Annotated in this window: 64 protein-coding genes and 1 riboswitch (1 of these 65 running past the window's edge); of the genes, 29 read left to right on the top strand and 35 right to left on the bottom strand. The window is 39.9% G+C overall.

The genetic code is table 11. The annotated features are described in order from the left end of the window. A protein-coding gene (locus AOC35_RS13765; RefSeq protein ID WP_211307527.1) for a VanZ family protein crosses the window boundary here: on the bottom strand, positions 1-28 show its start. The gene continues 1,088 nt to the left of window position 1, outside the view; 28 of the gene's 1,116 nt are visible here — the first part of the coding sequence; its start codon is at positions 26-28; the stop codon falls past the left edge of the window. A 12-nt stretch (positions 29-40) separates the two neighbouring features. On the opposite strand from AOC35_RS13765, the gene AOC35_RS13760 reads away from it, so the two are divergent. From AOC35_RS13760 to AOC35_RS13750, 3 genes are read left to right on the top strand one after another with little or no spacing between them, the layout of a single operon-like run. After that, positions 41-829: a biotin--[acetyl-CoA-carboxylase] ligase gene (locus tag AOC35_RS13760; RefSeq protein WP_108647952.1), complete on the top strand. Its 789-nt coding sequence runs from the start codon at positions 41-43 to the stop codon at positions 827-829. Between the two features lie 3 nt (positions 830-832). Then, the gene (locus AOC35_RS13755) at positions 833-1,669 is read left to right on the top strand and encodes a type III pantothenate kinase (RefSeq protein ID WP_108647950.1); all 837 of its coding nucleotides are present in this window, start codon (positions 833-835) and stop codon (positions 1,667-1,669) included. Next, the gene (locus tag AOC35_RS13750) at positions 1,666-1,896 is read left to right on the top strand and encodes a hypothetical protein (protein WP_108647947.1); all 231 of its coding nucleotides are present in this window, start codon (positions 1,666-1,668) and stop codon (positions 1,894-1,896) included. The genes AOC35_RS13755 and AOC35_RS13750 overlap by 4 nt, the downstream gene beginning before the upstream one ends. Here the strand turns inward: AOC35_RS13750 and rfaE2 are convergent. Further along, positions 1,893-2,399, bottom strand: coding sequence for a D-glycero-beta-D-manno-heptose 1-phosphate adenylyltransferase (rfaE2, locus tag AOC35_RS13745; RefSeq protein ID WP_108647945.1), 507 nt, complete (start codon positions 2,397-2,399; stop codon positions 1,893-1,895). The two genes, AOC35_RS13750 and rfaE2, sit on opposite strands and share 4 nt — an antisense overlap. A 95-nt stretch (positions 2,400-2,494) precedes the next feature. Here rfaE2 and AOC35_RS13740 point away from each other — a divergent pair, with 95 nt between their 5' ends. The 6 genes from AOC35_RS13740 to AOC35_RS13715 are packed head-to-tail and all read left to right on the top strand — an operon-like array spanning position 2,495 to position 7,606. Next, on the top strand, positions 2,495-3,064 hold the full coding sequence (locus AOC35_RS13740; RefSeq protein WP_108647943.1) for a glutathione peroxidase: 570 nt from the start codon (positions 2,495-2,497) through the stop codon (positions 3,062-3,064). Continuing rightward, a complete protein-coding gene (locus AOC35_RS13735; RefSeq protein WP_108647940.1) occupies positions 3,064-4,395 on the top strand; it encodes an NAD(P)/FAD-dependent oxidoreductase in 1,332 nt (443 codons plus the stop codon). The genes AOC35_RS13740 and AOC35_RS13735 overlap by 1 nt, the downstream gene beginning before the upstream one ends. Then, the gene (locus AOC35_RS13730) at positions 4,395-5,159 is read left to right on the top strand and encodes a DUF1365 family protein (protein WP_108647938.1); all 765 of its coding nucleotides are present in this window, start codon (positions 4,395-4,397) and stop codon (positions 5,157-5,159) included. Before AOC35_RS13735 ends, AOC35_RS13730 begins: the two co-directional genes overlap by 1 nt. Positions 5,160-5,172: 13 nt before the next feature. Beyond that, positions 5,173-6,381: an SAM-dependent methyltransferase gene (locus tag AOC35_RS13725; protein ID WP_108647935.1), complete on the top strand. Its 1,209-nt coding sequence runs from the start codon at positions 5,173-5,175 to the stop codon at positions 6,379-6,381. Beyond that, positions 6,371-7,159, top strand: coding sequence for an SDR family NAD(P)-dependent oxidoreductase (locus AOC35_RS13720; RefSeq protein WP_108647933.1), 789 nt, complete (start codon positions 6,371-6,373; stop codon positions 7,157-7,159). The genes AOC35_RS13725 and AOC35_RS13720 overlap by 11 nt, the downstream gene beginning before the upstream one ends. A gap of 15 nt (positions 7,160-7,174) precedes the next feature. Next, positions 7,175-7,606, top strand: a complete 432-nt coding sequence (locus tag AOC35_RS13715) for a nuclear transport factor 2 family protein (protein WP_159077602.1) — start codon at positions 7,175-7,177, stop codon at positions 7,604-7,606. Positions 7,607-7,642: 36 nt separating this feature from the next. On the opposite strand, the gene AOC35_RS13710 is transcribed toward AOC35_RS13715, so the two are convergent. The 3 genes from AOC35_RS13710 to argS are packed head-to-tail and all read right to left on the bottom strand — an operon-like array spanning position 7,643 to position 10,723. Beyond that, positions 7,643-8,341, bottom strand: coding sequence for a thiol:disulfide interchange protein DsbA/DsbL (locus tag AOC35_RS13710; protein ID WP_108647929.1), 699 nt, complete (start codon positions 8,339-8,341; stop codon positions 7,643-7,645). Continuing rightward, the gene (locus AOC35_RS13705; protein ID WP_159077601.1) at positions 8,338-8,928 is read right to left on the bottom strand and encodes an SPOR domain-containing protein; all 591 of its coding nucleotides are present in this window, start codon (positions 8,926-8,928) and stop codon (positions 8,338-8,340) included. Before AOC35_RS13705 ends, AOC35_RS13710 begins: the two co-directional genes overlap by 4 nt. A gap of 28 nt (positions 8,929-8,956) precedes the next feature. Then, positions 8,957-10,723: an arginine--tRNA ligase gene (argS, locus tag AOC35_RS13700; RefSeq protein ID WP_108647925.1), complete on the bottom strand. Its 1,767-nt coding sequence runs from the start codon at positions 10,721-10,723 to the stop codon at positions 8,957-8,959. Here argS and AOC35_RS13695 point away from each other — a divergent pair. Continuing rightward, a complete protein-coding gene (locus AOC35_RS13695; RefSeq protein WP_342749910.1) occupies positions 10,722-11,057 on the top strand; it encodes a DUF1840 domain-containing protein in 336 nt (111 codons plus the stop codon). The two genes, argS and AOC35_RS13695, sit on opposite strands and share 2 nt — an antisense overlap. Positions 11,058-11,073: 16 nt before the next feature. Here AOC35_RS13695 and metH read toward each other — a convergent pair whose 3' ends face one another. Further along, a complete protein-coding gene (gene metH / locus AOC35_RS13690; protein ID WP_108648854.1) occupies positions 11,074-13,824 on the bottom strand; it encodes a methionine synthase in 2,751 nt (916 codons plus the stop codon). Beyond that, on the bottom strand, positions 13,817-14,893 hold the full coding sequence (locus tag AOC35_RS13685) for a homocysteine S-methyltransferase family protein (protein ID WP_108647922.1): 1,077 nt from the start codon (positions 14,891-14,893) through the stop codon (positions 13,817-13,819). Before AOC35_RS13685 ends, metH begins: the two co-directional genes overlap by 8 nt. A gap of 80 nt (positions 14,894-14,973) precedes the next feature. On the opposite strand from AOC35_RS13685, the gene AOC35_RS13680 reads away from it, so the two are divergent. After that, complete coding sequence (locus tag AOC35_RS13680; RefSeq protein WP_108647919.1) at positions 14,974-15,540, top strand: PhaM family polyhydroxyalkanoate granule multifunctional regulatory protein; 567 nt, start codon at positions 14,974-14,976, stop codon at positions 15,538-15,540. On the opposite strand, the gene AOC35_RS13675 is transcribed toward AOC35_RS13680, so the two are convergent. Continuing rightward, the gene (locus AOC35_RS13675) at positions 15,497-16,558 is read right to left on the bottom strand and encodes an MBL fold metallo-hydrolase (protein WP_108647917.1); all 1,062 of its coding nucleotides are present in this window, start codon (positions 16,556-16,558) and stop codon (positions 15,497-15,499) included. The two genes, AOC35_RS13680 and AOC35_RS13675, sit on opposite strands and share 44 nt — an antisense overlap. 38 nt (positions 16,559-16,596) lie before the next feature. On the opposite strand from AOC35_RS13675, the gene AOC35_RS13670 reads away from it, so the two are divergent. Genes AOC35_RS13670 through AOC35_RS13660 form a run of 3 tightly spaced genes read left to right on the top strand, consistent with a single transcriptional unit; the run spans position 16,597 to position 18,477 of the window. After that, positions 16,597-16,884, top strand: coding sequence for a hypothetical protein (locus tag AOC35_RS13670; protein ID WP_108647915.1), 288 nt, complete (start codon positions 16,597-16,599; stop codon positions 16,882-16,884). Beyond that, on the top strand, positions 16,881-17,561 hold the full coding sequence (gene can, locus AOC35_RS13665; RefSeq protein WP_108647912.1) for a carbonate dehydratase: 681 nt from the start codon (positions 16,881-16,883) through the stop codon (positions 17,559-17,561). Before AOC35_RS13670 ends, can begins: the two co-directional genes overlap by 4 nt. A 4-nt stretch (positions 17,562-17,565) precedes the next feature. Next, positions 17,566-18,477 (top strand): MBL fold metallo-hydrolase, encoded by a 912-nt coding sequence (locus tag AOC35_RS13660; RefSeq protein WP_159077600.1) that lies wholly within the window; start codon positions 17,566-17,568, stop codon positions 18,475-18,477. Here AOC35_RS13660 and AOC35_RS13655 read toward each other — a convergent pair. Genes AOC35_RS13655 through AOC35_RS13645 form a run of 3 tightly spaced genes read right to left on the bottom strand, consistent with a single transcriptional unit; the run spans position 18,474 to position 19,774 of the window. Next, positions 18,474-18,770 carry a hypothetical protein gene (locus AOC35_RS13655; protein ID WP_108647906.1) on the bottom strand — a complete coding sequence of 99 codons (297 nt, stop codon included), beginning with the start codon at positions 18,768-18,770 and terminating at the stop codon, positions 18,474-18,476. The genes AOC35_RS13660 and AOC35_RS13655 overlap by 4 nt on opposite strands. Then, positions 18,760-19,314 carry an RNA polymerase sigma factor gene (locus AOC35_RS13650; RefSeq protein WP_211307526.1) on the bottom strand — a complete coding sequence of 185 codons (555 nt, stop codon included), beginning with the start codon at positions 19,312-19,314 and terminating at the stop codon, positions 18,760-18,762. The genes AOC35_RS13655 and AOC35_RS13650 overlap by 11 nt, the downstream gene beginning before the upstream one ends. A gap of 16 nt (positions 19,315-19,330) precedes the next feature. Next, positions 19,331-19,774, bottom strand: coding sequence for a DUF3106 domain-containing protein (locus AOC35_RS13645; RefSeq protein WP_108647901.1), 444 nt, complete (start codon positions 19,772-19,774; stop codon positions 19,331-19,333). Between the two features lie 181 nt (positions 19,775-19,955). Between AOC35_RS13645 and AOC35_RS13640 the strand changes: the two genes are divergently transcribed. Next, positions 19,956-20,687, top strand: a complete 732-nt coding sequence (locus AOC35_RS13640) for a 16S rRNA pseudouridine(516) synthase (protein WP_108647899.1) — start codon at positions 19,956-19,958, stop codon at positions 20,685-20,687. Between the two features lie 9 nt (positions 20,688-20,696). On the opposite strand, the gene AOC35_RS13635 is transcribed toward AOC35_RS13640, so the two are convergent. Both AOC35_RS13635 and AOC35_RS13630 read right to left on the bottom strand, forming a co-directional pair. Beyond that, positions 20,697-21,176, bottom strand: a complete 480-nt coding sequence (locus tag AOC35_RS13635) for an arsenate reductase ArsC (RefSeq protein ID WP_108647897.1) — start codon at positions 21,174-21,176, stop codon at positions 20,697-20,699. Between the two features lie 161 nt (positions 21,177-21,337). After that, positions 21,338-22,057, bottom strand: coding sequence for a DUF3293 domain-containing protein (locus tag AOC35_RS13630; RefSeq protein ID WP_108647894.1), 720 nt, complete (start codon positions 22,055-22,057; stop codon positions 21,338-21,340). A gap of 127 nt (positions 22,058-22,184) precedes the next feature. On the opposite strand from AOC35_RS13630, the gene AOC35_RS13625 reads away from it, so the two are divergent. The 3 genes from AOC35_RS13625 (at position 22,185) to AOC35_RS13615 (ending at position 23,144) form a co-directional block, all read left to right on the top strand. Next, positions 22,185-22,469 (top strand): CopG family transcriptional regulator, encoded by a 285-nt coding sequence (locus AOC35_RS13625; protein ID WP_108647892.1) that lies wholly within the window; start codon positions 22,185-22,187, stop codon positions 22,467-22,469. A gap of 100 nt (positions 22,470-22,569) precedes the next feature. Then, positions 22,570-22,827: a type II toxin-antitoxin system CcdA family antitoxin gene (locus AOC35_RS13620; protein ID WP_108647890.1), complete on the top strand. Its 258-nt coding sequence runs from the start codon at positions 22,570-22,572 to the stop codon at positions 22,825-22,827. After that, the gene (locus AOC35_RS13615; protein WP_108647888.1) at positions 22,827-23,144 is read left to right on the top strand and encodes a CcdB family protein; all 318 of its coding nucleotides are present in this window, start codon (positions 22,827-22,829) and stop codon (positions 23,142-23,144) included. The genes AOC35_RS13620 and AOC35_RS13615 overlap by 1 nt, the downstream gene beginning before the upstream one ends. A 214-nt stretch (positions 23,145-23,358) precedes the next feature. Here AOC35_RS13615 and glmS read toward each other — a convergent pair whose 3' ends face one another. Genes glmS through AOC35_RS13590 form a run of 5 tightly spaced genes read right to left on the bottom strand, consistent with a single transcriptional unit; the run spans position 23,359 to position 28,686 of the window. Then, entirely contained in the window at positions 23,359-25,182 is a 1,824-nt protein-coding gene (gene glmS, locus AOC35_RS13610) for a glutamine--fructose-6-phosphate transaminase (isomerizing) (RefSeq protein ID WP_108647886.1), read from the bottom strand. 18 nt (positions 25,183-25,200) lie between these two features. Further along, positions 25,201-26,568: a bifunctional UDP-N-acetylglucosamine diphosphorylase/glucosamine-1-phosphate N-acetyltransferase GlmU gene (gene glmU, locus AOC35_RS13605; RefSeq protein WP_108647883.1), complete on the bottom strand. Its 1,368-nt coding sequence runs from the start codon at positions 26,566-26,568 to the stop codon at positions 25,201-25,203. A 34-nt stretch (positions 26,569-26,602) separates the two neighbouring features. Further along, complete coding sequence (gene ttcA, locus AOC35_RS13600) at positions 26,603-27,490, bottom strand: tRNA 2-thiocytidine(32) synthetase TtcA (RefSeq protein WP_108647880.1); 888 nt, start codon at positions 27,488-27,490, stop codon at positions 26,603-26,605. Between the two features lie 2 nt (positions 27,491-27,492). Then, the gene (locus AOC35_RS13595; protein WP_108647877.1) at positions 27,493-27,900 is read right to left on the bottom strand and encodes a dihydroneopterin aldolase; all 408 of its coding nucleotides are present in this window, start codon (positions 27,898-27,900) and stop codon (positions 27,493-27,495) included. A gap of 6 nt (positions 27,901-27,906) precedes the next feature. After that, entirely contained in the window at positions 27,907-28,686 is a 780-nt protein-coding gene (locus AOC35_RS13590) for an SDR family oxidoreductase (protein WP_108647875.1), read from the bottom strand. A gap of 16 nt (positions 28,687-28,702) precedes the next feature. Here AOC35_RS13590 and AOC35_RS13585 point away from each other — a divergent pair, with 16 nt between their 5' ends. Further along, positions 28,703-29,926: a class I SAM-dependent methyltransferase gene (locus AOC35_RS13585; RefSeq protein ID WP_108647872.1), complete on the top strand. Its 1,224-nt coding sequence runs from the start codon at positions 28,703-28,705 to the stop codon at positions 29,924-29,926. Here AOC35_RS13585 and AOC35_RS15860 read toward each other — a convergent pair. The 3 genes from AOC35_RS15860 to AOC35_RS13570 are packed head-to-tail and all read right to left on the bottom strand — an operon-like array spanning position 29,901 to position 33,929. Beyond that, positions 29,901-31,004 (bottom strand): tRNA nucleotidyltransferase/poly(A) polymerase-related protein, encoded by a 1,104-nt coding sequence (locus AOC35_RS15860; RefSeq protein ID WP_108647869.1) that lies wholly within the window; start codon positions 31,002-31,004, stop codon positions 29,901-29,903. The genes AOC35_RS13585 and AOC35_RS15860 overlap by 26 nt on opposite strands. After that, positions 31,001-31,909, bottom strand: a complete 909-nt coding sequence (locus AOC35_RS13575; RefSeq protein WP_108647866.1) for a complex I NDUFA9 subunit family protein — start codon at positions 31,907-31,909, stop codon at positions 31,001-31,003. The genes AOC35_RS15860 and AOC35_RS13575 overlap by 4 nt, the downstream gene beginning before the upstream one ends. A 22-nt stretch (positions 31,910-31,931) precedes the next feature. Then, the gene (locus AOC35_RS13570; RefSeq protein ID WP_108647864.1) at positions 31,932-33,929 is read right to left on the bottom strand and encodes a lytic transglycosylase domain-containing protein; all 1,998 of its coding nucleotides are present in this window, start codon (positions 33,927-33,929) and stop codon (positions 31,932-31,934) included. Between the two features lie 40 nt (positions 33,930-33,969). On the opposite strand from AOC35_RS13570, the gene AOC35_RS13565 reads away from it, so the two are divergent. Both AOC35_RS13565 and AOC35_RS13560 read left to right on the top strand, forming a co-directional pair. Next, entirely contained in the window at positions 33,970-34,587 is a 618-nt protein-coding gene (locus AOC35_RS13565) for a 5-formyltetrahydrofolate cyclo-ligase (protein WP_108647862.1), read from the top strand. Next, the gene (locus AOC35_RS13560; RefSeq protein WP_159077599.1) at positions 34,587-35,120 is read left to right on the top strand and encodes a DUF1439 domain-containing protein; all 534 of its coding nucleotides are present in this window, start codon (positions 34,587-34,589) and stop codon (positions 35,118-35,120) included. The genes AOC35_RS13565 and AOC35_RS13560 overlap by 1 nt, the downstream gene beginning before the upstream one ends. Here AOC35_RS13560 and metF read toward each other — a convergent pair. The 3 genes from metF to metK form a co-directional block, all read right to left on the bottom strand. Then, entirely contained in the window at positions 35,117-35,953 is an 837-nt protein-coding gene (gene metF, locus AOC35_RS13555) for a methylenetetrahydrofolate reductase [NAD(P)H] (protein WP_211307525.1), read from the bottom strand. The two genes, AOC35_RS13560 and metF, sit on opposite strands and share 4 nt — an antisense overlap. A 7-nt stretch (positions 35,954-35,960) precedes the next feature. Further along, complete coding sequence (gene ahcY / locus AOC35_RS13550) at positions 35,961-37,397, bottom strand: adenosylhomocysteinase (RefSeq protein ID WP_425440631.1); 1,437 nt, start codon at positions 37,395-37,397, stop codon at positions 35,961-35,963. Positions 37,398-37,462: 65 nt separating this feature from the next. After that, positions 37,463-37,559, bottom strand: a riboswitch (S-adenosyl-L-homocysteine riboswitch). Positions 37,560-37,568: 9 nt separating this feature from the next. After that, on the bottom strand, positions 37,569-38,735 hold the full coding sequence (gene metK, locus AOC35_RS13545; protein WP_108647857.1) for a methionine adenosyltransferase: 1,167 nt from the start codon (positions 38,733-38,735) through the stop codon (positions 37,569-37,571). Between the two features lie 185 nt (positions 38,736-38,920). Between metK and AOC35_RS13540 the strand changes: the two genes are divergently transcribed. From AOC35_RS13540 to dapF, 3 genes are read left to right on the top strand one after another with little or no spacing between them, the layout of a single operon-like run. After that, the gene (locus AOC35_RS13540) at positions 38,921-39,781 is read left to right on the top strand and encodes a lysophospholipid acyltransferase family protein (protein ID WP_108647855.1); all 861 of its coding nucleotides are present in this window, start codon (positions 38,921-38,923) and stop codon (positions 39,779-39,781) included. 9 nt (positions 39,782-39,790) lie between these two features. Continuing rightward, positions 39,791-40,687 (top strand): LpxL/LpxP family acyltransferase, encoded by an 897-nt coding sequence (locus tag AOC35_RS13535; protein WP_108647853.1) that lies wholly within the window; start codon positions 39,791-39,793, stop codon positions 40,685-40,687. Between the two features lie 2 nt (positions 40,688-40,689). Then, a complete protein-coding gene (gene dapF, locus AOC35_RS13530; RefSeq protein WP_108647851.1) occupies positions 40,690-41,565 on the top strand; it encodes a diaminopimelate epimerase in 876 nt (291 codons plus the stop codon). A gap of 7 nt (positions 41,566-41,572) precedes the next feature. Here the strand turns inward: dapF and pyrE are convergent, their stop codons facing one another. Continuing rightward, positions 41,573-42,235: an orotate phosphoribosyltransferase gene (pyrE, locus tag AOC35_RS13525; RefSeq protein WP_108647849.1), complete on the bottom strand. Its 663-nt coding sequence runs from the start codon at positions 42,233-42,235 to the stop codon at positions 41,573-41,575. 134 nt (positions 42,236-42,369) lie between these two features. Between pyrE and AOC35_RS13520 the strand changes: the two genes are divergently transcribed. From AOC35_RS13520 to AOC35_RS13510, 3 genes are read left to right on the top strand one after another with little or no spacing between them, the layout of a single operon-like run. Next, on the top strand, positions 42,370-42,567 hold the full coding sequence (locus AOC35_RS13520; protein WP_108648851.1) for a type II toxin-antitoxin system VapB family antitoxin: 198 nt from the start codon (positions 42,370-42,372) through the stop codon (positions 42,565-42,567). 2 nt (positions 42,568-42,569) lie between these two features. Next, complete coding sequence (locus AOC35_RS15620; protein WP_108648850.1) at positions 42,570-42,947, top strand: type II toxin-antitoxin system VapC family toxin; 378 nt, start codon at positions 42,570-42,572, stop codon at positions 42,945-42,947. Positions 42,948-43,003: 56 nt separating this feature from the next. After that, positions 43,004-43,792: an exodeoxyribonuclease III gene (locus AOC35_RS13510; protein WP_108647847.1), complete on the top strand. Its 789-nt coding sequence runs from the start codon at positions 43,004-43,006 to the stop codon at positions 43,790-43,792. Here the strand turns inward: AOC35_RS13510 and AOC35_RS13505 are convergent. The 5 genes from AOC35_RS13505 to argB are packed head-to-tail and all read right to left on the bottom strand — an operon-like array spanning position 43,768 to position 48,424. Further along, positions 43,768-45,165: an AmpG family muropeptide MFS transporter gene (locus tag AOC35_RS13505; RefSeq protein WP_425440630.1), complete on the bottom strand. Its 1,398-nt coding sequence runs from the start codon at positions 45,163-45,165 to the stop codon at positions 43,768-43,770. The two genes, AOC35_RS13510 and AOC35_RS13505, sit on opposite strands and share 25 nt — an antisense overlap. Then, a complete protein-coding gene (metW, locus tag AOC35_RS13500) occupies positions 45,162-45,755 on the bottom strand; it encodes a methionine biosynthesis protein MetW (RefSeq protein WP_108647845.1) in 594 nt (197 codons plus the stop codon). The genes AOC35_RS13505 and metW overlap by 4 nt, the downstream gene beginning before the upstream one ends. Continuing rightward, positions 45,755-46,885, bottom strand: a complete 1,131-nt coding sequence (metX, locus tag AOC35_RS13495; RefSeq protein WP_108647843.1) for a homoserine O-succinyltransferase MetX — start codon at positions 46,883-46,885, stop codon at positions 45,755-45,757. The genes metW and metX overlap by 1 nt, the downstream gene beginning before the upstream one ends. Then, positions 46,882-47,520 carry a nucleoid occlusion factor SlmA gene (gene slmA, locus AOC35_RS13490; RefSeq protein WP_108647841.1) on the bottom strand — a complete coding sequence of 213 codons (639 nt, stop codon included), beginning with the start codon at positions 47,518-47,520 and terminating at the stop codon, positions 46,882-46,884. The genes metX and slmA overlap by 4 nt, the downstream gene beginning before the upstream one ends. Position 47,521: 1 nt before the next feature. Next, positions 47,522-48,424, bottom strand: coding sequence for an acetylglutamate kinase (argB, locus tag AOC35_RS13485; protein WP_108647839.1), 903 nt, complete (start codon positions 48,422-48,424; stop codon positions 47,522-47,524). 159 nt (positions 48,425-48,583) lie between these two features. Between argB and AOC35_RS13480 the strand changes: the two genes are divergently transcribed. Together AOC35_RS13480 and AOC35_RS13475 are read left to right on the top strand one after the other, a co-directional pair. Next, complete coding sequence (locus AOC35_RS13480) at positions 48,584-48,997, top strand: hypothetical protein (RefSeq protein ID WP_108647837.1); 414 nt, start codon at positions 48,584-48,586, stop codon at positions 48,995-48,997. Positions 48,998-49,102: 105 nt separating this feature from the next. Further along, positions 49,103-51,079 (top strand): TonB-dependent receptor, encoded by a 1,977-nt coding sequence (locus AOC35_RS13475; protein ID WP_159077598.1) that lies wholly within the window; start codon positions 49,103-49,105, stop codon positions 51,077-51,079. Positions 51,080-51,159: 80 nt separating this feature from the next. Here the strand turns inward: AOC35_RS13475 and dksA are convergent, their stop codons facing one another. The 5 genes from dksA to AOC35_RS13450 form a co-directional block, all read right to left on the bottom strand. After that, positions 51,160-51,609 carry an RNA polymerase-binding protein DksA gene (gene dksA, locus AOC35_RS13470; protein ID WP_170107050.1) on the bottom strand — a complete coding sequence of 150 codons (450 nt, stop codon included), beginning with the start codon at positions 51,607-51,609 and terminating at the stop codon, positions 51,160-51,162. 157 nt (positions 51,610-51,766) lie between these two features. Next, positions 51,767-52,816: a CobW family GTP-binding protein gene (locus AOC35_RS13465; RefSeq protein WP_108647833.1), complete on the bottom strand. Its 1,050-nt coding sequence runs from the start codon at positions 52,814-52,816 to the stop codon at positions 51,767-51,769. 49 nt (positions 52,817-52,865) lie between these two features. Next, positions 52,866-54,071, bottom strand: coding sequence for a class I SAM-dependent rRNA methyltransferase (locus tag AOC35_RS13460; protein WP_108647831.1), 1,206 nt, complete (start codon positions 54,069-54,071; stop codon positions 52,866-52,868). Between the two features lie 2 nt (positions 54,072-54,073). Next, entirely contained in the window at positions 54,074-55,075 is a 1,002-nt protein-coding gene (locus AOC35_RS13455) for a tyrosine recombinase XerC (protein ID WP_108647829.1), read from the bottom strand. Positions 55,076-55,078: 3 nt separating this feature from the next. Continuing rightward, a complete protein-coding gene (locus tag AOC35_RS13450) occupies positions 55,079-55,738 on the bottom strand; it encodes a DUF484 family protein (RefSeq protein ID WP_108647827.1) in 660 nt (219 codons plus the stop codon). Positions 55,739-55,755 lie beyond the last annotated feature (17 nt).

Here is a 55,755-nt window from a genome sequence, read left to right as displayed (position 1 = left end):
TATTTTTGAACATTTTAATTTGTAACATTATCATTCATACATGGAATGCCTATTTGAAGAAGTTAATGAAACACTTTCTACTAACCAAGATTTAATGAATCGTTGGCGGAGTAACGACTTACTTCTTCCTGTAAGTCGCCTAGCAAATCATCAAACTGCAGGACGAGGTCGTCGTGGAAATGCTTGGATTTCAGAAAAGAATAACTCATTAACCTTCTCACTAGCTTATTTTTTTGACGCAAAAACAAATTTACGGACATTACAACCATTAAGTTTAGTAGTTGGTTTAGCCATTTTAAAAAGTATTGCCCTTTATTGGAAGACTGATTTAGGGAACCTAAAATCTTTAGGTCTTGGTCTAAAGTGGCCAAATGACCTTTACCTTGGGAACGCTAAGCTAGGTGGAGTACTAATCGAAAGTGGACAAAAAACAGGGGACGAACCCATTTGGACCATCATTGGGATTGGTCTTAATTTAAATCATTTAAACACTCCAGTTGAAAGTGCCTATTTAGTGAGTTCTTTAGATCAGGTCAATCTCCCTAATAAAAAAGCCCTAGATAAACTTTCTTTATGGAAAGTTATTACCAATCAACTCATCCAGGATTTAGAAGACTTTACCAACAGGGGTTTTACTTTTGAAGCTTTAAATTGGAATGAATTCCACATTTATCATGAACAGGATGTAATCGTTACGGAAAATCAAAAAATAGTTCAACGTGGGAAAATAATTGGGGTTGATGCTCAGGGCGCTTTACTATTGGAGACACCAATCGGAATTCAAACCGTTCATAATGGCAATATCTCAATACGAAACGCTCTTGATTAAGTTATGGAATTAGATTTACTTCTTGATATTGGTAATACCCGTAGTAAATGGATTACTACGCTAGCCAATACATTAGATTCATTCACCATTGTTCAAGAGGGAATAATCAACAATGCTGAATTGGTTGAGCAAATTCCAGTTCAGTTCAGCCCTTCTTTCGTGTTGAATCAACAGCAGATAATCAAAAATATTTACTGTACTTGCGTAGGTCCATCAGAACTTTTAAAAACTTGGAAAAATCATTTTCCGAATACCAATTTCAATCTTTTAAGAGGGGATACTATAGTCCCCTCATTACAAAATAACTATCTAAATCCTGCAGAACTAGGTACCGATCGTTTAGCAGGAATGATTGGGGCTAGTACCTTACACCCTAATAAAAATATCTTAATTGTGGCTTCAGGAACTGCCACCACCATTGATTACCTTCAGAGTGGTTCGATCTTTATGGGTGGATGGATTATTCCAGGCTTTGATCTGATGTTAAAGTCCCTAGGAAAATCCACTGCTAATTTACCACTCTTAGAAGCTAATCAATTATTAAAAGAATCTTCCAACAATCCTTCTGCTAAAGCGCAACGAATTTCTCAATTAGCGCTGGGTAAATCTACCAAAGATGCGATTGAAATGGGTGTGATTCTATCTACACTTGGCGCTATTCAATTAGCAATTAATCAAATAAATCAGATTGAAATGATTCTTCTAACTGGTGGAAATGCGCCGCTCTTAGAATCGTATTTATTGCCCATATTAAATGGCTACAAAGTGAAGAGTGAGCCGAATTTAATCTTGATTGGCATCAACTCATGGCGCCTAAATAAAAAGGAGTCTTGCCTTTGAAATTCGTTAAGTACTCACTCGTTCTCTTTATTTTGATCAATATTTTTTTAGTATTTGCGAATGTTATCAATCCTTCCTGGGCTGTCAGTCAGATAAATCGGTTGGTGGAATCGCCCCACCCTTCTAATCGTCTACTGAATCAGGATGTGATCAAAATTACTCCGGCAATTACTTTAGGGGGAGAAGTAAGCGCAGTGGTTGAGACACAAACACCACAGAAAAACTAAATTCTAATTTTTTCTAATAGTTTTGTAGTTGAACTGAAATGAATAAATGGGATTGCATACGCTAGGCCACCCCAGGTTCGAACGAGGGCCGTTTCAGCTAGAGTTTCAATATCGTAATCACCACCTTTGACATAAATATCGGGTCTAATTTGAGCAATCAACGATACCGGTGTTTTTTCAGAAAAAGGTACAACTAAATCAACACTTTCCAATGAGGCTAAGAGTGACATCCGATCTATTTCAGGATTAATAGGTCTATCCTCACCCTTACCTAACATTCGAACAGAAACATCAGCATTTACTCCAACGACCAAACTCGCACCTAAACTTTTGGCTTGGGCAAGATAGGTTACGTGACCTCGATGGAGGATATCGAATACTCCGTTTGTAAAAACTATAGGCTTTTCAAGGGCTTGAAGTGCCTTGGTAAGTTGATCTTCTGTAAAATTTAGAGCTAAAACTTTACTTTCAAAGATAGGAATGGGGTAACTGTCTGGGTTCATACTATGATTCTAAATTATTTTAAAATATACTTTTAGGAAATTGTTGTAAATATCGCTTAGACTCTATGTTACTTATAAAATTTGGAAAATTGAGTATGCAAAAGATTACAAAAATTTTTATCAAAATTTCGATATGTTGGGCGATATTTTTGCCTGCATTTAGCTTTAGCGCAGAATCCTGCCCTGTTGCTTTAGACTTTAAGTTTCCTCGTTTGCAAGATGAAGTATCTCAAGACTTATGTCAATACAAAGGTAAGGTAGTATTAGTTGTTAACACCGCGAGTTACTGTGGTTTTACATCTCAATATGAAGGTTTAGAGAAAATTTACGCCACCTATGCACCAAAAGGCTTTGTTGTTTTAGGTTTTCCATCCAATGATTTCGGCCAACAAGAGCCTGGCTCCAACAAAGAAATTGCTGATTTTTGTAAAAATACCTATGATGTAAAATTCCCTATGTTTGCAAAAACCTCAGTGAGTGGTTCAAGTGCAAACCCTTTGTTCAAATTACTTTTAGAAAAAACCAAAACTTCACCGAAGTGGAATTTTTATAAATATCTTATCGATCGTGATGGCAATGTTGTTAAGTCCTTTAGCAGTATGGCCAACCCTGACAGTAGAACCGTTACCTCTGAAATCGAAAAACTATTAGCCGGTAAAAAATAATGTCTCAAAAAAAACGAATTGCCATCGTTGGCGGTGGTATATCTGGGTTAAGTTGTGCCTATGCACTTCGTAATGAGGCAAATCTTGAAGTGGTTTTGTTTGAGAAAGAAGGACGTATTGGCGGTCATAGCCATTCAATTTCTTACACTCCGAAGAATAGTGACAAATCTTTCTGGATTGATACGGGCTTTTTAGTATTTAATGAACGTACCTATCCAAGATTGATTCAATTTTTTGATGCTTTAAAAGTTCCAGTTGCTAAATCGGAAATGTCTTTTGCTGTATCCATCCCTAGAAAGAATAAAGCTCCTTTAGAGTGGGCTGGAGATACGATAAACACCTTGTTTGCGCAAAGAAGTAATTTGGTTAGTTGGAAATTTTGGGGGATGGTGTTTGATATTTTCCGTTTTAATGCGCTTTGTAAAAAATTAGCAAAGGCTAGCCTTACAGAGAATATTCCTGAAATCAGCGTTGAGGATTTTCTAAAAAAGTATCGCCTTGGCTTACCCTTTAGGGATTGGTATCTTTTGCCGATGGTCGGTGCTATTTGGTCCTGTACAACGCAGGAAATGTTGAAGTTTCCAATTGTTACTTTAGCCCAGTTCTGTGAGAATCATGGCTTACTCGATATTATTAATCGTCCACAGTGGTTCACCGTTCAAGGTGGTTCTAGAGAGTATGTAAGTCGTGTTTTGGATAAATTGAAAGAAAAAGAAATTCCGGTTTTAATGGACGGGATTCACTACTTAACTAGACATGCTAATAGTGTTGATTTGCATTTAAATAGCGGCCAAATTAGAACCTTTGACGAAGTAGTATTAGCTTGCCATAGTGACGAATCTCTATCGATTATTCAAGATCCAAGTATCGATGAGCAAGAAATACTAGGTTCTATTCCTTACAAAAAAAATATCGCTTATGTGCATTGTGACCAAACCCAATTACCTAGAGAGAAAAAGGTCTGGGCGGCATGGAATTATGCCTCTAATACTCCAGTAGGGCAGGGTCTAGATGATTCAAGTGCTGTGTGTGTTCATTATTTAATTAATAAATTACAGCCAATTCCAGTAGATCTTCATCAACATCAAGTGATTGTCACGTTAAACCCACATACTTTGCCTAAACAAGATACTATTTTTCAGACTATTGAATATTCACATCCGATGTTTGATACCAAGGCCATTGCGGCTCAAAATCTTCTCCCTAATATTCAGGGGAAAAATAAAATTTGGTATTGTGGGGCTTGGACTGGATATGGCTTTCATGAAGATGGTTTTAAATCTGGCGAGTTGGTTGCAAATCAAATTATTCAAAATGCTTCCTTTACATAATGATGGATGCTTCTTTTCATTTTGGCAAAGTTATTCATCATCGTTACCAACCAGATAATCGATTTTCTTATCGAGTTTTTTATCTTCGCATTCCCATGCGCTCACGCCAAAAAGATCCCGCCTTATTATCAAAATTAGGCATTGGGGATAATCGATTTTCAATCTTCTCTTTTTATGACAAAGACCATGGTTTAAATCAACTAACTTCCTTAAATTGGGTAGAAAAAGTTTTAGAAGACCATCAGATTCAAAATGCGACTGGGGAGATTTGGCTACATACTTTCCCACGGTTCTTTGGATATGTTTTTAATCCAGTTAGTTTTTGGTTTTGTCATGATCAAGAAAATCGTCTTGTCGCCATTATTGCGGAAGTAAACAATACTTTTGGTGATCGTCATGCTTATCTTCTGCATGATCAGCATCAAGTATTACCCTGGGGTAAGACATTTCACTCTGCTAAACAATTTTATGTTTCACCCTTTTTCGATGTTAAAGGGCGTTACCAATTTCGATTCATGCGTCAAGAGCAAGAGTCAGTCCATCGTCAAGTTAGTAGAATTGAATATTTTGAAGAAGAAACCTGTGCTCTCATGACAAGTATTAGTGGTCAAGAGCGTCCGATTAATTTTAGAAGTAAATTACATGCCTTCTTTAATTATCCTATGCTCACTTTTGGAGTTATTGTTAAAATTCATTGGCAAGCTTTAAAGTTGTTGATTAAAGGCGCGAAATTTTACAAAAAACCTGTCACAACAAATATTTAAGCAAATTAATCTTATGTCACTATTTTCAAAAAAAATTGTTTTCGGTTGTTTCAAAAAAATTCAAGGTGGACAGTTTATTTTTGTTTTACCCGATGGTTCACAAGAAACCTTTGGTCAACTAGCGAGTGAAGTTGATACTCCAATACAAGTTCAAATCAATGATCTGAGAGCTTTTTCTCTTGCTATCTCGAGTGGTGATATTGGTGTTGCTGAGGGCTATTTCAAAAATTATTGGCATACGGATGAGTTAGAGAAAATGTTACGTCTAGCTCTACAAAATAGGGCTTATTTCAATAAACTCATTTACGGCACTTGGTTTGGTTCTCTAATTTATAAAATTAAGCATTTTCTACATCGAAACACAAAAGCTCAAAGTAAAAAAAATATTCACGCCCATTACGATCTTGGCAATCAATTTTATGGCTTATGGCTTGATCCGAGCATGATGTACTCAAGCGCGCTATTTAATGGCAACTACCAGCAAGCGTTACAAGATGCTCAAAATGCTAAATGTGAAAATATTTTAAGTAATTTAAATGCTAGCAAAGGCGATAAAATTTTAGAGATTGGTTGTGGCTGGGGTAACTTTATCAAACGCGCCAATGAGCGCAATGTTGCTGTGGATGGTATTACGATTTCTACCGAACAGCTAAATTACGTGCAACAGGAACTACAAGTAAAAGGTCCCAATACAAGCCTTGCACAGATCAATAGCGCAGCAGTTTTACAAGACTACCGTGACTGTAATCGCCAGTATGACGGTATTGTTTCCATTGAAATGTTTGAGGCGGTTGGTGAAGCTTTTTGGCCATCGTTTTTTAAAACAATTGATCGCTGTTTAAAGCCTGGAAAAAAAGCTGTTATTCAAACCATTGTTATTGATGATGCGCTTTTTCCTGAATATAGAACAGGGACTGATTTTATTCAGCAATATATTTTCCCGGGTGGAATGCTACCCTCGGTGAGTGTGTTTGAAACCCAAGTCAAAGCCGCTGGATTAAAAGTAAAAGATCGCTTTTATTTTGGACAAGACTACGCCCAAACCCTTCGAATTTGGGCAGATTCATTTAATCAACAAGTTGACGCTATTAAAACTTTGGGATTTAAAGATGAATTCATTCGCTTATGGAACTTTTATTTATTTTATTGCGCCGCTGGTTTTGCTGAAAAAACTTTAGAAGTAGTTCAATTTACTATAGAAAAGCCATTACATGAGTCTTAATCCACCGCTGTCGGATTTTAAAAATAAGAATGTTTGGTTGATCGGTGCTTCCTCCGGAATTGGACATGCATGTGCTAGATGGTTAGCTAAAGAGGGTGCTAACTTAATCATCTCCTCTAGGCGTGAAGAATCGTTAATTGATTTGAATGAATTACTCATCAAGGAATTTTCTATTCAAAGTAAGATAATTCCACTAGATGTTATGTCAGATCAAAGTGTTGAGGCTGCTCAAGCGCGAGTTTTAGATCATTTCCCAACCATTGATCTTTTATTATTTGTTTCAGGGGTATACACCCCAATTCAAGCTGAAACCTTGAATATGCAAGATGCCCAATCCATGATATCGACCAACTTATTAGGTCCAATTCGGGTACTTAACTATCTGATTCCTCAGTTTCTAAAGCAAGGTAATGGGCACATTGCTTTGGTGGGAAGTGTGGCCGGCTACAGTGGCTTGCCCAAGTCTTTGATTTACGGACCAACTAAAGCAGCTCTCCTCAATTTTGCAGAGTCCTTATATGAGGATTTGAGCCCGAAGGGAATTGGCGTTCACATTATTTGTCCAGGTTTTGTACAAACTCCTGCGACCGCAATTAATGATTTCAAAATGCCCTCTCTTATCACCCCTGAAAGAGCCGCAGAAGAAATTGGTAAAGGTTTAAAAAATGGTGAGTTTGAGACCCATTTTCCAAAAGAGTTTTCTTTCTTTCTCAAATTTTTGCGAATACTACCTTACCCAATCTATTTTTGGCTTGTTAAAAAATTTATTGTTCAATAAAGTCGGATTTTGACTGTGGAAAACTCGATCCAACTCACCATTGAATCTCTAAAAATTCAGTACGAGCAAATTTCAGTTGAATCGGTGGATCAGCTCATTCAACTTTATTCTCCTGATGCTCGTTTTAAAGATCCTTTTAATCTCGTATTTGGTAGAGATGCGATAAGGGATATTTTTTTAAAGATGTTTGAGCAGGTAGACTCTCCCCAGTTTGTCATTCGAGAAGTCCTACAACAAGAGAGTTCTGCCTGTTTATTGTGGGAGTTTAAATTCAAATTTAAATGCTGGGATACTAGTGAAAAAAGTTTGACTGGCGTGAGCTGGTTACAGTTTGACCACACTAACCTAGTGTCTTCTCACACTGATTATTGGGATCCTGCAGAAGGTATCTACGAGCACTTACCCCTCATCGGTTCTCTGATGAGAGGTCTTAAAAAGCTTGCTTAAATTAATATCACTTTGTAGTTTGGCTAGGCAACTAGCTTAAAGCTTTCCAGCTCTATTTTGTTCTACCAAATAGTCTAATGTTTCAATTGCTCTTTGCTTTGTGCCAGCAATGGATGGTGAAGTCATGTATTTACCTTGTACTGCAATAGTTGGCACACCATCAACACGGTAAGATTGTGAAGTGGTATTTGCAGTCTTTGCTTTAGTAATGACGGTAAAGGATTTATAAGCTGTCATGAACGCTTTCTGATCGAGTCCTTGTGCTGCGACCCAATTAGAAATTTCCTCTTCTTTTAATAAAGATTTACGTTCCTTATGGATAGCCTCAAATACTTTAGGCGTAAATTCAGCTTCTTTACCCATCGACTCAAGGGCATAAAAAATTTGGCTATGCGCTAAAAAGTCATCTCTAAAAGCAACTGGGATTTTCTTTACTACCACATCCTTTTTTTGCCTTTTTATCCAGGCTTGTAATTCGGGCTCTAAATCATAGCAATGTGGACATCCGTACCAAAAAAATTCAACGATCTCTATTTTCCCTTTAGACTCCGTTGGCTGGGGTGAAGGTAATTTACGGAAATCCATTCCCTCAATAAAGCCGCCTGCTTGAGTGCTGGGCGCAGGTGATGGTGCTATATTTGATTTAGCACCAGGTGGAAGTAATTGAGCACTTACAATAGATCCAATAAAAAACAAAGAGATACTAATTAAACTTTTTACAATATGTCTTTTCATGATTTGCCCGCTTTTATGACTGTATAAGAGATGCCGATGGTTTCTAATGCTGTTTTGGAGGTTTGAACTTCACTTTCGGTTTTAAAGGGACCGAGTCTTAGACGCCAAATCGTTTGGCCATCATTTTTACCCTCAATCAATTTTGTTTGAACCCCCTGTAATGCAAAGGAAGCTTTTTCACTTTCTGCAGTACTTTTATCGCCGTAGGCACCCAATTGTACCCAGTAGATTACCTCAGATTTCGATACCTCAACAGGTGGAACAATCGCAGGACTCGTATCTTGATTACTTTTCACAACGGAAGCAACAGCATCATTACTGACTTCGTCACTAGATTTATTTTTTCTCAAAGGTTCATTTACATCCGGGATTTGACCTGAGTCATTTAAATTAGATGACTTAGGGGACAAACTAATTTCAGGTGGGCGTAGATTTGTTTTTTCTTCGGGAGAATTTTTAGAGATAACGTATGCAACACCAAGGGCAATACCTAAGCCAAGAATAAGCCCAATCACAATGCCGATGAAGGTGTTTCCCTTTTGATTAAACAATGGTTTTTGATTCATATTTTTCTTCGTTATTTCCATCATAACTCCTAAAATTTACTTCTGCAATTTACATTTGCTCAGGTGCATTAACCCCTAAAATTCCTAAGCCATTTGCAATAACTTGTTTGGTCGCTAAGAGTAAAGCTAAACGTGCAGATTTTAATACTTCATCATCCACTAATACTCGGTCTGAATTGTAAAAAGAGTGAAAATCAGCCGCTAAATCTCGCAAATAAAATGCCACACTATGTGGGGTAAGATCCCGGGCGGCATCCGTCAACATCTGTGGATACTCACTTAATCTTCTCATTAAGTCGTCCGCAGCTCTACCTTCTAATTTTTCCAACTGAGCAGTCTTGAGTGTTGCTTCATCTCCCGCCCATTGACGCAAGATGGAGCAAATCCTGGCGTGGGCATATTGCACATAAAAAATAGGATTTTCATCGTTTTGTTGCAGTGCTAAGTCAATATCAAAAACAAACTCTGTGTCTGCTTTACGAGAAATCAAGAAAAACCGAACTGCATCTTTACCTTTTTGTAATGCGGCGAGTCGTTCTGTTTCAGATAACCCCTCCTGAACGCCACCCGACCACTCAATTAAATCTCGAACAGTGACATAAGAACCAGCCCTTTTAGAGATTTTTACTTCTTCACCATTTTTTAATACAGTGACCATTTTATGTAGTACATAATGCGGGTAGTCTTTTGGGATTTCCCAACCTCTTTGCGCAGCGACACCTTGAACTCCAGAACGAACCCGAGCAATAGTCCCGTGGTGATCGCTACCTTGAATATTAATCACCTCATGATAGCCACGCGCCCATTTACTGGCGTGATACGCCACGTCTGGTACAAAGTATGTAAAAGTACCATCACTTTTTTTCATGACTCGGTCTTTATCGTCGCCATCATCTGTAGTTCTTAGCCACAAGGCACCATCAAGGTCGTACGTCTTTCCCTGTTTAGTTAAGTCAGCAACAATACTCTCAACACCACCATCCAAATAGAGGGAGGACTCAAGATAGTACTCATCAAAATGAACGCCAAGTGCTTTCAGATCGATATCTTGCTCTTGACGTAAATAAGCAACTGCAAATCGTTTGATATTTTCTAAGTCTTGTGGATCTTTGGAGGCAATAACAGGAGCTAAATCTGCGGCTGAAATCGTCTGACCATTCAGATAGGCATCAGCGATATCTTTAATATATAAACCGTTGTAAGCATTTTCAGGCCACCCATCCATGCCAGGCTCAAGACCATTGATTCTGGCTTGAGTTGAGATAGCTAAATTCTGAATCTGAACACCAGCGTCGTTGTAATAAAACTCCCGGTGGACTTTTCTGCCTTGAGTTTGAATGACACTGGCTAAGATATCGCCCAGTGCCGCTTGTCTACCATGACCGACGTGCAGTGGTCCGGTTGGATTAGCTGAGACAAATTCGATTAATACTGGAGGCTCATCTTTAGCTTGCTCTATACCGAATAAAGGACCCTGTTCTAAGATTTGCTGAATGACTGCTTGCTTAACCACACTGCTGAGCCGAATGTTAATAAAGCCTGGACCAGCAATTTCGAGGCTACTAATCACCTCTTTTTGCATATCAAGCTGTTCAATTTTTTTTACTAATTCACCAGCTAACTCTTTTGGATTCATCTTCCAAGACTTGGCGATTTGCATGGCAATGTTGGTCGCAACATCCCCGTGCTCAGCAACTTTTGGTCTTTCAAGACGAGGGATCGGCAAAGATTGGCCATCTAATTGTTTATTTTGTGCAACTTGCATTAACCCTTCATGGATTAAGCGTTCTAACTGTCGTTGTGTTTGTAAAAGCATGACAAAAATGGATTCCGTAGTGTATGCTAAAAAAATGCTATATAAATTTCAATCTAAAAATTCTGCAAATTGCCTGATGTTAGAAGATCTTACTAAAAAGATTTTTCAAAAAATCGGCAAAAATTTAGAGCCTAAAGGTATTTTAACGGTTGATGAGTTACCGCACTTCATTAATCTACTTGAATCAGCAATTGAACAAGATGTGATTGCTAGATCGAAGATGTCTAAAGAACAACTCGCTACCTCAGACCGACTAGGTCAAAGAGCTTTTCCTTTTCTGACATTACTTAAGTCTGCACATCAATATCAAGATCATATTGTTTGGGGTGTCTAAAGACATCCCCTTCTATTTAGTTTGAATCAAAATTACTCGATACTGCTCGAATCGTGTCTTCAACATTCCTAGCAGACCGATCAGCTAAATCATTCACTTGATCTAAACCAATTTGTCCAACATTGAAATATTGAGCGCTAGGGTTTGCAAGGTAGAAACCTGAAACACTAGAAGCGGGATTCATCGCGAGAGATTCAGTCAATTCCATCCCTATTTCATCCGCTTGCAACACTTCAAACATCCCCAATTTCACACTATGTTCTGGGCAGGCAGGATATCCAGGAGCAGGTCGAATTCCTTGGTATTTTTCATCAATCATCTCATCATTACTGAGAGATTCGTTTGCTGCATATCCCCATAAATCAGTTCGAACCCGATAATGCATATACTCAGCAAAAGCTTCCGCTAATCGGTCAGCAAGGGCTTTCAGTAAGATCGCATTGTAATCATCATGTTCTCGAATGAATTCATCCACTTTAGCGTCGACACCATGACCCGTAGTTACCGCGAACATACCAACATAATCTTTCTTACCACTATCAATTGGCGCCACATAATCTGCTAAGCAACGATTCGGCCGTTTGATACCATCCACGACGGGACGATCAGTTTGTTGTCTTAATTGATGCCAAGTCAATATTTTTTCAGTTCTAGATTCATCTTTAAATAAGACGATATCCTCACCAACGCTGCCTGCGGGATAAAAGCCAACGACAGCATTCGCAGTGAGCCAGCGTCCTTGAACCAGGCGTTCGAGCATTTTTTGACCATCAGCAAAAACCTTCGTCGCAGACTCTCCAACAATTTCATCATCCAAAATTTTTGGAAACTTCCCAGCCAAATCCCAAGTTTGAAAAAATGGTGTCCAGTCAATAAATTTCGCAATTTCACTTAAATCGAAATTTTTAAACACGCGTCTACCAATAAATTTAGGGCTTGGTATAGCAAAATTATCCCAGTCTAATTTCTCGGCATTTTGGTTGGCCGCATCAAAAGTGATTAATGGGGTTGCTTTTCTACTGGCGTGTAATTGACGTGTTTTTTCATAGTCGTCTTTAATCGACTGCAAGTACTGTTTCGCTGATTCATCAGATAGCAAACTAGACGCCACTGAGACTGATCTTGAAGCATCTGGTACATAAATGACCGGGCCATCGTAGTGAGGCGCTATCTTCACTGCAGTATGCACTTTCGAAGTAGTTGCGCCGCCAATCATCAATGGAATATTTCTAGACCTAAAATAATCATCCTTTTGCATTTCTTGCGCAACATAAGTCATTTCTTCTAGGGACGGCGTAATTAACCCAGATAAGCCAATGATGTCTGCATTTTCATCTTTTGCTTTTTGCAAAATTTGATTACAAGGCACCATAACACCCATGTTCACCACATCAAAGTTATTACACTGCAAAACGACTGTTACGATATTTTTACCAATATCATGCACATCACCTTTAACGGTGGCCATAATAATCTTGCCTTTAGAACGTACGTCTCTTCCTGCGGCTTCATATTGACGTTTTTCTTCTTCGATATAAGGAATCAAATGTGCTACAGCTTGCTTCATTACTCTGGCGCTCTTTACCACTTGAGGTAAAAACATTTTGCCTGCGCCAAATAACTCGCCAACCACATTCATTCCATCCATCAGCGGTCCTTCAATGACCTCAATTGGACGTCCACCTGCCTTTTCGATTTCAGCACGAACTTCCTCTGTATCTTCAACAATAAAGTCAGTAATACCCATTACTAGGGCATGGGAAAGTCTAGCTCTAACAGGATCTTCTCGCCAGGCGAGTGTTTGTAATTGTTTAGTACCACCACCTTTATAGTTATCGGCAATCTCGAGTAGGCGCTCTGTGGTCGTTTTACCATCTTTTTCTTTGAAGCGATTGAGTACCACGTCTTCAACGCGTTCACGTAACTCGGGATCTAAGTCTGCATAAACGCCAAGCTGTCCAGCATTCACAATCCCCATGTCCATGCCAGCTGCAATCGCGTGATACAAGAAAACAGTATGGATCGCTTCTCGTACATGGTCATTTCCGCGGAAAGAGAAACTCACATTAGAAACACCACCACTTACTTTTGCACCAGGTAAATTCTCTTTTATCCATCTTGTTGCGTTAATGAAATCGACTGCGTAATTATCGTGCTCTTCAATCCCTGTAGCGATCGCAAAAATATTTGGATCGAAAATAATATCCTCTGCTGCAAAGCCAATTTCATCTACTAAATAGTCATAAGACCTTTTACAGATTTCAATTTTTCTTTCGTAAGTATCAGCTTGACCTTGTTCATCGAATGCCATGACAACAGCCGCAGCACCGTAACGTTTAATTTTCTTAGCTTGGAAAGCAAAAGGCTCAACCCCTTCTTTTAAAGAAATTGAATTGACGATTGCTTTGCCTTGAACACATCTCAGTCCAGCTTCAATGACGTCCCATTTGGAGGAGTCAATCATCATGGGTACTCTTGCAATATCTGGTTCTGAAGCAATCAGGTTCAAAAAACGAACCATCGCTGCTTTTGAATCCAACATTGCCTCATCCATGTTGATATCAATTATTTGTGCTCCATTTTCAACTTGCTGTCTAGCAACTTTCAAAGCATCATCAAACAGATTATTCAAAATGAGTCGCGCAAATACCTTAGATCCCGTTACATTGGTGCGCTCTCCAATATTGACGAATCGAATATGGGACTCAAGATTAAAAGCTTCTAAACCAGAGAGCCTTAGGGGAGGTAAGTTATTAGTTTTAGTCATTACCATTTGACCTATAAGAATTCCAAATATCTGTTATCTTGCGCGGTTTGTAATTTGCTACTTTTTTAGCAATTGCCGCAATATGTTCTGGGGTTGTGCCACAACAACCACCGACTAAATTGACTAGACCATCCTTGGAAAAATCCTCAATCAGTCTGGAAGTAATCTCTGGAGTTTCATCAAAGCCTGTATCACTCATAGGATTAGGGAGTCCTGCATTCGGATAGCAAGAAATTGCCACATCACAAATCTTCGCTAACTCCGCGATATAAGGTTTCATCAGGGTGGCGCCTAATGCGCAATTCAATCCAAAGGTTAAGGGCTTTGCATGTCGTAAGCTATTCCAAAAAGCGGAAACGGTTTGACCAGATAAAATTCTACCCGACGCGTCCGTAACAGTTCCTGAAATCATAATGGGGAGTCGTTCACCTGAATTTTCGAAATACTCATCAATTGCAAATAGTGCAGCTTTAGCGTTGAGCGTATCAAAAATAGTTTCTACTAAGAGGAGATCAATACCACCCTCTACCAAACTTTCTACCTGTTCGTAATACGCTTTTCTTAAGGTTTCAAAATCAACATTTCTTGCTCCAGGATCATTTACATCTGGAGAAATACTAGCTGTTTTTGGCGTAGGTCCAAGCGCTCCAGCAACAAATCTTGGTTTGTCAGGGGTTGAGTATTCGTCGCATGCTTGTCTCGCTAGTTTTGCTGAAGCAAGATTCATTTCTCGCGCGAATTCGGCTAAATGGTAATCATCCTGAGCAACAGTTGTTGCCCCAAAGGTGTTCGTTTCAATAATATCAGCACCAGCAGCTAAATATTTTTGATGAATTTCTAAAATTACTTCTGGTTTTGTAATGGAGAGTAATTCATTATTACCTTTTAAATCAATAGGATGATTATCAAAACGGTGAGTATCCCCACGAAAATCGTCTTCTTGTAATTTATATTGTTGAATCATCGTCCCCATTGCTCCGTCCAAAATCAAAATTCGCTGGCTGAGCAACTCAGGTAAAAGTTGGCCTTTAGTGTAATGATTCAATTCTTGTGTTGGAGCAGAAGGCATAAATGGATCTAAATAAAGATTGATTTAGTTAGTAAAGTCTTATATTTTACAGTTAGTTAATAAATTTAGTGGAGCTTAAAATGTTTAATCCAATGCCTGACTTTGAACAAAGCGTAGAAATGATGAAAAACATGTGGTCAAAAGCCTCTACAGGTAATTCGGAGAGTGGGTTGCCGAATTTTGGTATTCCGGGCATGTCCAACTTAAACCCTTTTGGTATTCCGACCATTGACATTGAAGAACTGGACAAAAGAATCAAAGATTTAAAAAGTGTAGAGGCGTGGCTTACTCTCAATTTAAATGTTTTACAAACTACCGTTCAGGGACTAGAAGTTCAAAGAGCTACTTTAGCAACCCTACAGGGAATTGCTGAAACGATGAAATCAAACACTTCAGCAAACTCTAATGAGCAAAGCAAAGCAAAAGCAAATGAAGGTTTCGCACAAGCGGCGGAATTTGCTGGAGCTAGTGGCAAACTAGCACAAGAATTAATGGAGCAAATGGCAAAATCTACCACGGACATGATGCAAGGTTTTCATCAGGCTACGACTGGAACTGCTGCCAAAAAAGCTCCAGCTAAACCACGGGCTCGTAAAACTGCGGCTAAACCTTCTGCGAAAACCGCCAGATCCCCTCGGAGTCGCTAATCCGGTTCAATTTACCTCGTTTCATCAAATAATTGAGATGGGCAATGGTTTCTCCCATAGCAAAAGTTAATTGATGGATATCTAACTCCCTTTTAAACAGAACTGGCACTATTTCTCTTGCTGTCGCTGGTTCTTTACAGGCTTCAAAAGTTTCTGCGAGGCGATCATCATGATGTTTTACTAATTCATCAATTCTAAAATGCATCCCTTGAAAAGGTTTACCATGAGACGGGAGTAAAAGTGTCATTGGGTCTAGGGGCAGATATTTTTTTAGTGAATCTAAAAATAAGCCTAATGGGTCTGCATCGGGCTCACCATCATAAACACTTACGTTAGTAGATATTCTAGGTAGCAGCATATCCCCTGTAATCATGATTTTACTGTCTTCACAAACTAATGACATATGTTCTGGAGCGTGGCCAAATCCACTAATCGCTCGCCATTGGCGCCCCCCAATCTCAATGATGTCTTGATCTTGTATACGGTTAAATCTCTGCGGTACAGCTGGTACTAAATTACTGTAGTAATCAGATCTAGCTCTGACCTTCGCCAAGTCTTCTTCACTTGTTAGGCCATGCCTTGCAAAATGATCTGCTGAACCACCACCGCCTGAAACAGATCCAATTGCCATCCCACCTTCTTTAGAGCTTAACCAACGAGCCATTAGAAAATCCGTCATTGACATCCAAAGTGGCGCTTTAAATCGCTCACAGATCCAATGCGCCAATCCAACGTGATCGGGATGCATATGCGTTACTAAAACACGTACGATTGGAAGGCCTTCTAAGTGATTTGAAAAAATTTGCTCCCAAGATTCTTTCGTGTCCTGAGATGTAATGCCACAATCCACTGCAGTCCACCCCTCAACACCATTTAAACAATCGCGCAATAACCATAAATTAATATGATTTAGAGCAAATGGAAGCTTCATTCTCAACCAGTAGATACCCTCAGCTACAGGCATCAATTGACCGGGAAGAGGCATATTATCCTCAAATGGATAGTGGATTTGGTTCATAAATGAAGTTTAGTTCGTTTTTATATTAAGATATTTGAATGTTTACATTCCCAAAAAGTTTATCTTCTCAATTTGCCTATGATCTGGCTCAGGTTATTTTAGATGTATTTAAACTTTATTATCGAACATTTCGAAAAGCAGACTTAGAAGCTAAGGATATGTTGTTATTGGGAGTTAAGCGCGCCAAGTATTTGGTAAAAAAAAGTTGGCGAATTATTCAAAACCAAATGAATCAAGGTATCTTTCACGATTTATTTAGTTATCCTCAACATTTAAGATTTATCATCACAGACTTACCATCTTCGGACGAAAGGATTTCCACGTGACAAACGTAACTTCTGATAATCCCCATCACTTAACTGAATTATTTAAAAATAATCAAGCTTGGGTACAAAAAAACATCAAAGAAGATCCAGAGTTTTTTCAGCGTCTAGCCAATCAGCAATCTCCAGAGTATTTGTGGATTGGTTGTTCTGATTCTCGAGTACCTGCAAACCAAGTTATAGGTCTTGCTCCAGGCGAGATTTTTGTCCATCGGAATATTGCTAATGTAATTGCACACACCGATCTGAACGCTCTCTCGGTTATTCAATTCGCAACCGACTTATTAAAAGTAAAACATATTATTGTTGTGGGTCACTATGGGTGTTCTGGTGTTCGGGCGGCAATGGAAAATGTTCGTGTTGGTCTTGCTGATAATTGGATTCGTCACGTCAAAGATGTGGAAGACAAACATGGCCCCTATTTAGGTAAAGTTCTGGATAGTCAAGAAAAACTAGACTATCTCTGTGAGTTAAATGTGATTGAGCAAGTCAGCAATGTTTGCCAATCCACTATTGTCCAGGATGCTTGGCAACGTGGACAATCCTTGACAGTACATGGCTGGATTTATGGCTTACATGATGGTTATGCACGCGATTTGGGGATGAGTATTCAAAATATTACCGATTTGGAAAGTAGGTATCGTTCCGTGATCACTAAATTTCAAAACATCGTTGGCTAACAACTTGCACCTCCCTGCCAATTTTCATGTCATTGAGCGGGGGTGGTTGTCTGCAAACCAAATTTACCTGTGGTCAAATGGTTTTTTAGATGTAATTGATAGTGGCTTTTGCACTCATCAAGCGCAAACTGTTGATTTATTAAATCTGCAGATGAAGTCACTACCTGACATTTCTCCTCGATTCTTAATTAATACCCATTTACATTCCGATCATTGTGGGGGAAATGCTGCCTTATTGGATGCTTATGGATTTAAATTATTGGTCCCATTTGCTGAATTTGATGCTGTACAAGATTGGGACCTTGCTAAATTAGGTTTTTCTGACTTAGGCCAACCATGTCCAATTTTTAGTGCCTTTGGTTCTTACCAGCCAGAAACAGTTTTAACTTTAGGCGACCTAGACTGGGAAATACATCAAGCGCCGGGACATGAGGATGAAGCACAATTACTGTTTAATCCTGAATATAAAATTCTTATTTCTGGTGATGCCCTTTGGGAGAAGGGCTTTGGTGCACTGTTTCCAAATGATCAAGGTTTTTCCAATTTTGAGGGAGCACTGTCCACTTTAGAGTTAATTACTGAACTTCAACCCGAAGTTGTTGTACCAGGGCATGGTGGTGTTTTCAGTGATGTTTCCGCAGCACTTGCTTTTGCCCAAAACCGTCTTTCTTATCTGCGAAGTAATCCAGATAGAAACTTAATACATGTTGCAAATGTACTTTTGAAGTTTAAACTTTTGGAGTGGCAGAGCTGTCAAAATATGCTCGCTCTCGATTGGTTTCAAAATACCTTGATGTTGCAAAAAATTGCAACGATCCTAAACCTTTCTATCCATGATTTATATCAACAAGTTGTGAACTCTTTAATTAAAGCCAATGCAATCAGACTTAAAGATGGTCTGTTATTGAACACTTAGAGGGTCGATAACGTCAACTCTGTCATCGGGTCAATTCTAGAAAGCTCGTCATCAAGATGATCGTTTTTATGGTGTAAGTTTAAGATCGTCAAGGCTGTAATAATCATAAAACTCATAATCAGATATTGCCAATAATTCTTTTTCAAAGATATCGCCATACTTTTCGAAGAGTTTAATTGGGGAACATCCGCTTGCAACATCTCTAACCGACTTTGTAGATGGTCAGAAAATTTTTTACTTATTTTCGGTGACGGCTCATTTAAAAGTATTAGCTTTAATTGTTCATCTTTCATTTTGTTCACTCTCGAAATATTTTTTTAAATTTGCCTTCGCCCTAAACAACAATTGATCTACTGCGTTCTTATTCATCTCTAATTTTGTCGCAATTTCTTCAGATGTATTGTCATAATAAGCCCACATCACAATAGCAATCCTTTGCTTTGGGGGCAAAATGTGGATTGCAGATTTCATTTTATTGGTTTCTTCTATCTTTGAATCTATCAGTGATACCTCTGAAACGATTGTGTCCAAATCAATATCAACTTGACTCCATTGTTTGTGATTCTTTTTGAGCTGATCAAAACACTGTCTTTGTACAATTGTATAAAAATACGTTTTAAGTTTTGCTTCCCCCTGAAAGTGTAGATAATTCTTCCATAGTTTTAAGTATGACTCTTGCACTACATCTTCTGCGTCTGACATTGTTCCCATAAGGCGCCAGGCGAGGGCAATTGCATCATTACTCAGCATCTGCAATAGCTCAGTTGTTGCTAAAGAATTACCACCTACAGCAGTGGCAAGTAATTCTTTATCGTTTTCCCATCTTCTTTTTTTCAAATAAAGACTCATTTAATTATTTTGTTAATTCGTTATTCCAGCCTTCCCGTTCTTTTGGTGGAAATTTTTCGAGGAGCCTATGTCTTTCTTTTTTCATCTCTTCCCTTTGTTCTGGTGTAAGTGATCTTAAGTAAGCATGTCGCTGTTTTTTTACTTGTTCCCTTTGTTCAGGTGTTAAAGTTTTCCAATCTTCTCTCATTTTTTCATGCATTGCTTTTCTTTCTTCCGGAGATAGCGCCTGCATTTTTAAACGTAGTTTTTGATGAAACTCTTTGCGCTCTTCCGGAGTTGCTTGTTTCATTAACTCATGTATCTCTTTTGCTCGCGCTTGTCTTTGTTCAAAGGGCATATTTGCAACTTCCCGAGGATCTAATGGATCAGGGAGTGCTGCGAAAGTCGTGCCACTGATAGAGAAAGTAATCGCAGTAATTTGTAATAGCTTGTAAATAAGATGTTTCATTTTTCAATCCTTTTGTTAGGTTTTTTATTTAGACTAGTTTTTGTGTAATTACTTACGGTATTTAACCTGATTCCTCTATTTTTAATTTCGTACAAGCTTACCAAAAGCAGCGTAAAGCCCCTTGATTTAGTTATGGGGAGTAGTCAGTGACTTACAATATCTTTTTTATACACAATTTCAAATGGCTACTTCTATCAAAAAGCTTCCTTTAGATAAGATTTTGTTCAGTCAAGGCTTTGGCACACGTCGGCATTGTAATAACCTAGTATTAGCTGATTTAGTGAAAGTAAATGATGTACTAATTGAAGATCCTCAAGAATTGTTCAGTCCAATTGACCTCAAACTTACAATCGATGGTCTAGATTGGGAGTTTCATGAAAAAGCCTATATTGTTTTTAATAAGCCTACCGGCTATGAGTGTTCTCATAAAACCAAACATCATCCCAGTGTATACGGTCTTTTACCTGCCCCTTTTGTTGAAAGAGGTGTGCAATGTGTTGGTCGCTTAGATCAAGATACTACTGGGCTTTTACTGATCTCCGATGATGGTCAATTTATTCATAAAATGACCTCTCCTAAGAAAAATATTGGGAAGGTTTATCAAATTACAACTTCTGAACAGCTTAAGTCTGCACAAATTGAACATTTATTAACTGGAGTGGTTCTCGATGATGATCCAAGCCCTTGTAATGCAGTAGCTTGTGAACAAATCAGTGATTTTCAAATCAACATGACGATTGTCGAAGGTCGTTATCATCAAGTTAAAAGAATGATTGCTGCCGTTGGTAATCATGTGGCGCAATTACACCGTTTTCAAATCGGTGAATATACACTTCCTAATGATCTTCCTGAAGGGGAGTGGCGCTGGTTGAATACAGAGGAACTACTTCAACTTTCTAGTAATCCCTCCTAATATCATTGCTTAAACTTGATTATGAATTGCTTTAATGTTTAGTGAATCAAGTGACTCTTCTGGTAAATCGGCCAAAATATCAATCCTCTTTTTTAGACCTACCATTACATCTTTATAGGCTTGGCGTTTTTTTTCTTCTGAGCCTACCACTAAAGATGGGTCAGGAAATCCCCAATGTGCTACTGCTGGGTTACCTGGCCAATAAGGACATTCTTCACCGGCTGCATTATCGCAAACGGTAATAATAAAATCCATGTGCGGTGCATCTGGTAAGGCGTATTCATCCCAGCTTTTACTGCGTAATTTTGATAAATCATAGCCATGTTCTTGAGCAATCTCGATTGCGTAAGGACTTACTTCGGTTCCTGGCGCTGAACCTGCAGAATAACCAATGAATTTTCCTTTTGCCTGCGTGGAAGCTAATGCCTCGGCAATAATAGATCTTCCGGCATTGTGAGTACACAAGAAAAGTATGTTGTATGTCTTCATTTGCAGCCGTCTTTCATTATTAAATTTTGAATAAAGTGGTTTTTATCTGTTTTATGTTGCTTGACACTTAGGAAAGCATTTTAAAAAAACAATTCTCATCATAATTCGAATCGCATTTCAAAAGTATTACAAGACCTTAAATTGCCCTAATTTTTTGTCCGTCAGTTAAATCGCCGAACTCCTGCATGAATCAGACGAAATACACGATCTAGCTCAGTTCCAACACCCATTGCAGACCCATCAGGTCTTGCTAGTGGCCAAGGAGTATTGAGGTCCCAGGATTCGTTATTGAGCCAGTGGTGGATTTCTTGCACTGGGGCGCTCATGATCCAAGCCAACTCTGAGTATGGTTTCTGCCTTGCAAAATCCTGCAACCCTTGAGGCAATTCTGATATCCATTGATTTATTTCTTCAGGAGTAGGGATGGCAATTGGATAACAAAGTCTTAAATTTACTAATCCATCTGTATTATTGATCCAAACAAAAGCATTCTGTTTAAATTGATCGGCCAAGATTTCTGCATTCTGTAAGTTAATGCCCAAGGCAAGCACACTAGACTCAGCCCGCCATTTTCCTGAATCATCGCGACCTTCACCTAGTAAATAATTGATATTCAATGTTTGCAATTCTCCGATTAATTTTGCTTGGGATTGTTCATTAACTGTTAATCCAACTTGCTGACTATGTGGGTTGTAAGCAGTTAAAAATGCAGCGCAGTTGACATGATTATTTTTCATGATCGACACCAACTCTGGGCTTACTTTGCCAACTTTAAGGACAATCTCTGTATCTTTTTCAAACACGACATAAGAGACCTGACGGTAAGCTTTGATGAGTTGAGGGGAAACTTGGTGGTTTGCCGAGTTTGTATTTGTAGTCATAATTTATTTAGCTTAATCATATTTGTAAACTTGGCCTATCATTTATCTAATTGTCGATAGTCTTTAATTGATTGATGTATCACTTTTGTGATACTTTGAATCAATACTTTACTAATTAAATAGAACTATGCCAACAACAACCATACGAATACCCGAAGAACTTAAAGCCCCCGTCGTTGCAGCAGCAGAACGCTCCGGCACTTCTACTCACAATTTCATTCTTGAAGCAATTTTAGAAAAAACTGAATTAGATAATCTTCAGGTAAATTTTGATTTGGTGGCAGAAGAGCGTTATGGTGGCATTGTTGCAACTGGAAAAACAATTCCTTGGCATGAAATGCGTGAGTATTTAGAAAGTCGGCTTTCCAGAAATGAAGTTTCGCGCCCTGTAGCTCGACAACTTAACGCCTAAATTAAAAAAATTAAGAGTTTATTTTAATAATTAAACCCCTAACTTTACGCAAGATTTATGCATATTTTACATGCGCATAAACTATAAGTATAATTCATGAATGATCAATATTATCCCTTTGAATTTAACCAATCAAATGCCCAAAAAAGCAGTTAATCTTTCTTTGGACTCTCTAGTTTTGGAAGAAGCTAAGCTTCTAGGCATTAATATTTCACAAGTCTGTAATTCATTTTTAGAGGCTTATATTAAGTCTGAAAAAGAAAGGCTATGGAAGCTTGAACACTCTGATTTCTTCTCTTCCTACAATAAAATCATAGAGTTAGAGGGACTCCCCCTTGAGCAGTGGAGAAGTTTTTAATGGCACGATTTACAGTCTACGATAACTCTTCTGACAAAAACATATCCACCCCTTATCTTGTCGATGTTCAAACTGATTTGTTAGATGGTCTTTCCACTAGGGTTGTGATCCCTTTAAGGGATGCTAAACAATACAAAAAAGTAAAGCTTCCTCAAGATTTGCTACCCCAATTTACTATTAACGGCTCTAAATTTGTCTTAGAAACTCCAAGTATGGCAGCAGTTCCATGCTCTATTTTAAAAAATGAAGTTTGTTCATTAAAAGACCAACAAAATCTGATTATTACTGCCATAGACCGTTTATTTCACGGTTTTTAGTTTATTTTTGGAGATTAAAAAGTTGATTTACGTATAGATGGAGGATGTTACAGTTCCACAATTTCGTGATTGTCAAATTGTCTAAATATTGAACAATACAGACTTCACGAAACTCTTTTATATACAAATAAAACCAGTTTTAGTTCTCAAGTACCTTACTACTAAAAAAAATCTCTTCTTCTGTGTAAGGCCAAAATAACTTCTAGAGTGATGTTTACTCCACCGTTACACTTTTTGCTAAGTTTCTCGGTTTATCAACATCAGTTCCGAGAGCTAGAGCAGTATGATAGGCCAATAATTGCAATGGCACCACATGAAGAATAGGAGAAAGGCTCCCGTAATTTTCTGGCATACGAATTACGTGGATACCTGGACTTGCTTGAATATGGGCGTCCACATCGGCAAACACGTATAACTGGCCACCCCTAGCAGCTACTTCTTGCATATTTGATTTGAGTTTTTCCAACAAATCATCATTCGGCGCAACGGTTACCACTGGCATACTCTCATCCACTAAAGCGAGCGGCCCATGTTTTAATTCGCCAGCAGGATAAGCTTCTGCATGGATATATGAAATTTCCTTCAACTTCAAAGCACCTTCTAGTGCGATTGGATAATGCATTCCTCTGCCTAAAAATAATGCGTTCTGATGTTTTGCAAATTGTTGTGCCCAAGCAATCACCTGAGGCTCTAAGGCTAATACTGCATTTAAAGCAGCCGGCAAATGGCGCAGGCGATCAATGTGTTCTTTTTCGTTAATAGGCACATTACCCTTACCTAATTTAGCTAAGGTTAATGCCAAGAAATATAAACCAACTAATTGGGTTGTAAATGCCTTGGTGGAAGCCACACCAATTTCAGTACCGGCATTGGTCTGGAACTTCCAGAGCGTTTCCCGCATCATGGCACTTGAGGCTACATTACAAATCGCTAAAGTTTTATGATGGCCTAAAGATTTTGCGTGCCGAAGGGCGGCTAAAGTGTCTGCTGTTTCGCCAGATTGTGAAACCACCACAACCAATGCTTTTGGATTTGGTACGCTTACTCTGTAGCGATATTCACTGGCTATTTCCACTTGCGTTGAAACCCCTGCCATAGCCTCAATCCAATATTTGGCAACGCAGGCTGAGTAATAACTCGTGCCACAAGCCAAAATCAATACTTGATTAATATCCGACCATTCTTGCTCGGTAGCGCCGAATAAATAAAAATCAATTTTTTCTACATTACCAATCGTATTGGCAATGGCGGTCGGTTGTTCAAAGATTTCTTTTTGCATGAAATGTTGATAAGGCCCGAGCTCGACTGAAGCAGCTTGAGCTGGTACCGGACGGATCTCTCTTTCAAGGAGCTCACCTGCAAAATTCATGATCTTGACTGAATCAGGGGTCAGGGCAACCAAATCTCCCTCCTCTAGAAAAGTCATACTTTTAGCATGCTCAGCAACAGCTAATGCATCGGAAGCTAGGAAGTTTTCCTGCTCACCGTAGGCGACAACTAAGGGCGAGCCTGCTCTAGCACCAACTAAAACACCAGGCATATCTTGAGCAATCACACCGATAGCATAAGCGCCATGTAACCTAGGAAGAATAAGTCTAACAGCCTCCACCAAATTACGATGATCCATTGATGAATAATGCTCATGCACCAAGTGAGCAATTACTTCGGTATCTGTTTGGGAGGTGAATAAATAACCTTTGCCAATTAACTCTGCTCTTAAAGACTCATAATTTTCAATAATGCCGTTATGTACTACGCCAATCAAATCACCTGAAAAATGCGGGTGGGCATTATCTGTATTCGGCTTGCCATGGGTTGCCCAACGTGTGTGTGCAATCCCAGTTGCGCCATACAAAGAGATCGTATTTTCTTTCAGCTCAGCAACGCGCTCTTTAGTTCTGCTGCGCTCAAGTTGGTTTTTTTCATTGATCACGGCTAAACCACAGGAATCGTATCCCCGATACTCTAAGCGAGATAGTCCTTCTGCTAAGATGCTGACAATGTTTCTTTTAGAAACTGCTCCAACGATTCCACACATAATTTTGCCTTAATAAAATTATTTTTTGATTTTTTCTGGTCGCTTCCAAACCAAGCTAATTTGCTTCGTTCGGCTAATTGTCAATTGATCCGGAGGTGCGTCTTGGGTTAAAGTTGTCCCCGCTCCGAGGGTTGCACCTTTACCAACTCTCACCGGGGCTACGAGTTGTGTATCTGAACCAATAAATGCGCCATCTTCAATAATGGTTTGATATTTATTAACACCATCGTAATTACAAGTAATCGTTCCAGCACCAATATTTACGCCGGATCCTACCACCGCATCACCAATGTATGACAAATGGTTAGCTTTACTACCCACACCAATTTGACTATTTTTTACTTCTACAAAGTTTCCAATGTGTGCTTGCTCCGCAATTTGGGCTCCAGGTCTTAATCTTGCATAGGGTCCAATCACGGCATCATTCGCTACTGTGGCATCTTCAATATGTGTGTAAGCATGGATTTGAGTACCCTTACCAATCGTGGCATTCTTAATCACACAATAAGGGCCAATCTTTACACCTGCGGCAATTTCAACATTACCTTCAAAAACACAACCCACATCAATCGTTACGTCACTTGCACAATTAAAATTGCCCCGAATATCAATTCTGGCTGGATCGGCTAAAGTCACACCGTTATCTAACAAATTCCCTGCCAAAAAGACTTGATACTCTCGCTCAAGGGCCGCTAACTGTGCACGACTGTTGACGCCTTGAACCTCCCAGTCGTATTGAGCCTGAGTAGTTCTAATTGGAACTCCCTCTTTGGCAGCAAAAGCAATAATATCGGTTAAATAGTATTCACCTTGCGCGTTATTAGGTTGTAATAAACCAAGCCATCTTTTTAAGTCAGCCGTATCACAAGCCATCATGCCAGTGTTAATTTCTTTAATTTCTCTTTGGGAAGGTGAGGCATCTTTCTCTTCAACAATCCCAATGACTTCACCATTCAGATTACGCTCAATCCTGCCATAACCTGTTGGATTTTCCATGAGTTGAGTAAGCACAACTAGCCCACCATCACTCGCTAACTGCTTCATTTTGTGCAGTGTCGTAGCTTGAGTTAGGGGCACATCACCATAGAGAATCATGGTCGTAGCATCGCTTGATAAAAACGGGGATGCTTGAAATACCGCATGACCAGTACCCTTTTGTTCTGATTGAACAGCAGTTCGAACATTTGGATAATTTTTACTTAGATAGTCTTGAACTTGTTCCGATCCGTGACCAACCACCACACAAGGCAGAGCAGACTCTGCAATGTGTCCAACTGCCGTCAAAACATGTCCAAGCATTGAAGTGCCCGCAACTGGATGAAGTACCTTTGGTAAAGTAGTTTTCATCCGTTTACCTTGTCCAGCAGCGAGTATGACGATGTTCATAGGCGAAGTTTATCTAATTGAAGTAAAAGATTAATTAATCAAATTGAATCAATTGTACATTTCCCACACTTATGCAAGATGAATCCAATCCTTCCTCTAGGGCTTTATCTCCCTCAATAGCATCACCTTCTGCAGATAAATGTTGAAAATCAAAAAGCGATGAATCTAATAAATGAGACGGCGTAACCTGAGTTAAAGACTTGAAAATACTCTCAACTCTACCTGGATGACTTTTTTCCCATGACTTCAACAGTTCTTTCATCGCCACGCGTTGTAAATTTGTTTGGCTACCACAGAGGTTACAAGGAATAATTGGGAAGTTTTCTTGAGCTGCGTAAGCCTCTAGGTGTTTTTCTGGCACATACGCTAAGGGTCGAATCACAATATGTTTACCATCATCAGACTTTAATTTAGGTGGCATTGCCTTTAGTTTGCCGCCATAAAACATATTAAGTAATAAGGTTTCTAAAATATCTTCGCGGTGATGACCTAGAGCAACCTTCGTTGCTCCGAGCTCATCGGCTACGCGGTATAGGATACCTCTTCTTAATCTTGAGCATAAACCACAAGTAGTTTTTCCTTCTGGAACGACCCGTTTCACAATACTATACGTGTCTTGTTCCTCGATATGAAAAGGGACCTCTAAATTACGAAGGTAGTTTGGCAAAATCTCTTCAGGAAATCCAGGTTGTTTTTGATCCAAATTCACAGCAACGATATCAAAATGAATCGGGGCTCGCGTGCGCAGTTTAAGCAAAATATCAAGCATGGCATAGCTATCCTTGCCGCCCGAGACACAGACCATGACCTTATCGCCATCTTCAATCATATTGAAGTCGCCAATCGCTTGACCAACTAAGCGACAAAGTTTTTTGGCTAATTTATTTTCTTCGTAGGCGGTTTTGCGGGGATCTGCTGACATATTTACTTAAAAAGTTGCTGTTTTTTTATTTGGAAAGATTCAACGCCAACACTGGCACAATCAGGATACACATCAGGCTTCTCTGAGCTAACTCTTGCCGCGACCACCAAAGGATGGGCCAACATTTTTTGCATAATTTCGTCACAGAGAGTTTCTTGTAATTGAATGTGCCCTCGACTCACAATCGACTTAATTGTCTCTCGCATAAAGTCATAATCCACCACTTCAGCTAAGTCATCTTTTTTCGGCGAGTTATCCCTTAAAGGCACATACAAATCAATATTAATGATCACCCGTTGTTCCGCTTTTTTTTCAAACTCATGCACACCGATATTCATCGGCACATCGTAATCTTTCAGAAACAATCTGCGGCAATTAGCCAGCAAATTCGTATTGGTTGATAAAGTCATAAATCCTTATTCGTTCGTTAAAAACATTACATCTCTGCGTGAGCCAAACAAATGTTGTCCCCCGTCAATTTGTAGGGTGGTTCCGGTCATTGCTCTAGCACTACATATATAGAGCACAGCTTGGGCAATATCTTCTGGTGAAGAGGATCTTTGTAATGGTGTCATTTGATGGGCTTGCTGAAAACCCACGGCGGATTGATCCCCAGAAACCATCGTAATACCAGGAGCTAAGCCAACGACTCTGAGTAAAGGTGCAAAATGCAAAGCTTGCATTTTCATCGCAGCCTCTAAGGCAGCTTTCGACAAGGTGTATGAGAAAAAGTCAGGATTTAAATTATCTAACTTTTGATCTAATAAATGAATAATCACGCCTGGTTCTAAAGGCGGTGTCATTGCAGCATATAAATGATAGAGCTTCTCTGACAGTAGCAAAGGGGCAGCTAGATTCACCTGCATATGTTTAGCAAGTAAATCGCTCTGAAAGGCACTCGGCTCATCATATTCAAACATAGCAGCATTGTTAACCAAGCAATCAGGCATACCCAAACGATCCACACATTCAGGGACAATTCTTTTTACTTCTTCTGCATTTTCTAAATCGGCTTCTATCGCAATCGCACGACGGCCTAAAGCTTCAATTTGCGAAATTACCCCTAGAGCCTCTTGCTTTGATTTACCATAATGAATTGCAATATCCCAGCCAGCCGCAGCCATTTGTAGCGCAATCACTTGCCCTACTCGTTTTGCGGCACCGGTGATAAGTGCAATTTTATTTTGTTGGTTCATTTAATTTAGATCTTTCATGGAAATACTAAGCAATACCGAAGCATTATCCCATTGTCGTCAATTATCTAACCTTATTGATGATCTTGTAAAAAATTCTGAAAACGGTCTTTTGTTTTCAGATTATATGAATTTGGTCTTGTATGAGCCCAAACTTGGCTATTACACCGGCGGGTCCATTAAATTTGGCTCAAAGGGAGATTTTATAACTGCTCCAGAAATCAGTCCATATTTTGGTGCAAGTATTGCTCAAACCATCTCTCCGGTCATTCAACATTTCCGCAATGGAAGGCATATTGCCAAAATTTTAGAGTTTGGGGCTGGTTCTGGCGCTTTGGCCTCAAGTATTCTGCTGGAATTGCAGCAGTTAAATACCTTGCCACATGTTTACCAAATTTTAGAGGTTTCACCTGATTTGCAACAACGCCAACAAGAACACATTCATCAATTTATTAAAGAGCATCAAATACCTGTTGCAATAGAATGGCTCACTGCAATGCCAGTGGAGTTTGACGGCATCATTCTAGCTAATGAGGTAATTGATGCCATCCCGGTTGATGTCATCGTTAAACGATCAGATGCATGGTATTACAGAGGGATTACTATCAATCCTGACGCTTGCTCACCTTCTTTTTCAGACCACTGGTTATGGACCGACCTCAAAGTAGTTCCTGCTCAGGAATTGCCTAGGTACTTGCTTGAGCATGCTGATGAATTTACAGAGGGCTATCAAACCGAAACCCATTTACGTGCCCAGTCTTGGCTTTCTACGATTGCCAAATCTATGCGTCAGGGTTTGTTGATCACCATTGATTATGGCTTTCCGGCTAAAGAATATTATCATCCCCAAAGATCTCAAGGAACGCTGATTGCCCACCATCAACATCATTCGATCGACGACTTATTTTACTTACCAGGCTTATGCGATTTAACCGCTCATGTCCAGTGGTCTAGCTTAAATCAAGTAGCTCAAGCACAGGGGTTGGAGTTGATTGCTTATCTTAGTCAGGGGGCTTATTTACTGGACGCCGGCATTGGTGAATTACTTCTCGCAAATGTGGATATGCATGATCCCAAGCAATTTTTACCGCAGAGTAATGCATTGCAAAAACTAATTTCTGAAGCCGAAATGGGCGAACTTTTTAAAGTAGCAGCTTGGTCCATGAATCGGCTCCAAGACAAATCCTTGGATGAGTTAATGAACACCTTACCAGGATTCAGAGGGCGGATGCGATTGCTGTAAGCCTGGCCTTAGTTACCGCGAGTGCAATGTCTTTGCCATTGTGGCTCGCAATACCTTTAGCAATCTCTCCAGCGTTAACCTCTTGGGCCGTCAAAGTAACAGTTTTAAGTACCAAAGTACTGAGGCCTAAAGACTCTGCCAACTTCATGAAATCCTGAAAACGAGCTGGCTTTCTCCAAAGATCTGTTGCATCAAATAGTGCTAAATAATCCTCTGCACTGTTAGTTGAATTTTTTAAAAGTTGACTAACCAGACGATATCCACGGGTAAAGTTTTTTAGGTCTGTTGGAACTTTATGATGCTCTTGCCAATCTTCTGCTAAATGTGGCTCTAGCTCACACAAGAGTACAGCGAGTCTAAAGTCTAGTGGGGCACCTTCTTGGGCAAGTTGATTTAATTGGTCACCGATTTTTTTTAAAGCTTCAGAGGTAAATAAATGCCTTGGTAAAAAAGTTTCGTTCACGCCAATCTCAAACAAAAACTCCAGCATCCGAGAGGGTTTTACTTCTAATAGTCCTCTGCTCATTTCCTGCCACACTCGCTCTGGAACTAGGTACTTTAACTCCTCGTTTTGCACCATTTCTTTCACTAATGCTCGAGTAGTCGCATCTACTGTAAAACTCTCAAAACGCGCCAAAAATCTACCCAAACGTAATATGCGTAGTGGATCTTCCTTAAAGGCATCACTGATGTGACGAAACAGGTGGTTAGTTAAATCCTTTTGGCCCCCATAAGGATCAATGACTGGACCAAGATAATCTCCCGTTGAGTTTATCTCTCGCGCCATGGCGTTAACTGTAAAATCACGCCGAATTAAATCTTGCTCGAGAGTGACTTCAGGTGAGGTATAAAAAGTAAAACCCTTGTATCCTTGACCAGACTTTCTCTCTGTCCTAGCTAAAGCGTATTCTTCTTTTGTTTGGGGATGTAAAAAAACAGGGAAATCTTGACCCACGGGAATAAACCCCTTGGCAATCATTTCTTCCGGCGAGCTACCAACCACAACATAATCTCGGTCCTTTGCAGGCAAACCGAGCAATTGATCCCGAATCGCTCCACCAACGACGTAAATTTTCAAGTTAATAAACTTTCTAATGGCGTAGGAGTAATACCAAATACAGCCTCTAATGGATTCATTGCACTAGGAGGTAATACGTTGGCTGCTTTCATCGAAGCTAGGTTATCTCGTGACATGATTTTTGGACCGGGCATGAACTCGAGTAAGCTCGCTTGAAGATAAGCCGCCCAATAGGGTAGTGGAATAATCGGGCGTGATACACCTTGGCGTTTTGCAGCAAATTGCACAATTTGCGCTAAGGTATATACGCGCGGACCACATAAATCGAGGGTCTGATGAATCGTTTGGGGCATTGCAATCGATTGGACAAAAGCTTTACTCACATCGTCAACACTCACCGGCTGAAAGACAGCTTTCGCTCCTCCTAAAGGCATCAGAGGAAAGTACTTCTGTAAATTGCCAAACATATTAATGAACTGATCATCTTTACCAAAAATTACTGATGGTCTAAAAATGGTAAAGTCTAGACCCGAATTTCTCACCATATCTTCGGCATCTCCCTTGGACCTTAGGTACATAGACGGCCCATCTGCATCGGCACCTAGTGCACTCATGTGAAGATATCGTTTCATTCCTAAAAATTTCATACCCGAAATAATGTATGCGGGAAGATTGACATGTGCTTCTAAAAACTCTGGGCCGTAAGGATCTTCTTGTTTTGCATGGAGTACGCCCACTAAATTGATAACCACTGCGTCTGAAGCAACATTAGCCAATAGCTCACGAACACCCATCTCTGAAAAATCATGATGAGTAATCACTTTAGCACCTGATTGGATTGTGTATTTTGAGGGGCTATTTGATCTTTTAGCAACCACAACAGAATCGTTTTGCGCAAGCAATTCTCGGATGAGATGGGATCCTACAAATCCAGTACCACCAATCAATAAAACTTGTTGCGTCATATCAAATCCAATTTCAAAGTAGTTAAGGTAAATTCGAAGATACTGCTACGGCTGGATAAACATTTCCTAATTTTTCTTTTAGTGAATTTGTTTTACCATTTAAATGTGCGTAATAAACTGCGTTCGACAACACATTTTTTACATAGGTTCTGGTTTCATTAAAAGGAATCGTCTCTGCAAAAATAGCTCCGTCTACCGGCTTTTTTAACGATTGTCGCCATTGCTTTGGTCGACTAGGTCCCGCATTATAGGCGGCGGATGCTAAACCCCAAGAACCATCTAAATCACCCAGTACCATATTTAAATAGTTACACCCAATTATCAAATTAGTATTGATTTCAGAAAGATTCTCAGGACGAAAATCTGCTAAGCCTATTTTTTTAGCCACATACTTACCAGTCGTAGGCATCACTTGCATTAGACCTGAAGCACCCACGCCTGATTTAGCAGAAATAATAAATCGTGACTCTTGACGAATTAAGCCATAGACCCAATGGATATCTAAATTAATTTTTTGAGTAATCGGATTTAGTTTTTCGATATAAGGTGTAGGGTATCGTAACGAAAAATTATGTTCTGATTTTGTTCGGTCTGCTGTGTTTACTGTTCTATCTAATAAGCCAATTTTTTTTCCGTATTCAGCTGCTGCAATCAACTCACGATCGGATAAATTTCTTAGTTCCCAATTCCACTCCCGATTACCCTCTGTTCTCAGATTCATCGCGTATAACTTCGCCGCCTTATCGAAGGCGGGATGATTAAGAGCAATCGCTGTGATTTCGGGATCACTTACCGTCACTTTTGTCGGAATCGTAATAGGCTTATTTAATTCTTCGAGCGCCAGTTGTCCATAGAAGTTAAATTGCGATGATATGGACAGAAAATACTCATTTGCTCTTGGGTCTTTGAGTTCCTTCAATGCACGACCATACCAATAGGTCCAGGCGGGATCTCGTTGCCGAATCCAATCTGGCATTCCATCAATGGACTCTTTCACAAATTTCCAATCTTTTTCTTTTAGCGCTGCTCGGACTTTCCATTCAGAAGATTCTGGCGATAACAACGTACTGTCACTTAATTGATGTTGACGCTTAAATGCCTCCAGTGCCTTTGGATCTTGTTTTTTTGCCAGAAACTGACCAACTACACCATACATTAAGCCTCGATTCTCCGCGGATCCAGAAAAATCAAATTCTTCGAGTTTGATTAAAGCAGTGGTCGGATTCGTTCTTGCCAATTTAACCATTTCAAAAATTGGATCATTACTTATTTTTTTGGAAAGAGTATCCAGGCCATTTTCAGATGCAATTCGGCTAATTGCTTCTGCCTCAGATTGAGATAGCCCGCCTCGCGCCTGTAAAGCTTGGACAGCATCTGGACAGGCATCACCAAAATATCTTGAATCCAAAATGGCGGCACGTGCAGCCAAACCCACCTGTTTAGGATTTTCGCCTTTATACAATCTAGCAAGAAAGGAATAGCACTTCACCTGCGTATCATCATCTAAAGCAAATTGTGCATACTGACGATCCACTTCATTCCAATCTCTGCGTTTTCCTAAAACCAAAATCCAGTCATTCCGTAGTCGATCTGCAAGGCCAGAATCTTTATATCGTTGTAAGAATCTTTCCACTTCACGATCAGCATCCGTAGCAGGATTAGCGCGTCCTGAAGACTCGTACAGACGCGGTTTTAATTTAAAGTATTCGACGTAATCTTGCATAGGATAATCTTTCAGATTTCCAGCAATTTGTATCGCTTTTAATAAATCATTTTGACGGGCAGCTTCTCTTAAATCAATGAATAAGAGATCCTTATCGGTCAATTCTTGAGAGTTGGTACCCTTATTATTTTGACTTTGTGCTTGCGTATTTTCGCTAGCATTTTTCGTGGTCGATCCATTTTTTGTATTTTTTACTTCTTTTGCCCATAAATGACTAAAGGATACAAAACAAGTAATAATAGAAAATATTAAAGTAACTTGAAAATACTTAGTTAAGGATGGTTTTAAATGGCGCATATATTCTTACTAAAGACCCTTTCAACGGATATGAACTCCTATGCATGAAGAACAAAATAAATCGGCAAGAAAACAATTGATCGAATTGCGCAAGGAACGACAAGCTCAACTTGCTACATCACCTCATTTTGAAAATCTACTGCATAGTAGGATTTTAATGGCTATACAGAAAATCGACACGTTATATTCATTAAATATAAAAAATATCGCTTTTTATTGGCCAATTCACGGTGAGCTTGATCTAAAGGGGGCTTTATTAGAGTGGCAAAGCTATGATTCTAATAGAAAACTTGCATTACCAGTCACTCAATACCAACAAGCTTTACGATTTTGCGCTTGGGATGATAAAACGACAATGAAAAAGGGGTTTGCTAATATTCCTGAGCCATGCAGTGAAGAATTCATCCTGCCAGATTTAATTATTGCACCTTGTGTCGGATGGTTTTTTGCGAATCATAAAATTTGGCGAATTGGCTATGGCGGGGGTTACTACGACAGAACCATGGAAGCCTATCAAGAGCAAAAGATTAAGCCTTTTTTATTAGGAACTGCTCTAGAACTTTCCCAAACAGATCACCCCATTTGGCAACCGCAACCTCATGACCACCCATTACAAGCCCTACTCACAGAATCCTCACTTTATTTGATGCCCCAATGATGAGAAAGTTACTCAAGGCGATGTGTCAAAATTTTTTCATTCTTCTCTTTGGCTGTTTTTTTAGTTTGTTCGTCCAAGCCAAATCCGATTACTTGCTGCCAACCTCGGTAGTTAATCTCTATTTGCAATTGCATTCACCGATTACCAAAGACTTTTCGCCATTTTTAATCATCCAATTAAACAATACCGACGTTTCTACTAGTGAAAGTTCCCAACGAATCCAAGCGTTGAGCTCGATCTCCATTCTTCTCCCTAATCAAAGACCAATCAAAGGCAGAATTAACTTTAGCTCATCCTTCCACTATGATAATTTGACAAAAAAAATTATCTTGGTTCAACCTCAAATAGAGTCTATCGAAGTTGAAAATAAGTATGCCTCTACAGAGCAACAGTTAGCACAGGTTAACCCTGTAATCGCCCAACTTTTAAATGGCATCACGGTGTACGAATTTACCAATAAAAATGCGATGACACCATCGGTACCATCGCATATTCAATTGGAAGCACAAGGCATCCGGTTTTACTTCGATTAAGCTAGATTTTTGACAATCTGAATCGTAGGTTCTGCCATATTTAAAGAATAAAAATGTAAACCTGGCGCTCCACCACTCATGAGTTGTAAGCACAAATCGCTCACAACTTCCTCGCCAAACGCTTTAATAGATTCCGTATCATCACCAAATCCTTCTAAGCGACGTCTTAACCAACGAGGAATTTCTGCACCGCAGGTATCAGAAAAGCGCATCAGTTGTGTAGAACTTGTAATTGGCATAATGCCAGGTACGATATCGATGCTTACACCGCGTGATTCCACATCATCTAAAAACTGAAAATAGGCATCTGAGTTAAAGAAATATTGGGTAATCGCTGAGTTTGCTCCTGCTTTCACTTTATTTACAAAGTGTTGCAAATCTGCTTCTGCAGAAATACTTTGCGGATGAAATTCAGGATACGCCGCTACTTCAATATGAAACCAATCACCGGTTTTTTCACGAATAAACGATACCAATTCATTAGCATGATGAAATTCGCCATATTGCCCCATGCCAGAAGGTAAATCTCCACGCAGAGCAACAATCCGCTTTACACCCATTTCTTGATAACGCTGAACGAGTGAGAGGACATTTTCTTTGGAACTGCCCACACAAGACAAATGAGGTGCTGCATCGTTCCCATTCGCCAGGAGTTGTTGAACCGTAGAAATGGTCCCTTCTTGAGTAGATCCTCCGGCACCAAAAGTTACCGAGCAAAAACTTGGTTTAATCGCCTCCGTAAGACGTTGCGAAACCAAATTTAATTTACTCGCGCCTTCTGGTGTTTTCGGAGGAAAAAACTCAACGCTAACTTCAATCTCAGAGATCTTCATTGACAAATTAATAACGATAGTGATCGGGTTTAAATGGACCGTTTTGTGATACGCCAATGTAATCTGCTTGGTCTGGTCGCAAAGTGGTCAACATAGCATTTAATGATCTTAATTGCAAAACTGCAACTTTTTCATCCAAGTGCTTCGGTAAAGTATAAACACCAATCGGATACTCATTCGTATTTGACTTCGTCCAAAGTTCAATTTGTGCAATCGTTTGATTGGCAAAAGAGGAGCTCATTACATATGAAGGATGGCCAGTACCACAACCTAAATTGACCAAACGACCTTTAGCTAAAATAATGATACGCTTTTCTGGCTGGCCATTAGCTGCTGGGAAAATGATATGGTCAACTTGTGGCTTAATTTCTTCCCAACGATATTTTTCCATACTAGCAACATCGATCTCATTATCAAAGTGACCGATATTACAGACAATCGCTTGGTTCTTCATTTTCAACATGTGCTCTTCAGTAATCACGTGATAATTACCAGTAGCTGATACGAAAATATCTGCTTTATCAGCAGCATAATCCATCGTTACAACACGATAACCTTCCATCGCAGCTTGCAAAGCACAAATCGGATCAACTTCAGTCACCCAAACCTGAGCTGATAGAGCGCGCAGGGCTTGAGCAGAACCTTTACCTACGTCACCATAACCAGCTACAACAGCAACTTTACCGGCAATCATAACGTCCGTTGCACGCTTAATCGCATCAACCAATGATTCACGGCAACCATAAAGATTGTCAAACTTACTCTTTGTTACGGAATCATTCACGTTAATTGCAGGGAACTTGAGATCGCCCTTTTTAAACATCTGATACAAACGATGCACACCAGTAGTCGTTTCTTCTGTTACACCTTTAACTTGTGCAAGTCTGATTGAGTACCAAGTTGGATCTTTTAAGAGTTTTGCTTTAATTGATGCATAAAGAATTGTTTCTTCTTCACTCGTTGGATTACTTAAAATGCTTAAATCTTTTTCTGCGCGGGCACCCAAGTGCAAGAGTAAAGTGGCATCACCGCCGTCATCCAAAATCATGTTCGAATAACCGCCATCTGTCCACTCAAAAATACGGTGTGTAAAGTCCCAGTATTGCTCTAAAGTTTCACCCTTAATCGCAAAAACTGGTGTTCCGTCTGCCACAATGGCTGAAGCTGCGTGATCTTGGGTAGAGTAAATATTGCAAGAAGCCCAACGGACTTGCGCTCCTAAAGCTTGTAATGTTTGAATCAAAACAGCTGTTTGAATCGTCATGTGGAGTGATCCAGTAATTCTGGCACCCTTGAGTGGTTGGGTTACTTTGTACTCATCACGAATTGCCATGAGTCCTGGCATTTCTGTTTCAGCAATTGCTATTTCTTTGCGACCAAAATCAGCTAAGGTAATATCTGCGATTTCAAAATCGTTAGAAGTGCCATTCATTGGTAAGTTCATATATTCTCCGATAAATTATTGGCATAATTGAGAGCAAAAAAAAGCCCACCAACCATGCATTACTAGGTTAGTGAGCGCCGTTGCTAAGGCCCAAAAGAGCCCCTTCAAGCCTGGGGTGTTTTCTCGTATTAAGAAAACATCCTCGCAACGCTCCTTGAAGAATTTTTACTATTATAAACCTGCTGCTGCTTTTAATGCTGCTGCCTTATCGGTTTTCTCCCATGTGAAATCTGGCTCTTCCCGACCGAAATGCCCATAAGCAGCTGTATTACGATAAATTGGGCGTAATAAATTCAACATTTGCACAATTCCTTTTGGTCTCAAATCAAAGTGTTCACTCACTAACTGAGCGATTTTCTCATCTGAGATCACGCCAGTTCCATAAGTACTCACCCATACAGATGTAGGTTTAGCTACACCGATAGCGTAGGAAACTTGCACTAAACACTTCGTAGCAAGACCGGCTGCTACTATATTTTTCGCCACGTAACGGGTTGCATAAGCTGCTGAACGATCAACTTTTGAAGGATCTTTACCCGAGAATGCACCACCACCATGAGGGCATGAACCACCATAGGTATCCACAATAATTTTACGGCCAGTTAGACCGCAATCACCTTGTGGGCCGCCAATTACAAATCGACCAGTAGGGTTTACCAAATATTTAATTTCGCCTTTGATTAATTCTTTTGGCAATACTGGTTTAATGATTTCCTCAATTACCGCTTCTCTGAGAGCAGCTAACTCGATTTCTGGAGCATGCTGTGTTGACAACACTACTGTATCAATCGAATGCGGCATGCCATCAACATAACGCAAGGTCACTTGTGACTTTGCGTCTGGACGGAGCCAAGACAAGCGACCATCTCTTCTTAACTGGGACTGACGCTCCACCAAACGATGCGATAAGTGAATTGGTAGGGGCATTAATTCTGGAGTTTCATTAACGGCATAACCGAACATTAAGCCTTGATCGCCAGCGCCCATGTTTAATGGATCATCCTCAGCACTGTCAACACCTTGCTTGATGTCAGGACTTTGTTTGTCATACGCAACTAATACGGCGCAACCTTTGTAATCAATACCGTATTCTGTATTGTCATAGCCAATTGACTTCAGCGTATCTCTAGCTACTTTAATGTAGTCAACATTGGCTGTTGTCGTAATTTCACCTGCCAAAACAACGAGGCCTGTGTTGCAAAGGGTTTCTGCTGCGACCCTTGCTGTTGGGTCTTGCGCAATAATTGCGTCAAGGATTGAATCTGAAATTTGATCGGAGACTTTGTCTGGATGTCCTTCGGATACGGACTCAGAGGTAAAAAGATAATCATTCGCCATGCTATGGATTCCTAAAATAAGTTATGACAACACGTGCCGAAAACTTATCCATGCGGCGACGCTTTAGCAGAATTTTTGATTCGCCCTGCAAGTTGTCTTTAACTCGGCGACTTTAAAACATTTATCCTATTATATCTTTAAAAGAATATTTTTTCAAATCCACAAAAATTGCATATCATAGTGGCATGAGATGGATTATTTACTTTTTAGGCTATTTGCCCCTGAGATGGCTTCAATGGATTGGGGCTTTATTAGGCTTTTTAACTTTCCAATTTTCAAAAAGTGATCGCCGTTATATTCTTGAAAACACATCCCTTGCGACAAAAAAATATCAGGTAAAGATTGATTCGATTGCTTGTGCAAAGGCTTCAGGAATGTTATTAACTGATAGTCTTTGGATTTGGCGCAACCCCCAAAAGGCGCTTTCTATGACTGAAATTAGGGATTGGGATTTGGTAGAAACTGCTTTTGCTGAAGGTCGTGGCTTATTGATGCTAACCCCTCATTTAGGTGCCTTTGAAATGATTCCAAGGGTATTGGCTGAACACTTTACGGCGACAATTATTTATAAGCCTGCCAAACAGGCTTGGTTAAATGAGCTGATTGAAAAAGGGCGCGCCCATCCGCAAATGAATTTTGTACCTGCAAATTTGCAGGGGGTACGACAGGTGGCTAGAGCTCTTCAAAAGGGTGAGGCGGTTGGTATTTTGCCAGATCAAGTACCGGGAGATGGGGAGGGGGTTTGGGCGCCGTTCTTCGGTAAATTGGCTTACACAGCTGTACTTCCTGCCAAGATTGCCAATAAGAATGCCGTGCCGACCATCATTTTTTCTGCGATTCGCAAACCCAAAGGTCAAGGTTGGGTGATGTATGCCAAAAGACTTGCAACACCTTTGAGTGCCATTTCTTCCGAGTCTGCGCAGCAAATTAACGAAGCCTTAGAAGAAGTGATAATTGATCACCCCGAGCAATATCTTTGGTCCTACAATCGTTACAAAGCTCCTATGGGAGTATCCGCTCCAGTAGCTGAATCGACTATCCCCTGATATCACTGAATGAAGTTCATATACCTTTTTCTCAATTACTTAGCCTTAGGTTTTTTATATTTTTTGTCCTGCTTGCCGATTAGAGTAAACCATCTTATTGGTGATCTTCTAGGAACGATTGCTAGTAAATTACCTATTGAGCGTACAAAAGTAGTTGAGATTAATTTACAGAAATGTTTTCCAGAATTATCAGATCAGGAGCGTGCAACGCTTGCTAAAAAAAATTGGCGTTTATTTGGTAGGAGTATGACGGAGAGAGCCTATTTTTGGGTGGGTTCAAAAAGAAAAATTAAAGAACTCGTAACCGTGCAGAGTGATGTGCCCTTAAACGATGGCACCCCAAGACTATTGGTTGGCATCCATTTAATGGGCATAGAAGCTGGGTCCATCGCCTTATCGCTGTATATGTCGGAATTAGGTATTAAAGATCCAACCACGCTTTATGTAAAGATGAAAAATAGTTTTTTTGATATTCGTATTCATCAATGGCGACAGCGGTTTGGCGCAAAGTTGTTAAACCGTTTACACTCCACTCGCGAATTATTACGTAGTGTTAAATCTGGCCATCCCGTTGTGATTTCTCCCGACATGGATCTTGGCCTGCAGGATTCCATCTTTGTCCCTTTCTTTGGTATTCAGACCTGTACCGTAACTTCCGTTTCTAGAATGGCGCAGTTAGCCAAAGTGGAGGTGTGTAGCTTCTCAACCTCACTAAATCCAGATGGAAAATCTTATACCTGCCACATTAGCAAACCTTGGGACAACTTTCCAAGTGGTGATGTCGTAAAAGATACTACAAGGTTAAACCAGCATTTTGAAGCACTCATCAGGCCTCGTATAGAAGAGTATTATTGGGTGCATAAGCGATTTAAAAATCGCCCCGACCAACAAGCTAAATTTTATTAAATATGCAACTTCACTTTACTAAAATGCATGGTGCTGGCAATGACTTTATTGTGATTGATGGTATCCACCAAGATCTCTCTGATATGAGTCGTGCACAATGGCGTTTTTTAGCAGATCGACAATTTGGGATTGGTGCTGATCAAATTTTATTAATTGAAAAACCAACTCGTCCTGACGCCGAATTTAAATATCGCATCATTAACCATGATGGCTCAGAAGTAGAACAGTGCGGTAATGGATCGAGGTGCTTTGTACGTTTTGTTCGAGAAAAAAATCTAACGGACAAAAAACAAATTAAGGTGGAGGTAGCCCATACTTTACTAACCCTCAGTGAAAAAGATCACGGTTTAGTGGAAGTAAATATGGGAGCACCCATCCTAGACTTGCCAATCATTCCCTTCAATCCAAAAGATCTTGAATCAAATATAGTCGCCAACACGACCAATTATTTATTACCGACACCACAAGGATCTTTTTGGATTACCCCTGTTTCGATGGGTAATCCACATGCTGTTCAAGTCGTTGATTCGGTCGATGAAGCGCCGGTTCTCTTAACCGGTCCTTTAATTGAACATCACCCAAGTTTTCCGGCGCGTGTTAACGCAGGATTTATGCAAATCATTGATCGCCAAACGATTCGCTTGAGAGTGTTTGAACGTGGTTCAGGAGAAACTCTATCTTGTGGCACAGGCGCCTGCGCTGCAGTTGTTGCAGGCATCTTACAAGGCCTGCTGGATTCTCCTGTGGCGGTTCACACCAAAGGTGGAGAACTCTTGATTGAGTGGCAATACCTAACTGAGGGTGTTGGAGCAAATGTCATGATGACTGGACCGGCCGCCACGGTATTTGAAGGCAAAATTGATGTCCCATCCTTATAAGTTAAGGCTATTTGATACCATAGCTATTACGATAAGCTTGTACTGCTGATAAATTTTGCTGTAGATTTTCATCAGATGTATTTTGTAAAAAATCCAGTAAATCTTGTAAATTCGCAATTGCGATAACAGGAATACCAAACTCTTCCCGAACTGCTTGCACGGCTGAGAATTCGCCAACATTGACTGCGTCACCAGAACGTTCCATCCGGTCTAAGGCAATGAGAACCGCACAGGGCTGTGCCCCAGCTTTTTTAATGATTTCTACGGACTCACGAACTGAGGTGCCTGCAGAGATCACATCATCGATAATCACTACCTTACCTTGTAGTTTTGCGCCTACGAGTGTGCCGCCCTCACCGTGGTCTTTTACTTCTTTACGGTTGTAGGCGAAGGGGATATTTTTATTTTTCTTGGCTAATGCGACTGCCGTAGTGGCTGCCAAGGTAATTCCTTTATAGGCTGGGCCGAATAACATATCAAATTCGATTTGGCTCGCTAGCAAGGCATTGGCATAAAACTCCCCTAAGGCGCCCAATCTTGCTCCATCATTAAAATCGCCAGCATTAAAAAAATAAGGGGACATACGACCCGCTTTAGTTTTGAAAGATCCAAAGGCTAAGACTTTAGCATCTAGAGAAAACTGGATAAATTCGAAAGAGTTTGAGTTCATAGTGAATAAGATAAGATTGATTTAGTATATTTTAAGTCGCTATAGATTTTGCTTTCTCTTTTGTTTACACACACTCATTATGATGTTATTTAAGATGTATAATGATGCTTTAAATGATGCGTAGAGAAGCTAAAATGAGAACTACAGTAACGATTGATGATTCTTTATATGAGAAGGCTTTAGAACTTGCTGACCCTTCAATGGATAAGTCTGATTTGTTCCGAGAGGCGATTAAGACTTTCGTTCGTGTAAGAGCAGCAAAGCGTTTAATAGCTTTAGGTGCCACAATGCCAGAGATGAATGATATTCCTCGCAGAGATGGTTCCGTTTGATGATTACTGTTTTAGTAGATACTTCTGTATGGATCAATCATTTCCGTATTCTTAACCCGAGATTAATTGACTTACTTGAATCAGATTCAGTACTTCTTCATCCCTTGGTAATCGCTGAGCTTGCATGTGGAACTCCGCCTTCAAGATCTAATACATTGTCTGACTTAAGCTCTCTGGAAAAGCCCCATTTGCCAAGCTTAGAAGAGGTAATGGACTTCATAGAACGAGAGTGCCTTTACGGAATGGGGTGTGGCATAGTTGATATGATTCTATTAGCATCCACCATCATCACATCCGGCTCTAGGTTATGGACTCTCGACAAAAGGCTTTTAACATTATCTGAAAAATTTGGGGTCATATACTCTCCTAATTTACACTGATAGACCAAAATAATCTCAGATGGTAAATCATCTTTTTTAAACTTCTTCTGACTCTTATGATAAAAATCGTTTCCGCCAACTTAAACGGCATCCGCGCTGCTACAAAAAAGGGCTTTTTACAATGGCTAGCAACAAGTGACGCTGATTTTGTTTGTTTACAAGAAATTAAAGCCCAAGCTAATGATCTTGGGAAAGAGTTTATAAAGCCTGGAAACTACCAAGGCTATTTTCATTTTGCGCAGAAAAAAGGCTACAGTGGCACTGGTATTTATACTCGCCATCAACCCGATGAAATCGTTACTGGCTTTGGTGTTGAAGAGTTTGATAACGAAGGGCGATACACGGCTCTTCGGTTTGGCAAGCGTTGGATCATCTCTGCCTATTTCCCATCGGGCTCTGCCTCTGAGGATCGACAAGCCGCAAAATTTAGATTTTTAGACGTCTTCTTGCCGTTTCTTGTGCAACTCAAAAAATCTGGTTGTGAAATTATTTTATGTGGCGATATCAATATCGCTCATCATGAAATCGATTTAAAGAACTGGAAGGGTAATGTCAAAAACTCTGGTTTTTTACCAGCTGAACGCGCTTGGTTAACTCACCTCTTTTCGCAAGAAGGGTTTACCGATGTTTATCGCTTATTAGAGCCAAATACAACGGACAGTTGCTACACATGGTGGAGTCAGCGCGGACAAGCTTATGCGAATAATGTTGGTTGGCGCATTGACTATCACATCGTCAGTGATGCATTAGCCAAAACTGCAAGGACTCAAAAGATTTATAAAGAAGAGCGGTTTTCTGATCACGCCCCGCTCATCATTGATTATGATTTTGTATTATCCGAATAAGGCTTTTCAAATTCTTTAGAAGCAAATTTTTCGACAAAATAAATGAGAATGAAAACTGGCATACCAATAATTGCTGTAAAAACAAAAAATTGTTGGTATCCAAAATGATCTACAAACATCCCTGAAAAACCTGCTAACCATTTTGGTACGATCAACATCATCGAGCTAAATAAAGCATACTGCGTTGCACTATATTGGATATTGGTAAGTGATGAGATGTAAGCAATAAAAGCAGCTGATGCAATGCCAGAACTTAAGTTATCGGCAGAAATCACAAAGATTAAGCCATAAAGGTCATGCCCGACAGTCGCTAGCCAAGCGAATAATAAATTACTCACCGCTGATAAAAAAGCACCCACCATTAGGATTCTTAAAATCCCAAAACGAATGGTTAATCCTCCACCGATAAAAGCACCTACGAGAGTCATAATGACACCAAAAACTTTCGAAGTAGCTGCCACCTCATCTTTGGTATAGCCCATATCCACATAAAAGGGGTTAGCCATAATGCCCATTACAACATCACTAATTCGGTAGACAGCGATTAAGGATAAGATCAAAATTGCGTACCATCCGTACCGACCAATAAACTCAGCAAAGGGTTGGAAAAATGCTTCTTTTAACCAAGCTAACGGATTTTTTGGTGACGTCTTCGTCATCGTTGGCGCATTCTCTTTTGAGATCAAGACAATAATGATGCCCGGCAACATGGAAGCAGCCATCCATCCATAGGCCACATGCCACGCATCTAAATCATATCCGGTACTTTCACCCTGTGCTCTTGCAGCCAACCATAAAGCTCCTGCTCCCGCCCAAATCATCGCTAAGCGATAACCGGTTTGATAGGCAGCCGCTAAGGCGCCCTGTTCCTCGGCAGAGGCTGATTCAATTCGGAAGGCATCTAGTGCAATGTCTTGAGTTGCTGAACCAAAGGCGACAAGAAGGGCACTCCACACTAAGATTGATAAATTCAGTACAGGGTTAGCTTGCGTCATCCCGAGCAAGCCTAAAATCACGAAGATCTGTGCTAAAAGCAACCAAGATTTACGTCGCCCAATTCTTTGACTGAAAAAGGGAATGGGTAAACGGTCAACTAGAGGTGCCCAAACCCATTTAAAGCCATACATCAAGCCAATCCAAGATAAGAATCCAATGGTCGTTCGATCAATACCGGCTTCCCGTAACCAAAAACTCAAAGTGCCTAAAACGAGTAAGAGTGGTAAACCAGCAGAAAAACCTAAGCCCAACATTCGGAGTGTGCGCCACTGGGTATATGTTTTAAGGATATTTACCCAGCTTTTGTTTTGATGATTTATTGATGATGAAGTTTTTGATATTTGCTCTTTGGCGGGATGAATATCTAATCTTGTCATTTCGTCGAACACACTCTATAAATTGCTAAACTACCAAAAAAATTACTGAACCAATTTACTCTCTGGCCGCCATCTAAAACAACCCGGTCGAGTATTGTAAGTCCAATTTGGTTGGCAAGCAATTCGAAGTCTGCAATCGTTAATACCCGCACATTAGGTGTGTCATACCAATGATAGGGCAGCGATTTTGAGACGGGCATCCGCCCCATTAAAACGTCAAGACGATGAGACCAATGGGCAAAATTAGGAAATGAGACAACACATTCTTTACCAACCCGTGCCACCTCATGCAAAATTTTCTCAGTTTGATGGATCGTTTGTAAGGTTTGAGAAAGCACCACCGTATCAAAGCTTTTATCCTCAAATAAAGCGAGTCCACCCTCTAAATCTTGCTGAATCACATTTAACCCACGGGAGACGCAAGCAAGTACACTTTGATCCGAAATCTCTACACCGTAAGTTTTTACCTGCTTCACTGCTTGGATAAACTCTAAAAACTCACCGTCACCACAGCCAACATCGAGTAGGCTTGAATGCGGTTTGATCCAATCAGCGATGGCGGAAAAATCAGCTCTGATATTCGAGTTCATTATTTCTCCCGCTTCATTTGATCAAAATAGGCTTTGATTAATTGGTGGTATCTTGGATCATCCAATAAGAAAGCGTCATGTCCATGCGGTGCATCAATTTCAGCATAAGATACTTCTTTTTGATTGTCTAATAAGGCTTTCACAATCTCACGACTACGGGACGGTGCAAAACGCCAATCGGTTGTAAAACTAATCACTAAAAATTTCGCCAGAACCTGACTTAACGCCTCATTCAGATTACCGTTAAAGGATTTTGCAGGGTCGAAATAATCGAGCACACGCGTAATGAGAAGATAGGTATTCGCATCAAAATACTCCGAGAATTTATCTCCTTGATACCGTAAATAACTTTCTACTTCAAATTCAGTATCGAAACTAAACCGATAATCTTGAGCTTCGTTCGTTGCTCTTCTGAGTGTTCGACCGAATTTCTGATCCATATCATCATCAGATAAATAAGTGACATGACCAACCATCCTCGCTACGCGCAAGCCACGATTGGGCACCACTCCATGAGCATAAAAATTACCGTCATGAAAATCGGGGTCACTCATAATGGCGCTTCTTGCAATTTGATTAAACGCGATATTTTGCGCAGATAAATTTGCAGCAGAAGCAATCACCACACAATGCTCTAATCGTTCTGGATACAAAATTGCCCAAGTTAGCGCTTGCATGCCTCCTAAGCTACCTCCCATTACGGCAGCGAATTTTTTGATTTGGAAGTGGTTTGCGACACGCTCTTGCGTCTTCACCCAATCTTCGACAGTTAAGACAGGAAATTGAGAGCCATAGGGTTCACCAGTACTAGGATTCTTGCTCATCGGTCCGGTTGAACCAAAACAAGATCCTAAATTATTAATCCCAATCACAAAATAATCATTTGTATCAACACACTTATCGGGACCAATTAAGTTATCCCACCAACCAACCTGCCCTTTTTCATTTACCCCAGCAACATGATGAGAGGCATTCAGGGCATGACAGACTAAGATTGCATTAGAACAATCTGCATTGAGTGTGCCATAGGTTTCTACAACCAGCGTATACGGCCCAAACGATGCGCCAGACTGAAGTTGTATCGGCTCAAAAAATTGTAGGTGATGTAATTGGGTATTTAAACTACTCATACCATCAAGATGATGTTAAGCGACGGCAAGGCATGCTCCATCGGTGATTTCTTAAAGCCACTTCTTGCAAACCGATGCCAGTTTCCAACGACAAAAGCCATGATCAAACTCGAACGACGACTAATTTCTTCAGGCTCCCAATTCAGATTTTGTTGAGTCTGCATAATTCTAAAAGACTGCTTCAATGAAGCTTCAACACGCTCTAAGAGTTGGTTGATCCGTTCTTGCAATCTAGCGTCCTCTTGAAATAATGAATCCCCGAGTAACACTCTTGTCATTCCGGGATTTTTTTCTGCAAATGCCAACAAAATAGAAGCGATTTCTTTAATCTGTTGCATGCCGTTTTCATCTCTCGTGATAATTTGATTGATGAGTCCAAAAATACTTTGTTCGATAAAGGCAATTAAGCCATCAAACATTTGTGCTTTACTGGCAAAATGACGATACAGTGCAGCCTCAGAAACCTGTATCTTAGCCGCGAGGGCTGAAGTTGTAACTCGATCGCCCTGGGGGTTTTCTAACATCTGAGCTAAAGCTTGTAAGATTTGAATACGCCGCTCACCTGGTTTTGGTCGTTTGCGAGCGCTGGTATCCAAATTATCAACAGTCGAGTTTTCGGTAGGTGAGGTACTCATTTTAGTTCGACCTGATCATTGTTCCAAAAGCTTGTTCTGTCAAAATTTCCAATAGAAGCGAATGTTCAATTCTACCGTCAATAATATGTACTGAGTTGACCCCACATCTTGCTGCATCTAAGGCTGAAGAGATTTTAGGTAGCATGCCACCTGAAATAGTACCATCGGCAAACAACTCGTCAATCTCTTTTGCAGATAAATCCGTTAATAATTCCCCTTTACTATTCATTACTCCAGGAATATTTGTCATCATTACTAATTTTTCTGCATTCAAAATCTCAGCCATTTTTCCTGCAACAACATCTGCATTAATGTTGTAAGCACGACCATCTTCACCAAAGCCAATCGGTGAGATCACTGGAATAAAGGCATCATCCTGTAAGGCTTTGACTACCGCAGGATTGATCGAACTAATTTCTCCTACAAAACCAATATCAATTTTCTTTAATGGATCATCCTTATCAGCCATCCAGAGTTTTTTTGCCTTAATCAGGCCACCATCTTTACCGGTTAAGCCAACAGCTTGACCGCCAAACTGATTAATCATCATGACTATATCTTGCTGAACTTCACCACCCAATACCCACTCGACAACTTCCATCGTCTCATCATCAGTTACACGCATACCTTGGATAAAGGTTCCCGCTTTACCAATTTTTCTTAATGCATCGTCAATTTGAGGTCCACCACCATGCACAACGACAGGGTTCATACCAACTAGTTTCAACAAAATCACATCTCTAGCAAAGCCTTCTTTGAGGCGTTCTTCCGTCATAGCGTTGCCGCCGTATTTAATGACGATTGTTTTACCATGGTATTTTTTAATATATGGCAGAGCCTCCGCTAGTATTTCAGCCTTGAGTATAGGTGCGATGTCACTTAAAGTGAGTTGGGTTTTGTCCATGTTTTTTAATTAGCGGTTATTTAGTGATACCAAATTTATTTTCTTATTTTAATAAGAATTTAATACATATTGCAGATTCTTTTTAGTAACAAAGGATTATTTGAAGATCAAAACACTATTATTTCATCTTCTAGCCAAATAGAATGGTAAATTAATGTCATGTTTGTTCAACAACCCTTACCCTTCGCTACCAATCGTCTAGTTATTTTTATCATAACTTTAACTCTACTTTGGACGCAATTTTTTGGATTGAGTCACTCTGTTCATCATGGGTTCGCTTCTGCTAAGACTGCATCATCGAGCACGAGTTATCAGAACTCCACAGATTTACAAGTTGAGCAAAGTCGTTTAGGCGGACTTCCAGGTAATATTCCGCCCAATTCTTCTCTGAATCATAACTGTTTAGCCTTAGACGCGTGCTCTTTAGCTACAGCGGTCTTTATCGCTTTCCAAGTCCCTTTAATCACTGCACTCGTCTTTTTCTTCAATACTCTTATTAACCCCCGCGAGTTCTACAAAAAACTTTACTGGAATTTTTTAAGTAGAGCCCCCCCTTCAATCTCCTCCCGCTAATTAATCTTTCTTTGGTTTAGTTTTTAATCCATCTTTGTATGGGGAGTTGTTATGTATTGTTTTCAAAAGAGTTTTGTTTTTTTCTTGGTCTATTGCGTTACATCAATGAATCTCACCCTCTGTCTAGCACAAGATGTTTTGCCGAAGCAGAATCAAGCTTATACAGAATTAGAGGAAATCACGATTACGGGATCTGCTTCTAAGCAGGGTGATGCAGCACTATCCTTACCAATAGTTAATGTTTCACAACAAGATACCAGCAACTTAGGTAATTTATTGAGTGGAGAATTAGGAGTCAGTAGCACTTCTTTTGGCAACAATGCCAGTCGCCCAGTTCTAAGAGGCATGTCAGGCAGTCGAGTGCCCATTTTACAAAATGGGATGGGCTCTGGTGATCTATCAAGTCTTTCAGATGACCATGCTGTTAGTTCCGACCCGGTCTTTTTACAAAAAATACAAGTCCTCAGAGGTAGTGAAGCTCTCAGATTTGGAGCAGGCTCTAGTGCTGGATTAATCACGCTCGAAAATAACCGCATTGCCGAAGAGCAACCTACTAGCCCTTATACAGAATTCCAATCTCAATATAACTTTCAAAATCAGGGCTTTTTAGCTGGGGTCTTAACCGAAGGATCTGTCGGACCTTGGTCGCTTCATTTTGATGGTGTTAAAAAATCAAGTAATGATTATGTTCGCCCAGATGGCATGACTCAAAATTATTCATCCCAGCAATTATCAGATCTTGGCTTTGGTGCTACTTTTCATGGTGATCAATCCTACACAGGAATTTCCTATGGTGAATATCGGAATAATTATGGTATTCCTTCTGTCGAAGGCTCTTTTATTGATTTACTCCAAAAAAGGCTGGATCTGGTCCATGTAATCAAAAATCCTATTGAAGGTTTCTCAAAATTAGACCTTAAATATGCTTATACCAATTATCAGCATACTGAGAATTCAGTCGACCACATTCCTCAAACCAACTTCACAAATGTTGTGAATCAAGTCCGTTTAGAGGCTTTTCATGATGTTTACGCGAACTGGTTCGGTTCTCTAGGGCTTCAACTGCGCAGTGGGAAATTAGGCGCTATTGACCTTACTAGCGTTGGAAATACCGCGGCAGTTATTCCATCAACTCAATCAAATAGTCTGGCAATCTTTTTGGTTGAAAATACTTCCCTTGCGGCAATTGACTTTAAAACCGGCCTTCGATTCGAAAAAACAAACCAAAGTCCTGATAGCAGCATGGCCTATACGGATCATCCACAATTCTCTAATCCTGGCGGATATAGCCCTCCTAAGAGGGTAGATGTTCAAGAAAACTTATTATCTGCCTCGGGTAGTGCCTTTTGGAATTATGCTGAGGGTTATAAGACGGGTTTGACCTTGCAAATGATTCAACGAGCGCCATCCGTTGATGAATTATATGCGTATGGTAACCATGATTCCACTGCGACTTTTGACATTGGTAACTCCTCCTTAAGCAAAGAATCTACCTATCAAATTGAATGGGCTTGGCGGAAAACACAAGGCCTTTGGCAGGGCCAAATCAACCTTTATCAAAATAAAACGAAGAATTATATTTATGGGCTTTATACGAGTGAAAGTGATCTCGTCTCTAACTACCCCGTTAGACAGTTTACGCAAGCGAACGCAACACTCACTGGCTTTGAATCAGAATTACTATTAAATTCTCAAGGGCCCGGCTTTTCTGCCAGGTTATTTAGTGATGGCTCGAGAGGGACTTTTGATGATAACTCGAACCTCCCCTTACAACCCACTGTTCGAGTAGGTGGGCACGTTGGCTATGAACAGGGCTTATGGTCCTCAAAGCTAAGTTTGATTCATGGTTTAGGGCAAACTCGGTTAGCTACTTTTGAAACCTACTCGACGCCTAGTTATAACAAATTAGATTTTCGGGTTGCGCGCAAAATGAACTTTGGCTCGACCGATGGTAATCTTTATCTCATGGCGAATAATCTTTTGAATGATACGATTCGATACTCCACCACCGTCGAGTCAATTCGCATCAATGCCCCTCTAGCTGGCAGAAGTTTTATCTTAGGTCTAAGCGTATTTTATTAGAGAAGAAAAAACGCTAGAAGAATGTATGATTCATTTTTCTAGCATTAAGATTGATTGCGTTTTTTTACTACACGGAAGGATTAATCACCAAATAGTTTTTGGCGAAGTTCTCTACGCTCTTGAGCCTCTAAAGATAAGTTAGCGGTTGGCCTAGCTAGCAGGCGAGAAATGCCAATTGCCTCACCCGTTTCTTCACACCAACCATACTCCCCTGATTCAATACGACCTAAAGCCTGTTCTACTTTTTTTAACAGCTTTCTTTCGCGGTCACGTGTGCGAAGTTCTAAGGCATGTTCTTCTTCAATCGTCGCACGATCAGCAGGGTCAGGCACTAGATTGTTTTCGCGCAGATTTTCTGAGGTGGTACTGGCATTCTTCAGGAGATCTTCTTTTAAATGTTGCAAACGATCTTTAAAAAACTCCAATTGCACTTTTGCCATATAGTCTTTTTCAGACATTTTTAACAAAGCCTCTTCAGAAATAATCTCATGAACTTGGATTTCTTCAGTTTTCTTTACTTTTGTAATCATTTCTTTTGTTGTTTCACTTTTTTTTGCAGATGTTTTTGCTTTTGTTGAACCGGGTGCTGATTTTATCTCTTTTGGCTCTTTTAGTTTTTTATCGGTTGCCATATTGTCTCCCTTTTTACTTTACACACTTTATGTGAAATCAATATAAATTGGTTATTTAATTCACTAAACAACCTTCAAGGCCCATCATAAGGGTATCTTTTGGTAAATCAATCCCTATAAATACTAACTTCGTTTGTTTTAACTCTTTACCCCAAGGGCCAGCCATATCGCTACCCATCATTTCATGAACGCCTTGTAATACTACTTTACGATTGGATCCCTTTATAAAGAGAACACCCTTATAACGGAGAAGTTTTTCACCAAAAACGGACAAAATCCCACCTAAAAAGTCCTCTAATTTTTTATGGTCAAAAGGTTTTTCACTTCTAAACACAAAAGACTGTATGCGATCAGTATGGTTATGATGATGGTGGTCATGGCCATGGTGGTGATCATGGTCGTGGTCATGATCGTGGTCATGATCGTGTCCACAGTCATCATGATTTTCTTGCTCTAAAAAATGCGGGTCAATATCAAGCTTTGCATTTAAATTAAAGCCGTGTAGGTCAAATACTTCATCTAAATTCACCACACCTTGTTGAATTTCTTTAATCGGTGCCTTTGGATTCATATGAACTAAGCGGTTACGGAGCGCCTGAACCCCTTTTTGATCCGCTACATCGGTTTTTGTAATAAAGATTTGATCTGCAAAGCCAACTTGTTGCTGAGCTTCTTCATGTTCATTCAGTTGCATATCGCCATGCTTAGCATCTACTAGGGTGACTACAGCATCTAAAGCGTAATGTTCAGCGACATCATCATCCATAAAAAATGTCTGGGCAACAGGCCCAGGATTAGCGATTCCTGTCGTTTCAATCACGACGCGATCAAAATCAATTTGCTTATTTTTGCGTTGTTCCCAAAGTTGATTCAAGGCGGTTACAAGATCGCCACGAATCGTACAACAGACACAACCATTACTCATTTGAACAATTTGTTCATTACTATCTTGAATTAAGATTTCATTATCAATATTTTCTTCGCCAAACTCGTTTTCAATCACGGCAATTTTTTTGCCATGCTTTTCAGTAAGGATATGTTTTAAAAGGGTTGTTTTCCCGCTGCCAAGAAAACCTGTCAAAATTGTTACTGGTATAAGTGCCATAAAAACCTACAAAAAAAATTAAATTACTAATATAACGCTCTAATGTACATCAAATTCTTTCCAAAAGGAGACCTTTTAGATAGTCACCTTCGGGAAAGGAAATTAATTTAGGGTGGTCTTGGCCTGATGTCAAGCGTTTTAAGACCCTAAATTTTAAATTTTCATCTTTTTTGTGACTTGCCGCCTCAATGCTTGCAGCTATTACAGTTTGATCAAAAGTTTCTAAATCCATCGCTCCAGAACATGAAAAGGTGAAAAGCAGTCCGCCTGGTCTTAACATTTGCATAGCGGAACGATTAATGTCTTTATATGCTTTTTTTGCTCGGATTAAATGCTGAGCAGATGGTGCAAATTTTGGCGGATCAAGAATAATGATGTCAAATAACTCTTGGGCGACTCTCAATTCTTTTAACACCTCAAAGGCGTCTCGATCTAACCACTTTGCTTTACTTTGATCAAAACCATTTAACTCCACTTGTCGTTGTGCAATAGCTAATGCATCTCCTGAAGAATCGACAGAGATCACTTCACTCGCACCGCCATATAAAGCGGCTAAAGAAAATCCACCTGTATAACAAAAGGTGTTTAAAACTCGACAGTTTTTTGCCCACTGCGCCACGAGACCACGATTATCACGCTGATCAATATAAAAACCTGTTTTATGACCCTCAAAAGGGTTAATTAAGTATTGGATGTCATTTTCTAGGGCAATCACTTCAGGGGTTTTTAACTCGCCGTAGAGTACTCCACTAATGAGCGGTAATCCTTCACGCTCTCTAACAGCTGCATCAGAACGCTCAATAATCGTCTCACATTGTGTTTGGCTTTGTAAGATGCCGACGATTACCTCTTTCCAATGTTCGACCCCTGCACTCAAAAACTGACAGACCAAAATATTGTTGTATTGATCAACTACTAGCCCGGGCAGACCATCAGCTTCACCGAAAATCAATCGAATCGCATTAGTCCCCTTAACCCATTTATTTCGATGGGCAATGGCAGTTGCAATCTTTCGTTTGAAGAAAGCATGGTCAATAGGTTCGTTTTCATCCCATGACCAAATTCTTGCTCTAATTTGTGACGATGGGCTATAGGCTGCTCGGCCAATAAACTTGCCATCATCACTGTGAACTGTGACGGTTGAACCCGAGCTCATTTTTCCTGAAAAGCTTTTAATCGCTCCTGAAAAAATCCAAGGATGCCCTTGCATCGGCGCTCTTTCTTTACCGGTAGCTAAAATAAGATTGGCTTGCATAGTTAACTTTTTTCTGGTTTTGCTCTAGGGTGGGCTTGATCATAAGCCTGCGCTAAATGTTGAAAATCTAATGAAGTGTAAATTTGGGTACTACCAATACTGACATGTCCTAACATTTCCTGAACAGCTCTCAAATCATGTGAAGATTGTAAAACGTGACTTGCAAAGGAGTGTCTAAGCATGTGTGGGTGAACATGCGTTGGCAGACCTGCATTCATTGCCAATTTTTGTAACCTGACCTGAACCGTTCGGGGTGATAGTCTAGCACCTTTCTCATTGATAAAGAGCGGTCCATTCAGTTCTGGTATCTTTTTTTCCCATTCAGCACGCCAACTAATGAGCGCTTGCATCGCCATTTGTCCCACCGGAACAATCCGCCGTTTACTACCCTTACCAAATACATTCACTTCTGCTGCTTCCCAATCTATCCAACTTTGTCGATCATTTTGACGTGCGCCAGATAAGCGCATCTCAATACTTAGTAATTCGGACAGACGTAATCCTGACGAGTAAAACAACTCAACAATTGCATAATCTCTAACGACCGCCCAGTATTGATCACTTGATAAATCTGTCGAATCTTTTTGTTTTTTTGCATATTCCATTAGTACTTGCGTATGCTCCACACTGAGAGCTTTCGGCAAGGACTTTGCTTTTTTTGGCGCTTTAATATCTACGACTGGATTATTTGTCATTCCTAGCATTGGCAACTTAGGGTGGGGTTTTTTGAGCCAATCAAAAAAAGTTCGCCAAGCGGATAATAAGCGCGCTATGGATCTAGCTGAAAGTCCCTGTCCATGCAATTTACCAACCCAATTTCTGATGTGATGCGCCTGAACGTGATGAACTTGCAGATTGAATTCATCTAAGAATGCATATAACTTTAGCAAGTCTTGATCATACGCTTTAATGGTGTGCTTTGATAATTGCCGAACTACGTTTAACTCTTCAAGAAATAGCCCGACTTCCAAAGATTGTTTCGAAGGACTACCACTTTGAATCATTGATTAATCATCCTCAAATCGGCTCAGGGCAGCAGCAGCTAGCCTTCCTAATTGTTCTAAATATACCAAGCCTGTATCTAAGGTGTACTTAGAAATATCTTTACTGATAAACAAGATGGCGCCGAATTTTTTTTCATGGATGTGGAGTGGCACTAAAGCAAAACTACCAACTTCATCTGTAATTTGCAGAGATGGAAAATTGATTTCGGCAGGTAGACTTCCCACAATGATTTCTTTGTTTAAATTCTCTAAAATAGCCGCCTCAATTTCTGCGGGAGGAATGTATGCCACACTACCCACTTTAAACATACTATTGAGTCCATTAGTAATGTTTTCAATCACGTCTTCTTTCGTTTTTTTGCCACAAAGATCTTCTAACCATTGCACCATCAAATTTTGGGTCAAATCATTTTCCATCCCAAACCGAAGCATTTCTGTTGTACGTTGATTTAGATCACGATTTTTATTTCTTAAAACATTCATTTGTTTTTCTTGTAAAGATAGGACACGTCCGTCTAAAGAGGATCCTAAGTCAATACTCAACAATAGTTGTGGGTGTCTATCAAAAAAACCTGGGGTCGATAATAGCCAATGCGCAACCAACTCTTCTTGTTCTTTTTGTGACTGGTTCAGTGAGTCATTTTCTAATATAGGTTCAAGCATTCCGTGATTCCTCAATA

The organism is Polynucleobacter rarus (genome assembly GCF_003072505.1).
Lineage (GTDB): Bacteria > Pseudomonadota > Gammaproteobacteria > Burkholderiales > Burkholderiaceae > Polynucleobacter > Polynucleobacter rarus.
This window is presented reverse-complemented; position numbering and strand designations above follow the sequence as displayed.

Coding starts and splice junctions, on each gene's coding strand:
- metF (WP_211307525.1), bottom strand. CDS start 35,953: ATGAAGATCTCTGAGATTGAAGTTAGCGTTGAGTTTTTTCCTCCGAAA.
- AOC35_RS13615 (WP_108647888.1), top strand. CDS start 22,827: ATGGCACGATTTACAGTCTACGATAACTCTTCTGACAAAAACATATCC.
- metX (WP_108647843.1), bottom strand. CDS start 46,885: ATGAGTAGTTTAAATACCCAATTACATCACCTACAATTTTTTGAGCCG.
- AOC35_RS13475 (WP_159077598.1), top strand. CDS start 49,103: ATGAATCTCACCCTCTGTCTAGCACAAGATGTTTTGCCGAAGCAGAAT.
- AOC35_RS13725 (WP_108647935.1), top strand. CDS start 5,173: ATGTCACTATTTTCAAAAAAAATTGTTTTCGGTTGTTTCAAAAAAATT.
- AOC35_RS13540 (WP_108647855.1), top strand. CDS start 38,921: ATGAGATGGATTATTTACTTTTTAGGCTATTTGCCCCTGAGATGGCTT.
- metH (WP_108648854.1), bottom strand. CDS start 13,824: ATGACTAAAACTAATAACTTACCTCCCCTAAGGCTCTCTGGTTTAGAA.
- pyrE (WP_108647849.1), bottom strand. CDS start 42,235: ATGAACTCAAACTCTTTCGAATTTATCCAGTTTTCTCTAGATGCTAAA.
- AOC35_RS13670 (WP_108647915.1), top strand. CDS start 16,597: ATGTTTACATTCCCAAAAAGTTTATCTTCTCAATTTGCCTATGATCTG.
- AOC35_RS13655 (WP_108647906.1), bottom strand. CDS start 18,770: ATGAAAGATGAACAATTAAAGCTAATACTTTTAAATGAGCCGTCACCG.
- AOC35_RS13625 (WP_108647892.1), top strand. CDS start 22,185: ATGCCAACAACAACCATACGAATACCCGAAGAACTTAAAGCCCCCGTC.
- AOC35_RS13450 (WP_108647827.1), bottom strand. CDS start 55,738: ATGCTTGAACCTATATTAGAAAATGACTCACTGAACCAGTCACAAAAA.
- AOC35_RS13630 (WP_108647894.1), bottom strand. CDS start 22,057: ATGACTACAAATACAAACTCGGCAAACCACCAAGTTTCCCCTCAACTC.
- AOC35_RS13455 (WP_108647829.1), bottom strand. CDS start 55,075: ATGATTCAAAGTGGTAGTCCTTCGAAACAATCTTTGGAAGTCGGGCTA.
- AOC35_RS13590 (WP_108647875.1), bottom strand. CDS start 28,686: ATGAACCAACAAAATAAAATTGCACTTATCACCGGTGCCGCAAAACGA.
- metW (WP_108647845.1), bottom strand. CDS start 45,755: ATGAACTCGAATATCAGAGCTGATTTTTCCGCCATCGCTGATTGGATC.
- AOC35_RS13505 (WP_425440630.1), bottom strand. CDS start 45,165: ATGACAAGATTAGATATTCATCCCGCCAAAGAGCAAATATCAAAAACT.
- AOC35_RS13740 (WP_108647943.1), top strand. CDS start 2,495: ATGCAAAAGATTACAAAAATTTTTATCAAAATTTCGATATGTTGGGCG.
- AOC35_RS13755 (WP_108647950.1), top strand. CDS start 833: ATGGAATTAGATTTACTTCTTGATATTGGTAATACCCGTAGTAAATGG.
- argS (WP_108647925.1), bottom strand. CDS start 10,723: ATGCTTTTACAAACACAACGACAGTTAGAACGCTTAATCCATGAAGGG.
- AOC35_RS13585 (WP_108647872.1), top strand. CDS start 28,703: ATGGAAATACTAAGCAATACCGAAGCATTATCCCATTGTCGTCAATTA.
- metK (WP_108647857.1), bottom strand. CDS start 38,735: ATGGCGAATGATTATCTTTTTACCTCTGAGTCCGTATCCGAAGGACAT.
- rfaE2 (WP_108647945.1), bottom strand. CDS start 2,399: ATGAACCCAGACAGTTACCCCATTCCTATCTTTGAAAGTAAAGTTTTA.
- slmA (WP_108647841.1), bottom strand. CDS start 47,520: ATGAGTACCTCACCTACCGAAAACTCGACTGTTGATAATTTGGATACC.
- AOC35_RS13735 (WP_108647940.1), top strand. CDS start 3,064: ATGTCTCAAAAAAAACGAATTGCCATCGTTGGCGGTGGTATATCTGGG.
- dksA (WP_170107050.1), bottom strand. CDS start 51,609: ATGATTACAAAAGTAAAGAAAACTGAAGAAATCCAAGTTCATGAGATT.
- AOC35_RS13710 (WP_108647929.1), bottom strand. CDS start 8,341: ATGAAAAGACATATTGTAAAAAGTTTAATTAGTATCTCTTTGTTTTTT.
- AOC35_RS13465 (WP_108647833.1), bottom strand. CDS start 52,816: ATGGCACTTATACCAGTAACAATTTTGACAGGTTTTCTTGGCAGCGGG.
- AOC35_RS13620 (WP_108647890.1), top strand. CDS start 22,570: ATGATCAATATTATCCCTTTGAATTTAACCAATCAAATGCCCAAAAAA.
- AOC35_RS13685 (WP_108647922.1), bottom strand. CDS start 14,893: ATGCCTTCTGCTCCAACACAAGAATTGAATCATTACACTAAAGGCCAA.
- AOC35_RS13480 (WP_108647837.1), top strand. CDS start 48,584: ATGTTTGTTCAACAACCCTTACCCTTCGCTACCAATCGTCTAGTTATT.
- ahcY (WP_425440631.1), bottom strand. CDS start 37,397: ATGAACTTACCAATGAATGGCACTTCTAACGATTTTGAAATCGCAGAT.
- glmS (WP_108647886.1), bottom strand. CDS start 25,182: ATGTGTGGAATCGTTGGAGCAGTTTCTAAAAGAAACATTGTCAGCATC.
- AOC35_RS13680 (WP_108647919.1), top strand. CDS start 14,974: ATGTTTAATCCAATGCCTGACTTTGAACAAAGCGTAGAAATGATGAAA.
- AOC35_RS13565 (WP_108647862.1), top strand. CDS start 33,970: ATGCATGAAGAACAAAATAAATCGGCAAGAAAACAATTGATCGAATTG.
- AOC35_RS13460 (WP_108647831.1), bottom strand. CDS start 54,071: ATGCAAGCCAATCTTATTTTAGCTACCGGTAAAGAAAGAGCGCCGATG.
- AOC35_RS13675 (WP_108647917.1), bottom strand. CDS start 16,558: ATGAACCAAATCCACTATCCATTTGAGGATAATATGCCTCTTCCCGGT.
- AOC35_RS13520 (WP_108648851.1), top strand. CDS start 42,370: ATGAGAACTACAGTAACGATTGATGATTCTTTATATGAGAAGGCTTTA.
- glmU (WP_108647883.1), bottom strand. CDS start 26,568: ATGAACATCGTCATACTCGCTGCTGGACAAGGTAAACGGATGAAAACT.
- AOC35_RS13535 (WP_108647853.1), top strand. CDS start 39,791: ATGAAGTTCATATACCTTTTTCTCAATTACTTAGCCTTAGGTTTTTTA.
- AOC35_RS13695 (WP_342749910.1), top strand. CDS start 10,722: ATGACAAAAATGGATTCCGTAGTGTATGCTAAAAAAATGCTATATAAA.
- AOC35_RS13570 (WP_108647864.1), bottom strand. CDS start 33,929: ATGCGCCATTTAAAACCATCCTTAACTAAGTATTTTCAAGTTACTTTA.
- AOC35_RS13640 (WP_108647899.1), top strand. CDS start 19,956: ATGGCTACTTCTATCAAAAAGCTTCCTTTAGATAAGATTTTGTTCAGT.
- AOC35_RS13510 (WP_108647847.1), top strand. CDS start 43,004: ATGATAAAAATCGTTTCCGCCAACTTAAACGGCATCCGCGCTGCTACA.
- AOC35_RS13705 (WP_159077601.1), bottom strand. CDS start 8,928: ATGGAAATAACGAAGAAAAATATGAATCAAAAACCATTGTTTAATCAA.
- argB (WP_108647839.1), bottom strand. CDS start 48,424: ATGGACAAAACCCAACTCACTTTAAGTGACATCGCACCTATACTCAAG.
- AOC35_RS13560 (WP_159077599.1), top strand. CDS start 34,587: ATGAGAAAGTTACTCAAGGCGATGTGTCAAAATTTTTTCATTCTTCTC.
- AOC35_RS13730 (WP_108647938.1), top strand. CDS start 4,395: ATGATGGATGCTTCTTTTCATTTTGGCAAAGTTATTCATCATCGTTAC.
- ttcA (WP_108647880.1), bottom strand. CDS start 27,490: ATGTCAGCAGATCCCCGCAAAACCGCCTACGAAGAAAATAAATTAGCC.
- AOC35_RS13760 (WP_108647952.1), top strand. CDS start 41: ATGGAATGCCTATTTGAAGAAGTTAATGAAACACTTTCTACTAACCAA.
- AOC35_RS13645 (WP_108647901.1), bottom strand. CDS start 19,774: ATGAAACATCTTATTTACAAGCTATTACAAATTACTGCGATTACTTTC.
- AOC35_RS13720 (WP_108647933.1), top strand. CDS start 6,371: ATGAGTCTTAATCCACCGCTGTCGGATTTTAAAAATAAGAATGTTTGG.
- AOC35_RS13595 (WP_108647877.1), bottom strand. CDS start 27,900: ATGACTTTATCAACCAATACGAATTTGCTGGCTAATTGCCGCAGATTG.
- AOC35_RS13575 (WP_108647866.1), bottom strand. CDS start 31,909: ATGACGCAACAAGTTTTATTGATTGGTGGTACTGGATTTGTAGGATCC.
- dapF (WP_108647851.1), top strand. CDS start 40,690: ATGCAACTTCACTTTACTAAAATGCATGGTGCTGGCAATGACTTTATT.
- AOC35_RS13635 (WP_108647897.1), bottom strand. CDS start 21,176: ATGAAGACATACAACATACTTTTCTTGTGTACTCACAATGCCGGAAGA.